The sequence below is a fragment of the Marinobacter sp. EVN1 genome (assembly GCF_000475375.1).
GTDB lineage: Bacteria > Pseudomonadota > Gammaproteobacteria > Pseudomonadales > Oleiphilaceae > Marinobacter > Marinobacter nauticus.
The window spans coordinates 282,573-340,243 of the sequence record NZ_AXCB01000070.1; the positions used below are offsets into that span (position 1 = coordinate 282,573).

At 56.7% G+C, this 57,671-nt stretch carries 50 protein-coding genes and 4 tRNA genes (2 of these 54 cut by a window edge); 40 read left to right on the plus strand and 14 right to left on the minus strand.

Annotation, left to right across the window (positions count from 1 at the left end):
* Nucleotides 1–577 carry the 3' portion of a S49 family peptidase gene (locus Q674_RS38530; RefSeq protein ID WP_023009932.1) on the plus strand. The gene continues 473 nt to the left of window position 1, outside the view, so 577 of the gene's 1,050 nt are visible here — the last part of the coding sequence; the start codon falls outside the window, past its left edge; its stop codon occupies nt 575–577.
* A 13-nt stretch (nt 578–590) separates the two neighbouring features.
* Here Q674_RS38530 and Q674_RS38535 read toward each other — a convergent pair whose 3' ends face one another.
* On the minus strand, nt 591–1,184 hold the full coding sequence (locus tag Q674_RS38535) for a Maf family protein (RefSeq protein WP_011785347.1): 594 nt from the start codon (nt 1,182–1,184) through the stop codon (nt 591–593).
* 141 nt (nt 1,185–1,325) lie between these two features.
* Here Q674_RS38535 and Q674_RS38540 point away from each other — a divergent pair, with 141 nt between their 5' ends.
* The 12 genes from Q674_RS38540 to putP all read left to right on the plus strand — a co-directional run bounded on the left by Q674_RS38540 (nt 1,326) and on the right by putP (nt 11,922).
* Nucleotides 1,326–1,883, plus strand: a complete 558-nt coding sequence (locus Q674_RS38540; RefSeq protein WP_011785346.1) for a YceD family protein — start codon at nt 1,326–1,328, stop codon at nt 1,881–1,883.
* 30 nt (nt 1,884–1,913) lie between these two features.
* Nucleotides 1,914–2,093: a 50S ribosomal protein L32 gene (gene rpmF, locus Q674_RS38545; RefSeq protein ID WP_011785345.1), complete on the plus strand. Its 180-nt coding sequence runs from the start codon at nt 1,914–1,916 to the stop codon at nt 2,091–2,093.
* Between the two features lie 42 nt (nt 2,094–2,135).
* On the plus strand, nt 2,136–3,140 hold the full coding sequence (gene plsX, locus Q674_RS38550) for a phosphate acyltransferase PlsX (protein ID WP_014421134.1): 1,005 nt from the start codon (nt 2,136–2,138) through the stop codon (nt 3,138–3,140).
* A gap of 127 nt (nt 3,141–3,267) precedes the next feature.
* Entirely contained in the window at nt 3,268–4,206 is a 939-nt protein-coding gene (gene fabD, locus Q674_RS38555; RefSeq protein ID WP_031210474.1) for an ACP S-malonyltransferase, read from the plus strand.
* Nucleotides 4,207–4,222: 16 nt separating this feature from the next.
* Nucleotides 4,223–4,966: a 3-oxoacyl-ACP reductase FabG gene (fabG, locus tag Q674_RS38560; RefSeq protein ID WP_011785342.1), complete on the plus strand. Its 744-nt coding sequence runs from the start codon at nt 4,223–4,225 to the stop codon at nt 4,964–4,966.
* Between the two features lie 132 nt (nt 4,967–5,098).
* Nucleotides 5,099–5,332 carry an acyl carrier protein gene (acpP, locus tag Q674_RS38565; RefSeq protein WP_008938713.1) on the plus strand — a complete coding sequence of 78 codons (234 nt, stop codon included), beginning with the start codon at nt 5,099–5,101 and terminating at the stop codon, nt 5,330–5,332.
* 125 nt (nt 5,333–5,457) lie between these two features.
* A complete protein-coding gene (gene fabF, locus Q674_RS38570) occupies nt 5,458–6,705 on the plus strand; it encodes a beta-ketoacyl-ACP synthase II (protein WP_011785341.1) in 1,248 nt (415 codons plus the stop codon).
* Between the two features lie 6 nt (nt 6,706–6,711).
* On the plus strand, nt 6,712–7,530 hold the full coding sequence (gene pabC, locus Q674_RS38575; RefSeq protein WP_023009933.1) for an aminodeoxychorismate lyase: 819 nt from the start codon (nt 6,712–6,714) through the stop codon (nt 7,528–7,530).
* Nucleotides 7,530–8,600 (plus strand): endolytic transglycosylase MltG, encoded by a 1,071-nt coding sequence (gene mltG, locus Q674_RS38580; RefSeq protein ID WP_023009934.1) that lies wholly within the window; start codon nt 7,530–7,532, stop codon nt 8,598–8,600. The genes pabC and mltG overlap by 1 nt, the downstream gene beginning before the upstream one ends.
* Nucleotides 8,597–9,241, plus strand: a complete 645-nt coding sequence (gene tmk / locus Q674_RS38585) for a dTMP kinase (protein WP_011785338.1) — start codon at nt 8,597–8,599, stop codon at nt 9,239–9,241. The genes mltG and tmk overlap by 4 nt, the downstream gene beginning before the upstream one ends.
* 98 nt (nt 9,242–9,339) lie before the next feature.
* A complete protein-coding gene (locus Q674_RS38590) occupies nt 9,340–10,119 on the plus strand; it encodes an AraC family transcriptional regulator (protein WP_011785337.1) in 780 nt (259 codons plus the stop codon).
* A 312-nt stretch (nt 10,120–10,431) separates the two neighbouring features.
* Nucleotides 10,432–11,922 carry a sodium/proline symporter PutP gene (gene putP / locus Q674_RS38595; protein WP_023009935.1) on the plus strand — a complete coding sequence of 497 codons (1,491 nt, stop codon included), beginning with the start codon at nt 10,432–10,434 and terminating at the stop codon, nt 11,920–11,922.
* A 158-nt stretch (nt 11,923–12,080) separates the two neighbouring features.
* On the opposite strand, the gene Q674_RS38600 is transcribed toward putP, so the two are convergent.
* Nucleotides 12,081–14,675, minus strand: coding sequence for a bifunctional aconitate hydratase 2/2-methylisocitrate dehydratase (locus tag Q674_RS38600; protein ID WP_031210475.1), 2,595 nt, complete (start codon nt 14,673–14,675; stop codon nt 12,081–12,083).
* 257 nt (nt 14,676–14,932) lie between these two features.
* Between Q674_RS38600 and Q674_RS38605 the strand changes: the two genes are divergently transcribed.
* Nucleotides 14,933–15,544 carry a tRNA-(ms[2]io[6]A)-hydroxylase gene (locus Q674_RS38605; protein ID WP_031210476.1) on the plus strand — a complete coding sequence of 204 codons (612 nt, stop codon included), beginning with the start codon at nt 14,933–14,935 and terminating at the stop codon, nt 15,542–15,544.
* On the opposite strand, the gene Q674_RS38610 is transcribed toward Q674_RS38605, so the two are convergent.
* The gene (locus Q674_RS38610) at nt 15,517–16,422 is read right to left on the minus strand and encodes a LysR family transcriptional regulator (protein ID WP_023009938.1); all 906 of its coding nucleotides are present in this window, start codon (nt 16,420–16,422) and stop codon (nt 15,517–15,519) included. The genes Q674_RS38605 and Q674_RS38610 overlap by 28 nt on opposite strands.
* A gap of 136 nt (nt 16,423–16,558) precedes the next feature.
* Between Q674_RS38610 and Q674_RS38615 the strand changes: the two genes are divergently transcribed.
* Complete coding sequence (locus Q674_RS38615; protein WP_011785332.1) at nt 16,559–17,329, plus strand: ferredoxin--NADP reductase; 771 nt, start codon at nt 16,559–16,561, stop codon at nt 17,327–17,329.
* A gap of 107 nt (nt 17,330–17,436) precedes the next feature.
* Entirely contained in the window at nt 17,437–17,838 is a 402-nt protein-coding gene (locus Q674_RS38620; protein WP_011785331.1) for an acyl-CoA thioesterase, read from the plus strand.
* 70 nt (nt 17,839–17,908) lie between these two features.
* Here Q674_RS38620 and Q674_RS38625 read toward each other — a convergent pair whose 3' ends face one another.
* Complete coding sequence (locus tag Q674_RS38625; RefSeq protein ID WP_022991769.1) at nt 17,909–18,661, minus strand: Crp/Fnr family transcriptional regulator; 753 nt, start codon at nt 18,659–18,661, stop codon at nt 17,909–17,911.
* A gap of 254 nt (nt 18,662–18,915) precedes the next feature.
* Between Q674_RS38625 and Q674_RS38630 the strand changes: the two genes are divergently transcribed.
* From Q674_RS38630 to chaB, 4 genes are all read left to right on the plus strand, one after another.
* Complete coding sequence (locus tag Q674_RS38630; RefSeq protein WP_227501259.1) at nt 18,916–19,542, plus strand: response regulator; 627 nt, start codon at nt 18,916–18,918, stop codon at nt 19,540–19,542.
* Between the two features lie 188 nt (nt 19,543–19,730).
* Nucleotides 19,731–20,564, plus strand: a complete 834-nt coding sequence (locus Q674_RS38635) for a hypothetical protein (RefSeq protein ID WP_023009940.1) — start codon at nt 19,731–19,733, stop codon at nt 20,562–20,564.
* A 164-nt stretch (nt 20,565–20,728) separates the two neighbouring features.
* The gene (gene thpD / locus Q674_RS38640; RefSeq protein ID WP_023009941.1) at nt 20,729–21,586 is read left to right on the plus strand and encodes an ectoine hydroxylase; all 858 of its coding nucleotides are present in this window, start codon (nt 20,729–20,731) and stop codon (nt 21,584–21,586) included.
* A gap of 45 nt (nt 21,587–21,631) precedes the next feature.
* Nucleotides 21,632–21,862, plus strand: coding sequence for a putative cation transport regulator ChaB (chaB, locus tag Q674_RS38645; RefSeq protein WP_011785326.1), 231 nt, complete (start codon nt 21,632–21,634; stop codon nt 21,860–21,862).
* A gap of 32 nt (nt 21,863–21,894) precedes the next feature.
* Here the strand turns inward: chaB and lpxH are convergent, their stop codons facing one another.
* Both lpxH and Q674_RS38655 read right to left on the minus strand, forming a co-directional pair.
* The gene (gene lpxH, locus Q674_RS38650) at nt 21,895–22,629 is read right to left on the minus strand and encodes a UDP-2,3-diacylglucosamine diphosphatase (RefSeq protein WP_023009942.1); all 735 of its coding nucleotides are present in this window, start codon (nt 22,627–22,629) and stop codon (nt 21,895–21,897) included.
* Nucleotides 22,626–23,126, minus strand: coding sequence for a peptidylprolyl isomerase (locus tag Q674_RS38655; RefSeq protein ID WP_011785324.1), 501 nt, complete (start codon nt 23,124–23,126; stop codon nt 22,626–22,628). The genes lpxH and Q674_RS38655 overlap by 4 nt, the downstream gene beginning before the upstream one ends.
* A 161-nt stretch (nt 23,127–23,287) precedes the next feature.
* Between Q674_RS38655 and Q674_RS38660 the strand changes: the two genes are divergently transcribed.
* The 3 genes from Q674_RS38660 to Q674_RS38670 all read left to right on the plus strand — a co-directional run bounded on the left by Q674_RS38660 (nt 23,288) and on the right by Q674_RS38670 (nt 28,685).
* Nucleotides 23,288–24,967, plus strand: a complete 1,680-nt coding sequence (locus Q674_RS38660; protein ID WP_023009943.1) for a glutamine--tRNA ligase/YqeY domain fusion protein — start codon at nt 23,288–23,290, stop codon at nt 24,965–24,967.
* Nucleotides 24,967–26,358, plus strand: coding sequence for a cysteine--tRNA ligase (gene cysS, locus Q674_RS38665; protein WP_023009944.1), 1,392 nt, complete (start codon nt 24,967–24,969; stop codon nt 26,356–26,358). Before Q674_RS38660 ends, cysS begins: the two co-directional genes overlap by 1 nt.
* Nucleotides 26,359–26,504: 146 nt before the next feature.
* The gene (locus Q674_RS38670) at nt 26,505–28,685 is read left to right on the plus strand and encodes a malate synthase G (protein ID WP_023009945.1); all 2,181 of its coding nucleotides are present in this window, start codon (nt 26,505–26,507) and stop codon (nt 28,683–28,685) included.
* Nucleotides 28,686–28,769: 84 nt separating this feature from the next.
* Here the strand turns inward: Q674_RS38670 and folD are convergent, their stop codons facing one another.
* Nucleotides 28,770–29,630, minus strand: coding sequence for a bifunctional methylenetetrahydrofolate dehydrogenase/methenyltetrahydrofolate cyclohydrolase FolD (gene folD / locus Q674_RS38675; RefSeq protein ID WP_023009946.1), 861 nt, complete (start codon nt 29,628–29,630; stop codon nt 28,770–28,772).
* Between the two features lie 222 nt (nt 29,631–29,852).
* On the opposite strand from folD, the gene Q674_RS38680 reads away from it, so the two are divergent.
* The 10 genes from Q674_RS38680 (at nt 29,853) to Q674_RS38720 (ending at nt 39,150) form a co-directional block, all read left to right on the plus strand.
* Nucleotides 29,853–29,929 (plus strand) — tRNA-Pro (locus Q674_RS38680).
* Nucleotides 29,930–29,961: 32 nt separating this feature from the next.
* Nucleotides 29,962–30,038 (plus strand) — tRNA-Arg (locus Q674_RS38685).
* Nucleotides 30,039–30,126: 88 nt separating this feature from the next.
* Nucleotides 30,127–30,202 (plus strand) — tRNA-His (locus tag Q674_RS38690).
* 65 nt (nt 30,203–30,267) lie between these two features.
* Nucleotides 30,268–30,352, plus strand: a tRNA-Leu gene (locus Q674_RS38695).
* 218 nt (nt 30,353–30,570) lie between these two features.
* Entirely contained in the window at nt 30,571–31,875 is a 1,305-nt protein-coding gene (gene tig / locus Q674_RS38700; RefSeq protein ID WP_023009947.1) for a trigger factor, read from the plus strand.
* Nucleotides 31,876–32,038: 163 nt separating this feature from the next.
* Nucleotides 32,039–32,674, plus strand: coding sequence for an ATP-dependent Clp endopeptidase proteolytic subunit ClpP (gene clpP, locus Q674_RS38705; RefSeq protein ID WP_011785318.1), 636 nt, complete (start codon nt 32,039–32,041; stop codon nt 32,672–32,674).
* A gap of 76 nt (nt 32,675–32,750) precedes the next feature.
* Nucleotides 32,751–34,034 (plus strand): ATP-dependent Clp protease ATP-binding subunit ClpX, encoded by a 1,284-nt coding sequence (clpX, locus tag Q674_RS38710; RefSeq protein ID WP_011785317.1) that lies wholly within the window; start codon nt 32,751–32,753, stop codon nt 34,032–34,034.
* 175 nt (nt 34,035–34,209) lie between these two features.
* Nucleotides 34,210–36,627, plus strand: a complete 2,418-nt coding sequence (gene lon, locus Q674_RS38715; protein ID WP_022991777.1) for an endopeptidase La — start codon at nt 34,210–34,212, stop codon at nt 36,625–36,627.
* Between the two features lie 238 nt (nt 36,628–36,865).
* Nucleotides 36,866–37,138: an HU family DNA-binding protein gene (locus Q674_RS0121025; protein ID WP_008174603.1), complete on the plus strand. Its 273-nt coding sequence runs from the start codon at nt 36,866–36,868 to the stop codon at nt 37,136–37,138.
* A 158-nt stretch (nt 37,139–37,296) separates the two neighbouring features.
* The gene (locus Q674_RS38720) at nt 37,297–39,150 is read left to right on the plus strand and encodes a SurA N-terminal domain-containing protein (RefSeq protein WP_022991779.1); all 1,854 of its coding nucleotides are present in this window, start codon (nt 37,297–37,299) and stop codon (nt 39,148–39,150) included.
* Nucleotides 39,151–39,204: 54 nt separating this feature from the next.
* Here the strand turns inward: Q674_RS38720 and Q674_RS38725 are convergent, their stop codons facing one another.
* Nucleotides 39,205–40,077 (minus strand): MurR/RpiR family transcriptional regulator, encoded by an 873-nt coding sequence (locus Q674_RS38725; RefSeq protein WP_011785314.1) that lies wholly within the window; start codon nt 40,075–40,077, stop codon nt 39,205–39,207.
* A 206-nt stretch (nt 40,078–40,283) separates the two neighbouring features.
* On the opposite strand from Q674_RS38725, the gene zwf reads away from it, so the two are divergent.
* Genes zwf through Q674_RS38740 form a run of 3 tightly spaced genes read left to right on the plus strand, consistent with a single transcriptional unit; the run spans nt 40,284 to nt 43,163 of the window.
* Nucleotides 40,284–41,759, plus strand: coding sequence for a glucose-6-phosphate dehydrogenase (zwf, locus tag Q674_RS38730; RefSeq protein ID WP_022991780.1), 1,476 nt, complete (start codon nt 40,284–40,286; stop codon nt 41,757–41,759).
* Nucleotides 41,752–42,465: a 6-phosphogluconolactonase gene (gene pgl, locus Q674_RS38735; RefSeq protein WP_023009949.1), complete on the plus strand. Its 714-nt coding sequence runs from the start codon at nt 41,752–41,754 to the stop codon at nt 42,463–42,465. Before zwf ends, pgl begins: the two co-directional genes overlap by 8 nt.
* 50 nt (nt 42,466–42,515) lie before the next feature.
* Entirely contained in the window at nt 42,516–43,163 is a 648-nt protein-coding gene (locus Q674_RS38740; RefSeq protein WP_023009950.1) for a bifunctional 4-hydroxy-2-oxoglutarate aldolase/2-dehydro-3-deoxy-phosphogluconate aldolase, read from the plus strand.
* Nucleotides 43,164–43,232: 69 nt separating this feature from the next.
* Here Q674_RS38740 and pyk read toward each other — a convergent pair whose 3' ends face one another.
* Nucleotides 43,233–44,681, minus strand: coding sequence for a pyruvate kinase (pyk, locus tag Q674_RS38745; protein WP_023009951.1), 1,449 nt, complete (start codon nt 44,679–44,681; stop codon nt 43,233–43,235).
* A gap of 275 nt (nt 44,682–44,956) precedes the next feature.
* Here pyk and edd point away from each other — a divergent pair, with 275 nt between their 5' ends.
* From edd to Q674_RS38760, 3 genes are read left to right on the plus strand one after another with little or no spacing between them, the layout of a single operon-like run.
* A complete protein-coding gene (gene edd, locus Q674_RS38750; protein WP_031210482.1) occupies nt 44,957–46,777 on the plus strand; it encodes a phosphogluconate dehydratase in 1,821 nt (606 codons plus the stop codon).
* The gene (gene glk, locus Q674_RS38755) at nt 46,774–47,739 is read left to right on the plus strand and encodes a glucokinase (RefSeq protein WP_023009953.1); all 966 of its coding nucleotides are present in this window, start codon (nt 46,774–46,776) and stop codon (nt 47,737–47,739) included. The genes edd and glk overlap by 4 nt, the downstream gene beginning before the upstream one ends.
* A complete protein-coding gene (locus Q674_RS38760; protein ID WP_022991786.1) occupies nt 47,736–48,332 on the plus strand; it encodes a uracil-DNA glycosylase family protein in 597 nt (198 codons plus the stop codon). The genes glk and Q674_RS38760 overlap by 4 nt, the downstream gene beginning before the upstream one ends.
* Here Q674_RS38760 and glpD read toward each other — a convergent pair.
* Both glpD and Q674_RS38770 read right to left on the minus strand, forming a co-directional pair.
* Nucleotides 48,316–49,755: a glycerol-3-phosphate dehydrogenase gene (gene glpD / locus Q674_RS38765; RefSeq protein WP_023009954.1), complete on the minus strand. Its 1,440-nt coding sequence runs from the start codon at nt 49,753–49,755 to the stop codon at nt 48,316–48,318. The genes Q674_RS38760 and glpD overlap by 17 nt on opposite strands.
* 186 nt (nt 49,756–49,941) lie before the next feature.
* Nucleotides 49,942–51,192 carry a substrate-binding protein gene (locus Q674_RS38770; protein ID WP_011785305.1) on the minus strand — a complete coding sequence of 417 codons (1,251 nt, stop codon included), beginning with the start codon at nt 51,190–51,192 and terminating at the stop codon, nt 49,942–49,944.
* Nucleotides 51,193–51,392: 200 nt separating this feature from the next.
* Here Q674_RS38770 and Q674_RS38775 point away from each other — a divergent pair, with 200 nt between their 5' ends.
* Nucleotides 51,393–52,394, plus strand: coding sequence for an FAD:protein FMN transferase (locus Q674_RS38775; RefSeq protein ID WP_023009956.1), 1,002 nt, complete (start codon nt 51,393–51,395; stop codon nt 52,392–52,394).
* A gap of 20 nt (nt 52,395–52,414) precedes the next feature.
* Here the strand turns inward: Q674_RS38775 and Q674_RS38780 are convergent, their stop codons facing one another.
* The 3 genes in view from Q674_RS38780 to Q674_RS38790 are tightly spaced (at most 12 nt apart) and all read right to left on the minus strand, a layout consistent with a single transcriptional unit that may run on beyond the window.
* Nucleotides 52,415–53,977 carry a hypothetical protein gene (locus Q674_RS38780; protein ID WP_023009957.1) on the minus strand — a complete coding sequence of 521 codons (1,563 nt, stop codon included), beginning with the start codon at nt 53,975–53,977 and terminating at the stop codon, nt 52,415–52,417.
* Nucleotides 53,978–53,989: 12 nt separating this feature from the next.
* Nucleotides 53,990–56,482 carry a LamG domain-containing protein gene (locus Q674_RS38785; protein WP_023009958.1) on the minus strand — a complete coding sequence of 831 codons (2,493 nt, stop codon included), beginning with the start codon at nt 56,480–56,482 and terminating at the stop codon, nt 53,990–53,992.
* Between the two features lie 3 nt (nt 56,483–56,485).
* On the minus strand, nt 56,486–57,671 hold the 3' portion of the coding sequence (locus tag Q674_RS38790; protein WP_023009959.1) for a hypothetical protein. Its footprint extends 20 nt past the window's final position; the window shows 1,186 of its 1,206 coding nt (coding positions 21–1,206); its start codon lies off the right edge, out of view — the gene reads right to left on this strand; its stop codon occupies nt 56,486–56,488.

The following is a 57,671-nucleotide window of genomic DNA, read 5'->3' on the forward strand; positions in this document are numbered from 1 at the left end:
GTTGAGGGAGGAGTATCCCGACAAAAAGATCTACGCGGTGATTTCTGATATTGGTGCATCGGGTGCTTATTACATTGCCGCAGCAGCCGATGAGATATACGCCAACCGGGCCAGTCTGGTCGGATCGATTGGTGTAGTGGCCGGTGGTTTTGGCTTCACTGAGGCGATGGAAAAGATTGGCGTGGATCGTCGTCTCTATACCGCAGGTGACAACAAGGCTTTCCTGGACCCGTTCTCGCCGGAGCAGGAGGAAGAGGTTGCGTTCTGGCAGAGTGTGCTTGAAAACACCCACAAGCAGTTCATCGAAGCGGTCAGGCAGGGACGTGGCGATCGCCTGGCGGATGACCCCAGGCTGTTCAGTGGCCTGGTCTGGAGTGGTGAGCAGGCGGTAGAGCTGGGGCTTGTAGATGGTCTGGGCAGTTCATCCTGGGTCGCGCGCCAGTTGGTGGGCGAAGAGGAGCTTGTCGATTACAGTCGCAGCCGTTCTCCTTTTCAGGAGTTTGTGGATCAGCTGGGGGTGGCCGTTGGTGAAGGTGTCGCAACCCGGTTGATGGAGTCACGACTGGAGCTCCGATAAGTTGCCTCGGGCATCAGTCCAGCAATGGATTGATGCCCAGCTCTCTCAGTATACGGGTGAGCGCAATCAGCGGCAGGCCGATCAGGCTGTTGGGATCGTCGCCCTGAAGGCGGCTGAAAAGGGCGATGCCAAGACCTTCCATCTTGAAGCTGCCCGCGCAGTCGTAAGGCTGCTCTTTCTGCAGGTAGCCTTCAATTTCCTCTTCCTGTAAGTCCCTGAAGTGCACCTCAAACGGTTCGCAGTGAGTTTGAAGGTTGCCGCTTCGGGTATCCAGAACTGCCAGACCGGTGAGAAAGCGCACCCGGTTGCCACTGCTTCGCATCAATTGCTGTTTTGCTGTGTCGTAGCGGCCGGGTTTGCTCAGCAGGCTGCCATCCGGTAATGCCGCCACCTGGTCGGAGCCGATGATGATATGGTCCTGAAAGCGCGGGGCGAGAGCTTTTGCTTTGCTTTCTGCAAGTCGGACGGCCAGGGCTTCGGCTGCTTCTCCTGGAATGGGTGTTTCGTCGATGTCGGGGCTGGCAGTGTCGAACGCAAGGTTGAGCCGGGCCAGCAATTGCTTTCGGTAGGGTGAGGAAGAGGCCAGTAGCAGCTTGGGAGGAAGCATAGGGTTTCAGGTCCGGTCGGTTGGATATGGGAGTTCTTTCGGGCTGATATCGTAAAATACCCCTATTCCGGGCGAAAGGCCCGGTAGAAAGTCGATTAAGTCTTTGACAGAGGCGGGTCTCGCCCCTAAAATTGCGCGCCTATGTCCAAAGCGCCGATCGTCGAACTGCCCAGATCTGTCGACCCAAACAAGTTGGCAGAGCAGAACACAACGCTTGAAGGGGTGATTCCTTTCAGGGGGCTTTCTCGTTTTCGTGAAGCTGTGCCGGGACTGCCAGAAGATGGTGAGTGCAGCGTAAAGCTGTCTTTCTATCGGGATGGGGAGCGTCGCCGGATAGTGTCGGGTGAGTTGTCTGCACCGGTCATTCTGGAATGCCAGCGCTGCATGGGTGACATGCAGGTGACTCTGGAATCCCGTTTTGATCTCGGTCTGGTCATCAGTGATGAGCAGGCGCAGCGGTTGCCGAAAGCGTTGGAGCCATTTCTGGTAGAAGATTTCAACGCCGATCTCTGGGCAATGGTGGAAGACGAGTTGCTTCTGGTGCTGCCGCCATTTCCGCTCCACGAGCGGGAGGAGTGTCCGGCAAAAGAAGATCTTGAAGCGCTCGAAGAGCCCGAGGCTGCCGAAGAGCCCGAGACAGAGCAAAGAAAAGAGAACCCGTTCAGTGTTCTGGCGGGACTTAAGACGACAAAGCATTAACGTATTCGAAAATAGGTCAGGAGCATAACCATGGCTGTACAGCAAAATCGCAAAACTCGTTCAAAGCGTGGCATGCGCCGTTCACACGACGCACTGAGTGCTGCTGCTCTGTCTACCGACGCAACAACTGGTGAAGTTCATCGTCGCCATCACGTGTCTCCAGACGGTTTCTACCGTGGCAAGCAGGTGGTTGAGGCTCGCGACGAGTAATTCGTCGGGAATTTCTTCTGACCTGTGCCGCATGGACGAGTGGTGAACACGCCGGTCACCATTGCCATTGATGCTATGAGCGGTGATCGCGGTGCCGCGGTTGTCGTCCATGCTGCGCTGGAAGCAGTGCGTGAAAACGAAGCCTTGAGTCTTGTTCTGGTGGGAATCCGGAGCGAGCTCGAGGCTTTGTTGCATGAGGGGCATGCCCGTATTCGCATTGTTGAGGCTGCCGACGTCGTTCGTATGAACGAGCGGCCTTCCCATGCCCTCCGCCACAAGAAAAACTCCTCTATGGCCATTGCGCTCAGTCTCGTGCGGGACGGAGAAGCGCAGGGCTGTGTCAGTGCCGGAAATACCGGTGCGCTGATGGCATTCGGTCGCTCGATCATTCGGATGTATCCCGGGATTGAACGTCCTGCCATCGCAAAGCTGATCCCCTCTCTGCGTGGCCGTTGCCATGTCCTGGATCTTGGTGCCAACGTCGATTCCACAGCGGAGAATCTCTACCAGTACGCCCTGATGGGGTCCCTGATGGCATCCGCTATCTGCCGCCAGTCCGAGCCACGGGTGGCACTGCTGAATGTCGGTGAGGAAGAAATCAAGGGTAATGAACAGGTCCGGCTCGCATCACACATGCTGGCCCAGTGCGACACCATCAACTACATCGGTTATGTCGAGGGAAGTGACCTTTTTCGCGATGTCGCCGATGTTGTAGTGTGTGACGGTTTCGTGGGCAATATAGCCCTCAAGACCGGAGAGGGGGTTGCCGGCCTGTTGATCGAATTGCTGGAGCAGGCATTCACACGCTCCATGTACGGTCGTTTTGTGGGCTTGCTGGCCAGGCCGATTATCGGGCGACTTCTGCAATTGATGGACCCTTCCAGGCACAATGGCGCCAGTCTGCTCGGGTTGCAGGGTGTGGTCATCAAGAGTCACGGCAACGCCAATGAGCGGGCGATGCTGGCGGCGATCCGGCAGGCCGTTCGTGAGGTTCAGCTGGAAGTGCCACGAAGGATCAACGAAAGACTCGATGATCTGATGTTATGATCCCTCCTCGTTACCGGGAGCGCGACTAAAGTCGTCCCGCATCCCGGCTCTTATTCGCGGATAATTGGCCCTGATTGTACTATTGGCTAATCTTCAGTAACCCTTCAATGACGATAAGATTCCGCTTATGAAATCAGCGTTTGTTTTTCCCGGACAAGGCTCCCAGTCACTCGGCATGTTATCTGCTGCCGCTGAAGCGTGGCCGATGATCACCGAAACGTTTGACGAGGCGTCCAACGTTCTTGGCTATGACCTGTGGCATCTTTGTCAGCATGGCCCCGCCGAAGAGCTCAATAAAACCATGGTTACTCAGCCTGCTCTGCTGACAGCAAGTGTTGCGCTGTGGCGGCAGTGGTGTGTATCTGACGGCCCCCGGCCGGATTTTGTTGCTGGCCACAGTCTGGGTGAATACAGCGCCCTGGTGGCGGCGGAAAGTCTGGATTTTATTGAAGCTGTAAAGCTGGTTCAGCTGCGCGGTGAACTGATGCAGGATGCCGTGCCTGAAGGGCAGGGGCGTATGGCGGCCATTCTGGGTCTTGAGGACTCGGATGTGGTGTCGGCGTGTGAGGAGTCTGCTGAAGGTGATGTGGTTGCCGCAGTGAATTTTAACGCGCCGGGCCAGGTGGTTATTGCCGGTAGCGCAGCGGCCGTTGAAAGGGCCATTGAAGCCTGCAAAGCCAAAGGTGCCCGCAAGGCCATGCCGTTGCCGGTTTCGGTTCCCTCCCACTGTGCGCTCATGAAGGGGGCGGCGGAACAGTTGGCTGAAGCCCTTGAGGATATTCGGTTTAACGATGCTGTCATTCCCGTTGTCCAGAATGTCGATGCTGAGCCGGCAAGGGATGCAGAGGTGCTGAAAGCTAATCTGCTCAAGCAGCTATACTCACCGGTGCTGTGGACAAACTCGGTACAGCGGCTGTCTACCGAAGGGGTGGGTGTGGCTGTTGAGTGTGGCGCCGGCAAGGTACTGGCCGGTTTGATCAAACGTATCGATCGTTCTCTGCCGGTTCACGGCATCGAGAGTCCTGATTCTCTGGCTGAAGCCCTTAAGGCCTTTGGTCAGTCCTGATTACACGGAGTGAATTATGTCTTTGGAAGGCAAAGTTGCATTGGTAACCGGCGCCAGTCGAGGCATTGGCAAAGCCATTGCTCATGAACTTGCCCGGCAGGGAGCCGAAGTGGTGGGTACCGCGACCAGTGCCGAGGGGGCCCAGGCCATTACCGATGGCCTGAAAGAAGCGGGTTTCAGTGGCTATGGCATTGTTATGAATGTGGCAGAGCCCGAGAGCATCGAGGCTGGCCTCAAGCAGCTTGCCGAGCAATCAGGTGCGCCCCTGATTCTGGTCAATAATGCCGGCATCACCCGTGATAACCTTCTGATGCGCTTGAAAGACGATGACTGGTCTGAGGTTCTGGAAACCAACCTGTCCAGCGTCTATCGCACCAGCAAGGCGGTATTGCGTGGTATGGCGAAAGCCCGTTGGGGCAGAATCATCAATATCAGCTCAGTGGTTGCTGGTATGGGAAATCCCGGGCAGGGGAATTACTGTGCGGCGAAGGCCGGTGTTGAGGGTTTTACCCGTAGCCTGGCCAAGGAAATGTCTAACCGCGGTATCACGGCGAACTGCGTGGCACCTGGTTTTATTGACACAGACATGACCAAAAAACTGGACGATAAGCAGCGTGAGGCTATGCTGGAAATCATACCGGCTGGTCGCCTGGGGTCGCCGGAGGAGGTTGCCGCTGTGGTGGCTTTCCTGGCATCGGACGGCGCCGCTTACGTAACCGGAGAAACCATTCATGTGAATGGCGGCATGTACATGGGTTAAGTCCGTTCCGGGCTGGTGTGCAACCCCTTGTCGCACAACATGTTTGACAGAATCCCTGCTTGTTTGCAGGTGGGGTTTAAACTAAACTGGCAGCCATAGAGTTGCTTGGTTGACACATAAAGTGAGGACATTATGAGTACAGTTGAAGAGCGCGTTAAGAAGATTGTTTGTGAGCAGTTGGGCGTGAAAGAGTCCGAAGTTCAGAACACATCTTCTTTTGTAGAGGATCTTGGCGCTGACTCACTGGACACTGTTGAGCTGGTTATGGCCCTGGAAGAGGAATTCGAGACTGAGATTCCTGACGAAGAGGCCGAAAAGCTGGGCACCGTTCAGGACGCGATCGACTACATTGTCGCGCACACCTGATACCCTGCGAATCAGATAGCCAGGCAAAAGCCGTCCTTTGGGCTTATTGAAGGACGGCTTTTTTATTGGTCGGACATTGGCCAGCAGTGAACCATCAGAGACGGAACAATCGGGTGATTGGGGATATGAGCAAGCGACGGGTTGTCATCACGGGAATGGGTATGCTTTCTCCGGTGGGGAATGATGTGACGTCTTCCTGGGAAGCCATTCGTGCCGGACGCAGTGGCATCGGACTGATTGACCGCTTTGACGCGTCCGAGTACACCACTCGCATTGGCGGTGCCGTCAAGGATCTTGATATCGAGCCCTGGTTGTCCAGCAAGGAAGCGCGAAAGCTGGATGCCTTTATTCACTATGGCCTGATTGCAGCGCAGCAGGCGGTAGATGACAGCGGCCTTGAGCAATACAGCAAGCTCGACAAAGAGCGGGTAGGGATTGCCATAGGTTCAGGTATCGGTGGCCTGGAATACATCGAAAAGAACGTTCTTCAGATGGATAAGGCCGGCCCGCGCAAGGTTTCGCCGTTTTTTGTGCCGGCATCCGTCATCAATATGATTTCCGGTAATGCGGCGATCCGTTTCGGCTACAAGGGGCCGAATATTGCGATCGTGACCGCCTGTACCACCGGAACACACAATATCGGCTATGCCGCCAGAACCATCGCCTACGGCGATGCCGATGTCATGCTGGCCGGCGGCTCTGAAATGGCGACCACACGCAGCGGCGTGGCGGCATTTTCCTCCGCCCGGGCCCTGTCGACCCGCAATGATGAGCCGGAAAAGGCCAGTCGCCCCTGGGATCGTGACCGTGACGGCTTTGTACTCAGTGATGGCGCCGGCGTTGTGGTTCTGGAAGAGCTGGAACACGCCAGGGCGCGAGGAGCAACCATTTACGGGGAAGTCATCGGCTTTGGCATGAGCGATGATGCCCATCACATCACGGCCCCCCCGGCCGATGGTGAGGGTGCGGCGCGCTCCATGCGAAATGCCATCCGCGATGCCGGCATCAGCCCGGATCTGGTCGGATACATCAATGCCCATGGAACCTCTACTCAGGTTGGCGATGTGGCTGAGGTGGCTGCAGTCAAATCGGTGTTTGGCAGCCATGCGGAAAAACTGGCCATGAGCAGCACCAAATCCATGACCGGACACCTGCTGGGCGCCGCGGGTGCCGTTGAGGCTATATTCTCGGTATTGGCAGTCCGGGACGGGGTGTTGCCGCCCACCATCAACCTTGATCATCCGGATGAAGGTTGTGATCTGGACTTTGTTGCGCACAAATCCAGAGATGCCGATGTGAAGGTCGCGTTGTCGAATTCGTTCGGCTTTGGCGGCACCAACGGGACCCTGATCGTCAGCCGCTACGAGGGTTGAGCCCGGGTGTTGAAGCTCTACTGGGCAGACGACGACTGCCTGCTCCCTGGTGACCGGGGGCTGGCATATGGAGATGGCCTGTTCGAAACCATCAGGGTGAACGGGGATTCCGCGCCTTTGCTGGTCTATCACCTTGACCGGTTGGTGCGGGATGCCGGGCGCCTGGGTATTCGTCTGAGTCGGCCCGAACTGGAGTCAGCGGTTGCCCATGCAATGAAGCGCTATGGCGCCATTCATGGCATCAGCCACTGGGTGCTCAAGCTGGTGGTAACCCGTGGCAGCGGTGGCCGCGGATATCGGCCGGCAGCTGATGTCAGCCCCCATCTGTATCTGTTCCATTCTGTTCTTCCTCCGCTACCGCCCGAAACCGGGGTTATGGTGGACTTCTCCCGGGTACCGTTGACGGTCAATCCACTCCTGTCTGGCATCAAGAGCCTCAATCGGCTGGAGCAGGTCATGGCGGCCCGTGAAATGAAGGATCCAACGTTTGAATTGCTGATGACCAACGCGGCAGGGCATGTGGTTGAAGGTACCAGAACCAATTTATTCCTGCATGGCCCTGATGGTTGGAGAACACCTCCGGCGGCCTCGTTGGCGGTTTCCGGTGTGATGCGCCGAAAGGTGATCGAATGCCTGCACGCGGCGGGTGAGCCGTTCCGGGAATGTGAACTGCAGGTGGAGGACCTGCTGGGCTGCGAATGCCAGGGGCTGTACCTGACCAACAGCGTGCTTGGAGTTGTTCCGGTTCGCAATCTGGCGGGCCATGATTTGCCTGTGGGCAACCGGCTTGCGACAATTTGCGATCCTCATAAGCGACCGGATTGATGCGCGTGTTCAAAAAGCTACTCGTAGGTATTGTTGCTCTTGCTGTCCTGGCGGTTACCGGCAGTGGTCTCTGGCTCTGGCAGGGCTTGAAAACACTTGAGAACCCGGTTGTCCTTGACGAGCCGACGCTGTTTTCTGTTGAGCCCGGTACGGCGTTTGGTCGCGTTGCGCGGGAGCTGGCTGCGAAAGGATTTGTGGATGATCCGCTCTGGCTGCGGATTCACGGGCGCCTGAACCCGGAGCAGACTCTGATCAAGGCTGGGGACTACGAGTTCACCTCTGGTATGACCCCGGTCGACATGATCAACCAGATGGTAGAAGGTAAGGTCAAGCTCTGGTCCGTGCAGTTTATCGAGGGCTGGACCTTTGCCGAGATGCGGGCAGCGCTGGCGCGCACCGACAGGCTCACCAGGCAGACCACCGATTGGACGGATGAGGAGATCATGGCGGCTCTGGGAGCCGAAGGGCAGCATCCCGAGGGCTGGTTTTTCCCGGATACCTACCTGTTTCACGGTGGTGAAACCGATCTCGATATTCTCAAAAGGGCCTACAACATCATGACCGAGGTCCTTGAGGAGGAATGGCAGAACCGTGAGGAAGGGCTTCCGTACGACAACGCCTATGAGGCGCTGATCATGGCGTCGATTGTGGAGCGTGAAACCGGAGTGGCCGGCGAGCGACAACAGGTGGCGGGTGTGTTCGTCCGGCGCCTGAAGAAGGGTATGCGCCTGCAGACGGACCCAACGGTTATTTACGGTATGGGTGACAAATATCGGGGCCGGATTGGTCGCAGTGATCTTCGTACCTGGACACCCTATAACACGTATCGCATTGATGGCCTGCCGCCAACGCCTATTGCGTTACCGGGACGAGAATCCATTCATGCCGCGTTGCATCCGGATGACGGCGATGCCCTGTACTTTGTCGCCCGGGGGGATGGCAGTCACAAGTTTTCCCGTACGCTTGCCGAGCACCAGAAAGCCGTGCGTGAGTTCCAGCTGAACCGCCGGGAAGATTACCGTTCATTCCCGGCCCCGGATTCAGAAACCAGCAGTAACGGAGAGCAATGATTTTGGCCAGAGGGCGATTCATTACATTCGAGGGTACCGAAGGGGTTGGCAAGTCAACACAGCTGGATAACGCTGCGAAAACCCTGGAACGGCTTGGTATTGATTACATTGTGACCCGTGAGCCAGGTGGCACCCCTATGGCAGAAAGCATCCGTGAGCTGTTGCTGGCCCCCAGAGAGGAGTCAGTACACGAAACCACCGAGCTGCTGCTGATGTTTGCCGCCAGGGCTCAGCACCTCCATAACAGAATCCTCCCGGCACTTTCCGCCGGTAAGTGGGTTCTCTGTGACCGGTTTACCGATGCCACCTTCGCCTATCAGGGAGGTGGCCGTGGCGTCTCCAGAGAACGGATTGCGTTGCTTGAGGCTCTGGTTCAGGGTGAGATGCGTCCGGACCACGTTATCCTGCTGGATGCACCTGTGGAAACCGGTATGGCTCGTGCTCGAAAGCGCGGTGAGCTTGACCGGTTTGAGCGGGAGGCGCAGGCATTTTTTCAGCGGATACGGGAAACCTATCTGGAGCGCGCGACGGAAATGCCCGGGCGCTACCATGTGGTAAATGCCGCCTTACCCCTCGAGCAGGTATCCGAGAGTGTATCAGCCCTCCTGACCGCATTGGCAAAACTGCCGGTTTCTGACTGACAGCAGACAGATCGCTGGCGAATCCCGGTGTTTTCGTGCACTTTTTGTAATGTTCTGCTTTAATTGAGGAACATTCTCGATAACGGCTTTCAGTAGTAATGCTCAACGCGAAACTTTTGAAGCTACCCACGGCTGCCCAACAGCATCACCATGAACACCACCAGATCGTGGTCGGTGTGCGCGGGCAGGCGGAGCTGAGCATTGATGGATCCGGTGCCTGCCTCGACACCTGGAAAGCCTGTCTGGTACCTACAGAGGCGCGCCACGATTATTGTGGTGATCAGCAAAACCACGTGCTGGTCATCAATGTTGATCCCTTCTGCGCAGCACTGTCGACACCACTGCACTCGGACTACGACAAGTTGATGCGGCTGTTTGAGAAGCCGCGTACGGTACAGATGGATAACCGTATTCAGGGGTTGGTCCAGTTTGCCGCCGGTGAATTCGACCGTTCACCGGATAACCGGGCGCTGCATCAGCACCTCGCCGCCAGTATTCTTCATTGCATGGCTGAGCGCATCGTCGACCGCCCCCCCGTTTCCAGTAACAGAAACAGTCTCAATCCCGAGGACATCCGCCGCTATATCGTCGGCAATCTTCACCGCAAGATAACCGTTCAGGATCTGGCCGGTGTCGCATGCCTGAGTGTGAGCCGGTTTCACGAAATTTTTCGTCAGGTTACCGGGACCACGCCGCATCAGTTTCTGCTGCAAACCCGGCTCGATCAGGCGGTTGGACTACTCTCCTCGACCTCGCTTTCGGTTTCTGAAATCAGCTACCGCACCGGCTTTTCATCGCAAAGTGCGCTGACCAACGCGCTCAGAAAACACCGGGGTATTACACCCTCGAGGCTACAGCTTAATGAACATGTGGCCTGATTCAGGCACGGATTCGTAGGTTTTGACGTCAGTCCCGTAGGATTATGCAAAATAATCGTAGGATTTTGTAAGCCTCGAATCCGTAGTAATACTAATTTATATCGCCCGAGGACCGAGGCTCCGGAGCTGAGCTGGCTGGTCGCAAAGATCTGGCGATCAGCTATATTCAATGAGGAATCCCGGCAAGTTGATTCTTGCTACAGGTCTGACGAATCCGAGACATACAAAAAAACGGCACACAGTGCCGATCTTTGATCTGGTGTTGTGCCAATCGAGCGGATCTTATCCGACTCATAAAACCGGAGGAGCCATATGGCTATTGGAGTTTGGATCAGTCTATTTGCGTATTTCGCCCTGATGATCGTAATTGGCCTCTGGGCCATGCGCACATCATCAGCCACTGCTGAGGATTACATGCTGGGGGGCCGTGCCCTCAGTCCTAAAGTTGCGGCGTTGTCAGCCGGCGCATCAGATATGAGTGGGTGGTTGCTGCTGGGTTTGCCCGGCGCCCTCTATGTTACCGGTCTGGCCTCGGCCTGGATTGGTATCGGTCTGTTTGTTGGTGCTTTCATTAACTGGGTTGTGGTTGCACCCCGGCTGCGGGAGCAGACCGTGCATTATGGCAATGCACTCACCATCCCGGCGTTTCTGGCCAACCGTTTCCCAACCAAGGCTCTGCCGCTGCGCACAGTATCCGCCATCGTTATCGTGCTGTTCTTCGCGGTTTATACCGCCTCTGGCCTGGTTGCCGGCGGCAAGCTGTTTGAAAGCGCCTTCGCTGGTATCTTTAACTTCGGTGGCATGAGCGACTACGCCGCCGGTATTGTGATCACCCTGGGTGTGGTGCTGGCGTACACCGTGGTCGGCGGCTTCCTCGCGGTGAGCATGACGGACTTCGTGCAGGGCTGCATCATGATGCTCGCTCTGGTCATCATGCCTGCAGTAGTGCTGTTTGGCGAAGGCGGTGGTGGTTTCGCCCAGGCTTCCGAGACCCTGAACAGTGTGGATCCAACGCTCCTGTCGTGGACGGAAGGGCTCACGGTGATTGGCTGGTTGTCGGCGGTTACCTGGGGGCTCGGCTATTTCGGCCAGCCGCACATCATCGTACGTTTCATGGCTATCCGTACCGTGGGTGAGGTAGGGACTGCCCGTAATATCGGTATGTCCTGGATGGGCATCTCCCTGATTGGCGCGATCGCGCTGGGTGTGTTTGGCCGTGCCTACGCTGTACGTAATGGCCTGGACGTTGCTGATCCGGAAACCATTTTCATTGTTCTGTCAGATCTGCTGTTCCACCCGCTGATTACCGGTTTCCTGTACGCCGCGCTGCTGGCGGCAGTCATGAGTACCATCTCCAGTCAGTTGCTGGTTTCCTCCGCCTCGCTGACCGAAGACTTCTACCGTCTGTTCCTGCGCAAGGAAGCCACGGATAAAGAGTGTGTCAATGTTGGCCGGGCCTGTGTTGTGGCGGTTGGCCTGGTGGCAGCCTTTATCGCGTCTGATCCGGATTCCCAGGTTCTGGGACTGGTCAGTAACGCCTGGGCGGGCTTCGGTGCTGCCTTTGGTCCGCTGATCATTCTGGCTCTGACCTGGCCGCGTACCAACGGTGCAGGCGCACTGGCTGGCCTGATTGTGGGTGCAGCCACCGTGATGATCTGGATCTCTCTGGGCTGGAACGGTGAGTTCATGGGTGGCCCGGGTGTGTACGAGATTATCCCGGGTTTCATTGCTGCGTTTATCGCTATCGTTGTGGTGACTCTGGCCACTTCTGATGCCGGTGAGTACCAGCACATCGAACGGTGATAATTCACCTGCACTGAATAAGGGGCTCCTTCGGGAGCCCTTTTTTTTGTCCTTGAATAATGGAGTGTCGCTGGTCATGGGTTTGTGTGTCAGGACCAAAAAAACGCCAGCCCGAAGGCTGGCGTTTTCAGATCAGAGGTAGGCTACCTCAGAAGATCTCAGGCTACGGAAGCCTCAGACGCCTTCTGGGTGTACTCTTCCATCTGGTCGAAGTTGAGATACTTGTAGATCTCTTTGGACATGCTGTTCAGGTCCTTGGCGTACTCCATGTACTCCGCCGGAGTCGGGAGTTTGCCCAGTACCGCGCCCACAGCTGCCAGTTCCGCGGAGGTCAGGTACACGTTGGCACCATCACCCAGACGGTTAGGGAAGTTGCGGGTAGAGGTAGACAGAACCGTTGACTTCGGTGCTACACGTGCCTGGTTACCCATGCACAGGGAGCAGCCCGGCATCTCGGTGCGAACACCGGCGGTGCCGTAGGTGTTGAAGTAGCCTTCTTCCATCAGCTGCTGCTGATCCATCTTGGTGGGCGGAGACATCCACAGACGGGTGCTCAGGGCGCCCTTGTGTTGCTCCAGCAGCTTGCCAGCGGCACGGAAATGACCAATGTTGGTCATGCAGGAACCGATGAACACTTCGTCTACCTTGTCACCCGCCACTTCTGACAGGAACTTGGCATCGTCCGGATCGTTCGGGCAGCACACGATCGGCTCTTTGATGTCAGCCAGATCGATTTCGATCACGTGGGCGTATTCCGCGTCTTTATCAGCACGCATCAGCTTCGGATCTTTCAGCCACTCTTCCATTTGCTGGGCGCGACGCTCCAGGGTACGAGGATCGCCGTAACCTTCAGCAATCATCCAGCGCAGCATAACGATGTTGGAACGCAGGTACTCAGCCACGGAGTCTTCCGACAGGTTGATGGTACAACCGGCAGCGGAACGCTCGGCAGAGGCGTCAGACAGTTCGAATGCCTGCTCAACAGTCAGGTGCTCCAGACCTTCGATCTCCAGGATACGGCCGGAGAATTCGTTGATCTTGCCTTTCTTCTCAACTGTCAGCATGCCCTGCTTGATGCCGTACAGCGGGATGGCGTGTACCAGGTCACGCAGGGTGATGCCAGGCTGCATTTCGCCTTTGAAGCGAACCAGAACGGATTCCGGCATATCCAGCGGCATAACGCCGGTAGCAGCGGCAAAGGCCACCAGGCCAGAACCGGCCGGGAAGGAGATGCCCATCGGGAAACGGGTGTGCGAGTCACCACCGGTACCTACGGTGTCCGGCAGCAGCATGCGGTTCAGCCAGGAGTGGATGATGCCGTCGCCCGGACGCAGGGAAACACCGCCACGGGTGCGGATGAAGTCCGGCAGGGTGTGCTGCATTTCAACGTCAACCGGCTTCGGATAAGCGGCGGTGTGACAGAAGGACTGCATCACCAGGTCTGCCTGGAAGCCCAGACACGCCAGGTCTTTCAGCTCGTCACGGGTCATTGGGCCAGTGGTGTCCTGGGAGCCTACGGTCGTCATGTGCGGCTCACAGTAGGTGTTCGGACGAACGCCTTTGCCTTCCGGCAGACCACAAGCCTTGCCAACCATCTTCTGGGCCAGGGTGAAACCCTTGTCGCCAGCTTCAGGATCCTTCGGCAGACGGAAAATGTCGGTAGCGCCCATGCCCAGAGCCTGGCGGGCCTTGTTGGTCAGACCACGGCCGATGATCAGCGGAATACGGCCGCCGGCCTGAACTTCGTCCAGGATCACATCAGATTTGAACTTGAACTCGGAGATGGTTTCGCCGGCTTCGTTCAGGATCTTGCCTTCGTACGGGCGGATTTCGATGACGTCGCCCATGTTCATGTTGTCAACCGGGGCCTCGAATACCAGGGCGCCAGCATCTTCCATGGTGTTGAAGAAGATCGGGGCAACCTTGTTACCGATACAGACACCGCCGGCACGCTTGTTCGGCACGCCCGGGATATCTTCACCGAAGAACCACAGAACAGAGTTGGTGGCAGACTTACGGGAAGAACCGGTACCAACTACGTCGCCAACGAAGGCAACGGGCAGGCCCTTGGCCTTGATTTCGTCGATCTGGCTCATCGGGCCGGTTACGCCGGGCTCTTCCGGCTTCAGGCCGTCACGTTCCATTTTATAGGCAGCGCGGGCGTGCAGCGGGATGTCCGGGCGGGACCAGGCATCCGGGGCCGGAGACAGGTCGTCGGTGTTGGTTTCGCCGGTAACCTTGAACACCACCATCTTGGTGCTCTCGGGAACCTTCTTCTTGTTGGTGAACCACTCGGCGTTGGCCCAGGACTCAACCACAGACTTGGCGACGGCGTTGCCGGCGTCCATCTTTTCCTTCACGTCGTTGAAGGCGTCGAACATCAGCAGGGTTTTCTTCAGCTGCTCACCGGCCAGTTCGGCCAGCTCGCTGTTGTCCAGCAGCTCAACCAGGGTCTCGATGTTGTAACCGCCCTGCATCATGCCCAGCAGCTTCACAGAGTATTCTTTGCTGACCAGCGGGGAAGTCGCTTCGCCCTTGGCGATGGCAGACAGGAAAGCGGCCTTAACGTAGGCAGCTTCGTCTACGCCCGGCGGAATGCGGTTTTCCAGCAGGTAAACCAGGGTTTCTTCTTCACCGGCCGGCGGGTTCTTCAGCAGGTCAACCAGGGCGGCGGTCTGCTCGGCGTTCAGGGGCTTGGGGGGAATACCCAGGGCTTCACGTTCGGCAACGTGTTCACGATAGGCTTCTAACACGATATGGACCCTCATCAGTTGGAATGTTCCGCGCTGTGGGCGTGATGCCCGGCGGGAGTTTTTTGGCGAAAAGGCCGCAGGAGCCTCTGAATAACGCCTCAAATCACTGATGGGGTTTCAGGATTTATTCAGAGACTCCTTGATCTGGCGCTGCATTCTATAGGAAACCCCTTATAAAGTTAAGTTGGACAGAGGTCGGAGGAATCTGTTAAGTGCGCTATACTCCGGCCTCCCGAATTTTCAGCCTGAACCGCGATATGAACGACGCCCTGCAAGAAATTCACGATTTCCTACCGTGCCGTACCCCGCAAACCTGGATTGACAGCGCCCTGGCAAACCAGGACCTGCTGCTGATCGACCATGCGCATTGTGAAAAAAAGGCCGCGTCCACGGCGCTGAGTCTGATGTACCGTTACGTGGACAACACCGAGTTGCTCAACAAGATGTCGCGTCTGGCCCGTGAGGAACTCAGGCACTTCGAGCAGGTACTGGCGATCATGAAAAAGCGGGGGGTTACCTATACCCATCTGTCACCGGCACGGTATGCCGCCGGCCTGAGGGAAGCGGTACGAACAGAAGATCCCGGGCGGCTGGTCGATGTCTTGATCGTCGGCGCCATTATTGAGGCCAGATCCTGTGAGCGTTTTGCGGCACTGGCTCCCTCGCTGGATGAAAAGCTGGCTGAGTTCTACAACAGCCTGCTTAAATCCGAGGCACGTCATTACCAGGATTACCTGAAGCTGGCCGAGCAGGCCAATGGTGGCCCGGTGGATGACCGCGTCGCGGAGTTTCTGGCTATCGAGCAGAAGCTGATCGAATCTCCGGATTCCGAGTTCCGCTTTCACAGCGGCCCGGTTCTGGCAGGTTGAAGCTCCTGGCAAAGTGACATCCAGCGGGCGATTCCGGCGCTGCGGTATTTCTGTTTGTGCAGAATGAAGTAGAACTGACGGTCGAATTTCCGATAGTCGGGGACGCTCAGGGGGACCAGGCTACCGCGTTTGAAAGCGTCGGCCAGGACTACTTTGGACAGACATCCGATGCCCAGATCCGCCTCTACGGCCCGTTTGATGGCCTCGGTATGTTCCAGTTCCAGCAGGATGTTGAGGTCTGGCAACAGGCCGTGCATCCCCCGTTCGAAGCTCTGCCGCGTGCCAGATCCCGGTTCCCTCATAATCCAGACCGCCTGACGAAGGTCCTCGTCGGTCAGAGCCTGTTTTCGGGCCAGGGGGTGTGACGGAGAGCAGAATACCGTCAGTTCGTCTTCCCGCCAGGGAATTACCTCCAGCTCCGGGGACTGTAGCTCGCCTTCAATCAGACCGATATCCAATTCGAAGTCCCGGACTCGGCGGGCTATGGAGCTGGTGTTGGCCACCTCCAGTGAAACTTTCGGGCGGGTAGGGGTATTCATGTATTTGGCCATCACGCCCACGGCCAGATAGTTCCCTATAGTCAGAGTCGCACCGACTTTCAGGGCGCCGACTTCTGAATGTTTACTGAAGGCCTGTTCCAGTTCCGTGGCCTGCGCCAGCAGGGACTCTGCCTTGGGCCGGTAGAGGCGGCCAAGCTCGTTCAATTGCAGCCGTTTGCCCACGCGGTCAAAGAGCTGGATATCGAACTGATTCTCCAGTTCTTTCAGGGCGCTGCTGGCGGCGGACTGGGACATAGCCAGCGATTCGGCAGCCCGGGTGATGTTCTGGAAATGGGCGGCGGCCAGGAAAACTTCGAGCTGACGAAAGCTGTATTTCATGAGGTGTCTTCCGGTGGAAATTGTTTATCGGAAAAATCGAATAGCCTTATGAAAACAGCCCGTTTTGTCGATTTCAAGCAAAAGGTTAAACTATTATCAATTCCTGATGGACTGACGTTAATAGGCGAGGGCTCCCATGAGCAACCTGATGAAAGAAACCGTAACCAGTGTGCACCACTGGAACGATACGCTGTTCAGCTTCAAGACCAGTCGGGATCCCGGCTTCCGCTTCAAGAACGGTCATTTTGTGATGATTGGTCTGGAGACGGATGGTAAACCGTTGATGCGCGCCTACAGTATCGCCAGTGCGAACTATGAAGAAGAGCTGGAGTTTTTCTCTATCAAAGTTCCTGATGGCCCGCTGACCTCGCGCCTGCAACAGATCAAAGTGGGTGACGAGATTCTGGTCAGCCGCAAGCCGACGGGTACACTGGTACTGGACAATCTTCTGCCGGGCCGAAATCTCTGGCTAATCAGCACCGGCACCGGGTTGGCACCGTTCATGAGCATCATCAAGGATCCGGAAGTTTACGAAGCCTATGACAAGGTGATTCTCACCCACGGTGTGCGCTACATCTCCGAGCTGGCGTACCAGCAAGAGATTGAAGAACTGCCGGAGAACGAATTCTTTGGTGAGATGGTCAGTGGCAAGCTGGTGTATTACCCGACCGTGACCCGGGAGCCCTTCCGCAACCAGGGTCGTCTGACGGATGCCATGGAAACCGGCAAGATCACACGGGATCTGGGGTTGCCGGATTTCGACGTGGAGCAGGACCGCTTCATGATCTGTGGCAGCCCGAGCATGCTGAAGGACACCTGTGCCATTCTCGATAACATGGGCTTCCGCGAAGCCCGTGGTGGCGACATGGGCCACTATGTGATTGAGCGGGCTTTTGTGGAGCAGTAACTGCGACCAAAGTACTAGCGGAAAATCCTGTGGTTAACGCCACAGGATTTTTTTCGCGAGAGAATTTGTGTGTATAGTTTGCGCTCTTTCACAGCAGGACTATGCCCATGTTTACCCTCGACATTCAGCCTCGCTTCAGTGATACCGATGCGCTTGGCCATATCAGCAATACCTCCCTGCCGGTCTGGTTCGAACAGGGACGTACTCCGATATTTCGGATTTTCCACCCGTCGCTGGACGTAAAAACCTGGCCGCTGATCATTGCTCGGCTGGAGATCGACCTGTTGGCCCAGAGTTACTGGCACTTGCCCGTTGAGATCAGAACCGGCGTGGGCAACATTGGTAACAGCTCGTTCCAGGTGGTTCAGGAGGCCTGGCAGAATGGCAAGCAGATCGCCCGTGGTGTCGCGACACTGATTCACTTCGATTACGAAAATGAAAAGTCTGTTCCCATCCCTGACGCCATCAAGGCAGAATTAGCCGAACACAAGGTCAAGGATACCGCGTAACTTCGTCGTGGATGGAAGGCAGCGATCTCAAGGGTCTCTTGCCTGGTGATGGTGCTTGCACGGTCCTGGTCTATAACTGCCTGAATTGCCCAGCCTCGCCCATGGCAGCCTGGATATCTTCCTCGAGATAGGTCGGGTCGAACCTTGCAATTTCCTTGAGACGCTTCAGGTCTTGTAGCTGAACCCCAGAGCTGGGCGAGCTAACCAATCCCTCGTCCTTGAGCTCCTGAAACACCCTGTTTACGTGGACGGCACTAAGGCCAAGAGCGTCGGCAATCAGTGACTGCGTGAGGGGAAGGTGTAGTGGCTGGTTTGGCTGGGTAACGGTCCTGTCCACACGATAGACGGTTTCAACCAGGAAATGAGCAACCTTTTCCCGCGCGGACCGGCGTCCCAGGTTAACCAGGCGCTCAATCAGGATGGCCTGATCTCGTGATCCGATCGTGAAAAAAATGTTGCAAAGCAACAAGGATTCCGCGAAGACTTCTGTCAGACGAGACCGGGGAAAGGCACACAGCACTCCGTCCGTGAGCATCCTCAAGCCGGATACACGACTCCGGAACGCATAGTCCCTCAAACCGATCACATTACCCGGCACGTAGACGTCCAGCACCTGACGGGTGCCGTCCTCCAGGTCTCTGAAGGAGTAAGCCCAGCCTTGCTTCAGCGAGTAGAAATCTCCGGGTGTATCCCCCTGGCACCACACATAGCTGTTCTTGCCGTAGTCTTTGGGATTTTTCTCGAGGGATGCCAGCAGCTCTGCCTCAGAACGGGAGATAGGGGCGTAGCTCTCGAAGTGTTTGATAATGCAGCCGGTTTCCATGTGATTTGCTTCCCTTCGTGCCGCCTATTGAAAAACTATTGATAGCAAAGGTATGAAGTTGGGGCAAGGCTCGGTAGGAGGCTGGCGCATCGCGGTAATCGTCTCGGTTTAACCTATGTTAACGACGCTTAAATGATGGGTTGTTAGGTTGGAGTTACATTTCGAGTGAATTTAAGGAAACTAGAATCAGATTCCCATTCAGAGATCAGAGCGCATCGGGTGCGCTGGTGCAGCGGCCTTGCTCTGCCTCACTCATGACGATTGCTGGAGTAGCAGCGTTGATTGCCCTGGAGTGGACGCTGTTTTCGAACTTCGAGATACGGTTTATCAATTATTGGCTCCCATACCACGCTCCCCTGACGTTTCTCCTTGCGCTGACGCTGATGGTTCTGGCTCTGAGGAGTTGGGTCAGGTTGATGCTTGGAGGGGAGCGCATTTCGACCATTCTGGAAGAGAACCCGGCACCGCGTTCGCCGTCCAGACCGGAGCCCCTGGCGAGTCGACTGGGGTTTTCACTGCCTGTCCGAGTGCTTGTAGTGGATGACGATGCGGGGGTACGGATGGTGATGTGCAAGAAGCTCTCCAACCTGGGCGTTCAGGTGACCGGCGTCTGTGATGGTGTGGAGGCACTCCTGGCCGTTGCGGATGATCGCTGGGACCTGGTCTTGATGGACGGCGAAATGCCTTTTATGGATGGAATCGAAGCCATCAGGGCCATTCGCCATCAGAATCTCCTCCCGGTATACACACCAATAGTGACCATCTCTGCGAACCGCAGCCAGGACTATCGTCAGGCCTGTGTTGATGCCGGAACAACGGCCTGTCGGGCCAAGCCTCGAGATACCCGGGATCTGGAAGCGCTTATGGATGAGTTCTTGTGAAGCTTTTGGGTGGCAAGGGATTTGCGGGGATGCCAGTGAGTGGTGTATATCCGGTGAGGGCGGGTTCAAAGTTACAACTGACTGAAAAGGTCTGAGCAATCCGGTGGCGTATATGCGGCGATCGTTCAGCCTGCTCTTTCACTCTGATTCACCGATAGGTACTGGTTTTGTTGCTGAGAGAGAGTAGCGTGCACAAGTGGCTTGTGGTCGGCCTTATAGTGGCCATTCTCACCGTGGTGTTGGCGGATCAGTTGACTCGGAAGCCGGCCGTGCCAGCGCTTGCGCTCTCCGAGCGGCAACTGGAATGGGTTGGTGAGCAGATATTTCGTAATGAGTGTGCCGGGCGCTATGACTGCCTGGTGCACTGGAATCAGGGAGAGGCCTTTCCATCGCTGGGCATCGGGCATTTTATCTGGTACCCCGAGGGCGTGAACGAGCGTTTTGTGGAGAGTTTCCCTGATCTGATTCGCTTCATGAAAGCCCGCGCAGTGGCGATGCCTGACTGGTTAACGGAAGATCCGGTACCGGATGCCCCATGGCCGGACCAGAACGCGTTTATTGAAGCCGCAGGCAGTCAACGACTGGCGGAACTGCGTGCCTTTCTGGACCGAACCAAAGCCGTTCAGGTGGCCTTCATTTTCAAGCGAGCAGAGCAATCTCTGCACCGGGTTATAGAAGCCGTGCCGGATGATCAGCGGGACACGGTGACAGCACACATTACTGAACTTTCAAAGAGACCTGGCGGCGTCTATGCCCTGATGGATTATGTGAATTTCAAAGGTGAGGGTTTATCGTCACAAGAGGTCTACAGGGGGCAAGGGTGGGGGCTGCGTCAGGTGCTGCTGGAAATGGAACCCGGCAAGGCCGATACGGCCTTGGAGCGCTTTCGCGACGCGGCCGGCCGGGTGCTTACCCGGCGGGCCGAGAACGCAGAGATGCCCATTGAGCGAGAGCGGTGGCTTCCAGGCTGGCTGAAACGCCTTGAAAGCTATCGGGAACCTACCGAAAGCGATGCGTTATAGCCTTACTTTTCAGTAACTTCTAGCGGTTTCCCTTTATAACCTATGTTGTAGTTGGGGCATGTTGCGATTGTTACGTTGAAACCTCATTTTCAGAGTAATGAGGTTTCATCATCATGTTACAACGAGCTGACTTTTACCGAAGCAGAGAGGAAAACGCAGGAAACATGTTTCCCCGGCACGAGCCGATCGTTCACAGCGCGGGGGCGCAGCGCGAGCAAGGGCCACTGGCCCAGCAACAGCTGGCACAATTTGAGCGGGATGGGTTCTTGTGGCTCGAGAACTTCTTTACCCCGGAGATGGTGGCGGGTTTTTTCGATGAGCTGCGAGACATGGCTCAGGACAAGGCCTTCTGTGAGCGGGATGAAGTGATCATGGATGCAAATCGCGAGAAAATCCGGTCGGTGTTTGCGATGCATGAGACTTCCGAGGCGTTTCATCGGTTGACTCGTGATCCTGAATTGCTGGGTATAGCGCAGCAGTTGCTGGGCGGAGACGTCTACATCCACCAGTCCCGGATTAACAGCAAGGCGGGATTTTGCGGCAATGGCTTTGAATGGCACTCGGATTTTGAAACCTGGCACACGGAAGACGGGATGCCCGCCATGCGGGCCGTGAGCGCGTCGATCATGCTGACGGATAATAATGCTTTCAACGGCCCGTTGATGCTGATTCCCGGTTCGCATGAGTATTTTGTGCCCTGTGCCGGTGCCACGCCTGAGAACAACTGGACACAGTCACTGCAGAAGCAGACAGCAGGGGTGCCGTCCCGTGATGCTGTAGGTCAGCTGGCAAATCGACATGGTATTGAGGCGCCCACCGGTCCGGCAGGGTCTCTGCTATTGTTTGAGTGCAATACCCTGCATGCCTCTAACCGGAACATGTCGCCCTGGCCTCGAGCCAATCTGTTCTTTGTTTACAACAGCGTGGACAACTGCCTTGTGGAGCCATTCTGCGGAAGTAAACGGCGTCCTGAGTATCTGGCGGCTCGTGCCAATACCCGGCCATTAAAGCCCTGGCGGTAACGCTGCTAACTATGGGGATCATCTCTTGGCAAAAGGAGGTAAACGATGCCTTATGATCGCAAATCCGATCTGCCAGACGGGGTTCGAAACAATCTGCCTGCGCACGCCCAGGAGATTTATCGCAAAGCGTTCAATTCGGCTTGGGAAGAGTACCGCAACCCTGAAGACCGCCGTGGCGACGCCGATCGTGAAGAAACCGCCCATCGCGTCGCGTGGGCGGCGGTAAAACAGGAATACCACAAAGCCGACGGTAAGTGGGTGAAAGACCACTCTTGATTTCTGGCAGCAGTACCGCTGCCGTCCAGTACCTAGAAGTCAGCGAGTGGCTGGTGCCTCAGGGCAACGGGCTGGTTCTTGCTGGCTTCAAGCCACCAGACATTCTCGTCCCAGTCCCCCAGCACAATCCTGCGGGCAGGCCTGCCATTGGCTTCCAGTTCATGAATGGCGGGGCGATGGGTATGGCCGTGAATCATCAGTTGGACGTCATGGGCTTCCAGTTCTTTCACGACTTCCTCGGGGGTCACATCCATGATGGTCTCAGCCTTGCCCTGATTCTTCGCCATGGAGATTTCCCGCAGTTGCCGTGCCATCAGCTGACGGTCTTTGAGTGGGCGGGCGAGCAGCATTTTCACGGTTTGCGGGTTACGCATGTTGGCCCGGAACTTCTGATATTCCACATCGGCCGTGCACAGGCTGTCACCGTGCATCAGTAGGGCTGGTGTGCCATACAGATCCACTACCGTTGGATCATCCAGCAGGATGGCGCCGGCGCGCGCGCAGAAGTCTTCGCCAATGAGGAAGTCCCGGTTGCCGTGCATCAGGTAAATGTCGGTGCCTGTGTCCCGCACCTCCCGCAAGGCCGCCGCCACCTGTTCCTGCAGCGGTGTGCGCTCGTCATCTCCAATCCAGGCTTCAAAAAAGTCGCCGAGAATGTAAAGACGCTCAACGCCCAGAGCCTTGTCTTTGAGGAAGGACAGAAACGCGCCCGTAATATCCGGGCGCGATTCTTCCAGGTGCAGATCCGAGATAAACAGCGTGGTCACGCGTCCTCCAGAACCTCGGCTTTTTCGATCACTACGTCCTCAAACGGGACGTCCTGGTGGCCGGCGCGCATGGTGGTGCGAACGGCGCGGATCTTGTTGACGGTATCCATGCCCTCGGCCACCTTGCCGAATACGCAGTAGCCCCAGCCCTCTGCGTTCTTGGCGGTGTGGTCCAGAAAACCGTTGTTCTCAACGTTGATGAAGAACTGGGCGGTGGCGGAGTGGGGGTCCATGGTGCGGGCCATGGCAATGGTACCGACCATGTTGCTCAGGCCGTTGTCAGCCTCGTTCTGGATAGGTTCGCGGGTTTTGCGCGGCGTCATGCCAGGCTCAAAGCCGCCGCCCTGAATCATGAAGTTGCTGATAACGCGGTGAAAAATCAGGCCATCGTAGAAGCCGTCGCGAACGTACTGTTCGAAGTTTTTGGCGGTTTCCGGGGCTTTTTCGTAGTCCAGTTCCAGTTTGATATCACCGAAGTTTGTCTGCAGCAGAATCATCAGGGTTTCCTGTATTTTGGGATCGGAATGTTGAAAGTGGCTATTGTACTCAAGAGTTTCGTCCGGTGCATGAGTCCGGCATGGATTTGTGAGTATAATAGGCGGTTTAAACGGAGCATCCGGACAGCTCCCATGATTCATTCCCTGTTAACAGAGATTGTATGAGCGCCGAGTCGAAGAAAGCCCACAACTTTATCCAGAGCCTTATTGAAGACGCCATTGCCAAAGGGGAGCACACCGGCAAGGTGGTCACCCGTTTTCCCCCGGAGCCCAATGGCTATCTGCACATTGGCCATGCCAAATCCATCTGTTTGAACTTTGGCATTGCCGAAACCTTTAACGGTGAGTGCAACCTGCGCTTTGACGACACCAACCCGGAAAAGGAAAACCAGGAGTATATCGACGCTATCAAGCAGGACGTGGAGTGGCTGGGCTATGAGTGGGCCGGCGAGGTGTGTTACGCGTCGGATTACTTTGATCAGCTCTATGCCTTTGCCGAAGAGCTTATTCAGAACGATAAGGCTTATGTCTGTGCTCTTAACGCTGAACAGATGGCCGAGTACCGGGGTTCCCTGAAAGAGCCCGGCAAGAACAGTCCATACCGGGATCGCCCGGTAGAGGAAAGCCTGCAGCTGTTCCGGGACATGCGCGACGGCAAGTTCCAGAACGGTGAGCTGGTGTTGCGGGCCAAGATTGATATGGCATCCCCGAATATCAACCTGCGGGACCCGATTCTGTACCGGATTCGCTATGCGGATCATCACCAGACCGGCAGCAAGTGGTGCATCTATCCGATGTACGATTTTACCCATCCGATCTCCGATGCCCTGGAAGGCGTTACCCATTCCCTGTGTACCCTGGAATTCGAGGATCACCGGCCGCTGTACGACTGGGTGCTGGATAACATCACCATCCCCTGTCATCCGCGCCAGATCGAATTTGCCCGGCTGAATCTGAACTACACCATTACCAGCAAGCGCAAACTGAAGCGGCTGGTGGATGAAAACGTGGTGGACGGCTGGAACGATCCCCGGATGCCGACGATTTCCGGCATGCGCCGTCGTGGTTACACACCGGAGTCCATTCGCAACTTCTGCGACATGATCGGCGTGAACAAGGCCGGTGGCACCGTGGATGTCGGTATGCTGGAGCACGCTATCCGAGAAGATCTGAATAACCGTGCGCCCCGCGCCATGTGCGTGATGCGTCCGCTCAAGGTCACCCTGACCAACTATCCGGCTGACCAGACGGAAACCCTCACTCTGCCAGTGCATCCGCAGAATCCGGATATGGGCGAGCGGGAAGTGACCTGGAGTCAGACCCTGTTTATTGACCGGGAAGATTTCGAGGTAGAGCCGCCGCGTAAGTGGAAGCGGCTGGCCCCGGACCAGGCGGTGCGGCTGCGCGGTGGTTACGTGATGACCTGCAAAGCGGTTGTGCGTGACGGCAGCGGCGAGATTGTCGAGCTCAAGTGCGAATACGATCCGAATACCCTGGGCGTGAACCCGGAGGGCTACAAACCCAATGGCGTGATTCACTGGGTGTCGGCCAGCGACAGCGTGGAGACGGATATCAATCTTTACGACCGCCTGTTCAACCACGAATCTCCGGACAGCGACAAGGAAGGCGATTTTCTGGATCATCTGAACCCGGAATCTCTGGTCGTTCTCAAAGGTGCCCGCGTTGAGAAAAGTCTGGCTCAGCCCCGTACCGATCTGCCGTACCAGTTCGAGCGCGAGGGATACTTTTTCTGCGACCAGGAACTGACTGAAAAGTCTGGCAAGCCGGTGTTCAATCGTACCGTAACGCTGCGGGATTCCTGGGGTAAGGGAGGCAAGTAATGCGTATCTACAATACGCTGACACAGCAAAAGGAAGCGTTCAAAACCCTGGAGCCTGGCAAGGTTCGTATGTACGTGTGCGGCATGACTGTCTACGACTATTGCCATCTGGGGCATGCTCGGGTGCTGGTGGCGTTTGACGTGGTGACTCGGTATCTGCGGCATCGCGGGTACGACGTACACTACGTGCGCAACATTACCGATATCGACGACAAGATCCTGCGCCGGGCTGATGAAAACGGTGAGGTGTATACCGACCTGACCGACCGGATGATCCGGGCCATGCACGAGGATGAGGCGAAGCTCGGCGTGCTGTCACCCAACGATGAGCCCCGGGCGACTGCCTTCATCGACGACATCATTGCCATGATCCAGAAGCTGATCGCTGGTGGCCACGCCTACGTTGCCGGTAATGGCGACGTGTACTTTGCCGTGGAGTCTTTCTCGGATTACGGCAAGCTCAGCAAGAAAAAGCTGGAAGATCTGGTAGCCGGTGCTCGAGTGGATGTGCAGGAGGCCAAGCGCAGCCCTGCAGACTTTGCGCTCTGGAAGGCCGCCAAGCCAGGCGAGGTGAGCTGGCAGTCGCCGTGGGGCGAAGGTCGTCCCGGATGGCATATTGAGTGTTCCGCCATGTCCACCAAGTGCCTGGGTGATACCTTCGATATTCACGGTGGTGGCCCGGATCTGCTGTTCCCCCATCATGAAAACGAAATTGCCCAGTCAGAATGTGCCACTGGCCACACCTTTGTGCACACCTGGATGCACGCTGGCGCCATTCGGGTGAACAAGGAAAAGATGTCCAAATCACTGGGCAACTTTTTTACTATTCGCGAAATCCTGGAGAAGTACCCGGCGGAAGTGGTTCGCTATTTCCTGGTGTCCAGCCACTACCGGAGCCAGGTGGACTATTCCGAGGATAACCTGGCGGAGGCCGGGCGAACCTTGACCAAGCTCTATCATGCCCTGCGGGGTATCGTGCCGGCGAAAGAAGCGGATGTAGCGGAAACGGACCACGACCGTCGTTTTGCCGAGGTAATGGATGATGATTTCAATACTGCTGGCGCCATTGCCGTGCTGCATGCAGTGGCGAATGACATCAATCATTACCGCCGGGAAGGTGATGAAGAAGCCGCCAAGCGCAGCGCGGCCGTTCTGGTGCGGCTGGGTGCTGTGCTCGGTCTGCTGCAGCAGAACCCGGAAGCCTTCTTCCAGGCGGATACCGGCAGTGAGCTGACCGCCGAGGACATCGAGGCCATGATTCAGGCCCGTGCCGATGCCCGTAAAGCCAAAGACTTTGCGGAGGCCGATCGCATTCGCGATGATCTGCTGGAGAAGGGCATTATCCTGGATGACAGCCGTGAAGGAACCACCTGGCGCCGGAGCCAGGACTGAGTTGATTCGCGCAATGTCGCATTGTGCCGGTGGGAATGACCTTGTAGGGAATTTCACGTACAATGCGGCGCTCTAATCAGAACGTCCCCGCGCTATCGGCGCCATCAGGGGAGTCGGGAACTACAAACCCATTGAGGCAAGCAACGATGACAGAACGCGTTCAAGTTGGCGGCATCCAGATCGCCAAGAATCTGTACGATTTTGTAAATAACGAAGCGATTCCGGGCACCGGTATTGAAGCTGACAAGTTCTGGGCCGAGTTCGACAAGATCGTGAACGAGCTCGCTCCGCGCAATCGCGAGCTGCTGCTCAAGCGTGACGAAATCCAGGAAAAAATGGATACCTGGAACCGCGAGCACAAGGGCCAGAAACTGGACATGGCCGAGTACAAGGCGTTTCTGAAAGACATCGGCTACCTGGTAGATGAGCCGGCGGATTTCAAAATCTCCACCTCCAATGTGGATCCGGAAATCGCCACCATGGCCGGCCCGCAGCTGGTTGTGCCGGTCATGAATGCCCGTTTCGCCCTGAACGCGGCTAACGCTCGCTGGGGTAGCCTGTACGATGCCCTGTACGGTACCGACGCTATTTCTGAGGAAAACGGTGCTGAGAAGGGCCGTGGCTACAACCCGGTTCGTGGCGCCAAGGTGATTGAGTGGGCCCGCAACCTGCTGGATGGCTCTGCGCCTCTGGCTTCCGGTAGCCATAAAGACGCCGCAAAATACTATATCGACGGCGGCAAGCTGGCGGTTAAACTTCAGAACGGTGACGTGACCGGTCTGAAAGACGAGTCCGGTTTTGTGGGTTACACCGGCGCTGCCGATGCCCCCACTGGCGTTTTGCTGGTGAAGAATGGCATGCATTTCGAAATCCAGATTGATGCCAGCCATCCGATCGGCAAGGATGACGGTGCCCACGTTAAAGACGTTCTGATGGAATCGGCCCTGACCACCATCATGGACTGCGAAGACTCCGTTGCCGCGGTAGATGCTGATGACAAGGTTGTCGCCTACAAGAATTGGCTTGGCCTGATGAAGGGCGATCTGGAAGAGTCCTTCGAGAAGGGCGGCCAGATGATGACTCGTCGCATGAATGGCGACCGCACCTACACTGGCGCCGATGGCAGCGAGCTGACCCTCAAGGGCCGCAGCCTGCTGTTCGTTCGTAACGTTGGCCACCTGATGACTAACCCGGCCATTCTGCTGAAGGATGGTAGCGAAATCCCCGAGGGTCTGATGGACGGCCTGGTAACATCCCTGATCGCCATCCACGACCTGAAGGGCGACGGCAAATTCCAGAACAGCACCAAGGGTTCTGTGTACATTGTTAAGCCCAAGCAGCACGGCCCAGAAGAAGTGGCGTTCACCAATGAATTCTTCGGTCGTGTTGAAGATGCTCTTGGTCTGCCGCGCTTCACCCTGAAAGTGGGCATCATGGACGAAGAGCGTCGCACCACCGTGAACCTGAAGGCCTGTATCCATGCGGCCAAAGAGCGCACTGTGTTTATCAATACCGGCTTCCTGGATCGCACCGGTGATGAGATTCATACCTCCATGGAGTTGGGTCCCTTCATCCGTAAGGGCCCGATGAAGCAGGCTGCCTGGATCAACGCCTACGAGCAGTGGAACGTGGACATCGGCCTGGAAGCCGGTCTGTCTGGCGTTGCCCAGATTGGTAAGGGTATGTGGGCCATGCCGGATCTGATGGCAGGCATGCTGGAGGCCAAGATCGGTCATCCGAAAGCTGGTGCCAACACCGCCTGGGTTCCGTCTCCGACAGCCGCTACCTTGCATGCCACTCATTACCACCAAGTGAACGTGTTTGATGTGCAGAAAGAGCTGGCTAACCGTCAGCGCGCGTCTCTGGACGACATCCTGACTGTGCCGGTGATGGAGGATCCGTCCTCCTTGAGCGCCGAAGACATTCAGCAGGAACTGGACAACAACGTCCAGGGTATCCTTGGCTACGTTGTACGCTGGATCGACCAGGGTGTGGGCTGCTCCAAGGTGCCTGACATCAACGATGTGGGCCTGATGGAAGACCGTGCGACACTGCGTATTTCTTCGCAGTTGCTGACCAACTGGTTGTACCACGGCATCTGCTCTGAAGAGCAGATCATGGAAACCATGAAGCGCATGGCTGCGGTTGTTGATAAACAGAACGCTGGTGATGCGGCATACCGCAACATGGCTCCGAACTTTGATGACAGCATCGCCTTCCAGGCCGCTGTGGATCTGGTTCTGAAGGGGCGCGAACAGCCGGCCGGTTACACTGAGCCGCTGTTGCATGCTTACCGTCAGAAGGCCAAGGCCAAATACGGGCAGTAAAGCGCCCGTCCATAAAAAACCCCGCTTCGGCGGGGTTTTTTATTGGGCCTGTGCCCGTTAACGAAAAATGCGAAGAATGCCGCGTCAGGTGTCGGCGTGCAGCACATCGGCAGCGTAAAGGGTGTTTTCCAGCAGGGTGGCAATGGTCATGGGGCCGACGCCGCCCGGTACCGGGGTGATGTAAGCCGCACGCTCTGCTGCAGCGTCAAAATCGACATCGCCACAGAGTTTGCCGTCATCCATCCGGTTAATGCCCACATCAATGACGGTGGCGCCCGGTTTGACCCACTCGCCCTTGATGATGCCCGGTTTGCCCACTGCGGCCACCAGGATGTCTGCTTCCCCGACAAATTTCTCGAGATTGTCGGTAAATCGATGGCATACCGTTGTCGTGGCTCCTTTTAGCAGCAGTTCCATGCTCATGGGGCGACCGACAATGTTGGAGGCCCCGACAATAACTGCGTGCTGGCCTTTGTAGGGGGTGCCAATGGAGTCCAGCAGGGTGATGACGCCTGCCGGTGTGCAGGGCCGCAGGGTAGGCTTGCGCTGCATCAGGCGGCCGATGTTGTAGGGGTGAAAGCCATCTACGTCCTTGTCGGGCCGTATCTTTACCAGAATCGGATCAGCATCCAGGTGCGAGGGCAGGGGCAGTTGAACCAGTATGCCGTCAACGGCGGGGTTCTCGTTCAGCTCGTCAACCAGCGCTTCCAGTGCCGCCTGGGAGGTGTCTTCCGGTAAATCATAGGACAGCGACAGGATGCCTGCCTGTTCGCAGGCCTTGCGTTTGTTGCCAACGTATACCTGGGAGGCCGGATCGTGACCGACCAGTACCACGGCCAGGCCTGGCGCTCTCAGGCCCTTCTGTTTTCTGGCTTCGACCCCGGCGGCCACCTGTTGCCGGACCTGGGCAGCAATTTCTTTTCCATTAATCAGTTTGGCGCTCATGTTTCCGTCTTGTCGGTTTGGGCGTAAGGAAGTGAAGGCCGGGCATTGTCTCATGCTTCAGGGTTAACGCCAATGTGGAGGGAGCGGTCGGGAACTCCTGTGGTTTCGAGTGGTCTCTTATAGAGCTGTCTCGGCAAGGAATTTTCAATTCCGTGTTGACGGACGCGATCGGCGCCGGTAATATGCGCGCCAACTTTGCTGAGGCACTTGTTGTTCAGTTAACGGGGTATAGCGCAGTCTGGTAGCGCGCCTGCTTTGGGAGCAGGATGTCGGGAGTTCGAATCTCTCTACCCCGACCACTTTCTGGATATTCAGGTGGGCGAACGGTCAAGCGCCCGTAGCTCAGCTGGATAGAGCATCCGCCTTCTAAGCGGATGGTCGCAGGTTCGAGTCCTGCCGGGCGCGCCATCTCGTTAATCGCAGATTGGTACCGGACTCGCCGAACCAGCAAAGTTGAAGTAAGCAGTAGTGTGCCGATAGGCACATCCCTGATGTGGTGGACGTAGCTCAGTTGGTAGAGCTCAGGATTGTGACTCCTGCGGTCGAGGGTTCGAACCCCTTCGTCCACCCCACTTTTCCCCTTGTTTGTTTCCGAGCACCCTGATTCCCTGTTATGGTTCAGAGCTGCGCCGGATATGCGAGAGTGGCGGAATTGGTAGACGCACTGGATTTAGGTTCCAGCGGGGCAACCCGTGAGAGTTCAAGTCTCTCCTCTCGCACCACCCTTTCTTTTTTCTGATTTGTCCCCATTGTGTTCCCGTACCGCGTTGTCAGGCGCGTCTCAAACTCATATTCAGGGTGGCCGGGTGATTCTCTCGGCGGGGCAAACCGTGATAAACTACCGGCTTTTAATTTTGCGTCCCTTTGGAGTGAGCTGCTCCTGCCGGGATTTTGGTTTAATTTTCATTCACCTACAGAATCTGTAATTTGAGGAACTTCCATGCAAGTGTCTGTTGAAACGACCTCCAACATCGAGCGTCGCATGACGATTGGTGTGCCCGCCCAGGAAATCGACCAGGCGGTTCAGAAACGCCTGCAGGAAACTGCTCGCACCGTGCGCCTGAACGGTTTCCGCCCTGGCAAGGTTCCCATGAGCGTGGTCAAGCGTCGTTTTGGTGACAGCATCCGCCAGGAAGTGGTTGGCGAGGCTATGCGCGACAACTACATCAAGGCGCTGCAGGAGCAGGATATCAATCCGGCTGGTTGGCCCAAGTTGGAGCCGAAGACCATGGAAGAAGGCAAGGATCTCGAGTTTGTCGCGATTTTTGAGGTTCTGCCGGAAATTGAGCTGGGTGATCTGAGCAAGATCAACGTTGAGAAGCCGGTGTCTGAAGTTGCCGACAAGGATATCGACAATATGATCGATAACCTGCGTCGCCAGCAGGCCACCATGAAAGAGGTCAAGCGCAAGTCCAAGAACAAGGACATTGTGACTATCGACTTCAAAGGCTCTATCGACGGTGAAGAATTCGAAGGTGGCTCTGCTGAAGGCCATCGTCTGACCCTGGGCTCTGGCCAGATGATCCCCGGTTTCGAGAAAGGCATCGTGGGCGGTAAAGCCGGCGAAGAGCTGGAAATCGACGTCACTTTCCCTGAGGACTACCACAACGAAGACCTCGCGGGTAAAGACGCCAAGTTCGCTATCACTATCCATAAGGTAGAAGAGCCTCAGTTGCCGGAACTGGATCAGGAATTCTTCAAGCGTTTCGGCATCGAAGCCGAAGACGAAGCCGCTTTCCGTGAGGAAGTGAAGAAGAACATGGAGCGCGAGCTCAAGCAGGCGGTATCCAACAAGGTCAAGAACGACGTTGTAGACGGTCTGTTGGAGACCACCGAGCTGGAAGTGCCTGCGGCTCTGGTTGATCAGGAAATTGATCGCCTGCGTCAGGACGCCGTTCAGCGCTTTGGCGGTCAGGTTGATTTCCAGCAACTGCCGAAGGAAATCTTTGAAGAGCAGGCCAAGCGTCGCGTGAAGACCGGTCTGCTGTTCCAGGAAGTGGTCAAGAAGAACGACCTGAAGGCTGATGAGGCAAAAGTAGAAGAAAAGATCCAGGAGATCGCTTCTACGTATGAACAGCCGGATGAAGTTGTTGCACACTTCAACAGCAACCCGGATCAAAAGGCCCAGGTTGAGTCTTCTGTACTGGAAGACGCCGTGGTTGATTTTGTGCTTGGCGCGGCCAAGGTAAAAGAGAAGAAGATGAAGTACGAGGAAGCGGTTCAGGCCGGTCAGCCCCAGCGCTGATGGCCGCCGGGCATTGGCTCGGTGCCGTGTTCTGGAAGCAGCCGGCGTGTCCGGCTGTTTTCATCTGGGCGATCTGCTGGCAGAGTATATGGGGTACCGGAATACAACGGGCCCCCGTTGAAGCAGGAGTCCAAACCATTGTCCATAAGGAGTTCAGGCGCACATGACGCAGAAACCGTTTGATGGCCCTACAATGATAACCAGCTCAGGCCTGGTGCCGATTGTTATTGAACAGACGGCGCGCGGCGAACGTTCGTTCGACATTTATTCCCGTCTGCTCAAGGAGCGGGTGATCTTTCTGGTTGGTCCGGTTGAAGATCACATGGCAAACCTCGTGGTTGCCCAATTGCTGTTCCTGGAATCCGAAAATCCGGACAAGGATATCCATCTTTATATCAACAGTCCGGGTGGCTCCGTTTCCGCCGGCATGTCCATTTACGACACCATGCAGTTTGTGAAGCCGGATGTAGCAACGCTTTGCATCGGTCAGGCAGCCAGCATGGGTGCTTTCCTGTTGTCGGGTGGCGCGAAGGGCAAGCGTGCCTGCCTGCCACACTCCCGTGTAATGATTCATCAGCCGCTGGGCGGCTATCAGGGGCAGGCGACGGACATCGAGATCCATACCCGTGAGATCCTGAAAATCCGCAACACGCTCAACGAGCTGCTTGCGGAGCACACGGGTCAGGACATCGAGACCATCGCCCGGGATACCGACCGTGATAATTTCATGGATCCTGCCCAGGCCAAAGAGTACGGGTTGATCGATACAATACTTGATAAGCGCGTATCGAATAAATAATACTGAAAGTCATCGCATCACTACCGGCCGGCGTACACACTGATGACACCGGCCAACGAAGAACAGAGGTATTTCAATGGCAGATGAAAGAAACGGCAGAGGCGACGATAACGGCAAGTTGCTCTACTGCTCGTTTTGTGGAAAGAGCCAGCATGAAGTCCGTAAGCTCATTGCAGGGCCCTCGGTGTTCATCTGCGACGAGTGCGTTGATCTGTGCAATGACATTATCCGGGAAGAGATTCAGGAGAACGCCCCGGAGGAGGCCAGCGACCGCCTGCCCACGCCGGCAGAGATCCGTGAGACTCTGAATGAATATGTTATTGGCCAGGATCGCGCCAAGGTCGTTCTGTCTGTAGCGGTGTATAACCACTACAAGCGCCTTCGCTACGGCGAGGGCAAGAGTGATGTCGAGCTGGGCAAAAGCAACATTCTGCTGATCGGTCCCACCGGTAGCGGTAAGACCCTGTTGGCCGAAACCCTTGCGCGCATGCTGAATGTTCCGTTTACCATCGCGGATGCGACCACGCTGACCGAAGCAGGCTATGTGGGTGAAGATGTTGAAAACATCATCCAGAAACTGCTGCAGAAGTGCGACTACGATGTCGAAAAGGCCCAGCGCGGTATTGTCTACATCGACGAGATCGACAAGATTTCCCGCAAGTCCGATAACCCGTCCATTACCCGGGATGTATCGGGTGAGGGTGTTCAGCAGGCTTTGCTGAAGCTGATCGAGGGTACTGTCGCTTCGGTTCCTCCTCAGGGGGGGCGTAAACACCCCCAGCAGGAGTTCCTGCAGGTGGATACCGGTAATATCCTGTTTATCTGTGGCGGTGCCTTCGCCGGCCTCGACAAGGTTATCCAGGAACGCTCTGAGCGCAGTTCCATTGGCTTCTCGGCTACAGTCAAGAGCCAGGACGACAGCAAGAGCACTGGCGATATCATTCGCGAAGTCGAGACCGAGGATCTGGTGAAGTTTGGCCTGATTCCGGAATTCGTCGGTCGTCTGCCTGTGGTAGCCACGTTGACCGAGCTGGATGAAGAAGCACTGGTGCAGATTCTGACCGAGCCCAAAAACGCTCTGACCAAGCAGTATCAGAAGCTGTTTGATATGGAAGGGGTGGAGCTGGACTTCCGGGAAGACGCCCTGCGCGCAGTGGCCAGAAAAGCCATGGAGCGCAAGACCGGTGCCCGTGGTCTGCGGTCGATAATGGAAGCGACCCTGCTGGATACCATGTATCAGATTCCCTCTGAGCATGATGTCTCCAAGGTGGTGATCGACGAGAGTGTGATCAAGGGGGATTCAGAGCCCTTCAAGATCTACGCCAGCAGCGATCACGCCAAGGCGGTGCCCGAAGACTGAACGGGCACAGGGCGTAGAATACCGGGTGATATAAAAGGGGCGTTCAACGCCCCTTTTTCATCTCAGGCCCTTATCGTTTGCTCCCTGATATTTCCCATCGTAAAAAGATTGCAATTTTTGTCAGCGCCCCAATGTTGGGTGATATGCTGAAAGAAATACTGTCAGAGGATTCCCCATGACCCGTATACCTGATGAAACTGTGCACGAATACCCGCTGCTTCCTTTGCGTGATGTGGTGGTGTTCCCGCACATGGTGGTTCCGCTGTTTGTGGGCCGCGAAAAATCCATTCAGGCGCTGGAAGCGGCAATGGAGGGCAGCAAGGAAATCCTGCTGGTAGCCCAGAAAGATGCCTCCACCGACGAGCCGGGCCCGAAGGATGTATTTGCCATGGGCACCCTGGCGACAGTGCTGCAGATGCTTCGGCTGCCGGATGGCACCGTCAAGGTTCTGGTAGAGGGTAATTCCCGAGCCAGCATTTCTGACATCGAGGAAGGCGATTACCTGTCCGGCCAGGCCATTCTGATGGATGAGGAATCCTTGCCGGAGCGTGAGGAAGACGTCCTCACCAAGACCCTGATGGACGAATTCGAGAAGTACGTGAAGCTGTCCAAAAAGGTGCCATCTGAGGTTTCCAATGCTTTGACCGGTATCCACGAACTTGAGCGTCTGGTCGATACCATGGCCGCGCATCTGGAGATGCGGATTCCCGAGAAACAGGAGTTGCTGGAAGCTCTGGACGTTCGTAAGCGGGTTGATCTTCTGCTGGGCAAGCTGGACGGTGAGATTGATCTGATCGAAGTCGAGAAGCGCATCCGTGGCCGTGTGAAAAAGCAGATGGAGCGCAGTCAGCGCGAGTATTACCTGAACGAGCAGATGAAAGCGATCCAGAAGGAAATGGGCCAGCTCGGTGAGGGTAACAACGATTTCGAGGAACTCGAGCAGAAGCTTGAGGAAGCCGGTTTGCCGGAAGAAGCCCGGAAGAAAACCGAAGCCGAGCTGAACAAGCTCAAGATGATGTCTCCGATGTCGGCGGAAGCTACCGTGGTGCGCGGCTACATTGACTGGATGCTGGCCGTACCCTGGAAGAAGCGCAGCCGGGTTCGTCACGACCTTGAAAAGGCCCGAGAAATCCTGGACCGGGATCACTACGGCCTGGACGAAGTGAAGAAGCGTATTCTGGAGTATCTGGCAGTACAGAGTCGGGTCAAGAAGGTAAAAGGGCCTGTGCTCTGCCTGGTAGGGCCTCCCGGGGTTGGCAAGACCTCCCTTGGCCAGTCCATCGCCAAGGCAACCAATCGCAAATACACCCGCATGGCGCTGGGTGGTGTGCGTGACGAAGCCGAGATACGAGGCCACCGCAAGACTTACATCGGCGCGCTGCCGGGCAAGTTGTTGCAGAAGCTTTCCAAGGTGGGTGTGAAGAACCCGCTGTTCCTGTTCGACGAAATCGACAAGATGGGCATGGACCATCGTGGCGATCCGGCCTCGGCGCTGCTCGAGGTGCTGGATCCGGAACAAAACCATACATTCAATGACCACTACCTGGAAGTCGATTACGACCTCTCGGATGTGATGTTCGTGTGTACCTCCAACTCCATGGATATTCCACCGGCACTGCTGGACCGCATGGAGATCATCCGGATTCCCGGATACACCGAAGATGAAAAGGTCAATATTGCCCTGCGTTACCTGCTGCCCAAGCAGCTCAAAGCCAATGGCCTGCGCAAGGACGAACTGAAACTGCCGGAAGAGACCATTCGGGATCTGATCCGCTACTACACCCGGGAGGCCGGTGTGCGGGGCCTTGAGCGCGAGATTGCCAAGATCTGCCGCAAGGTTGTACGTGAGCACGTAGAGAGCAGCAGCAAGGCCTCTGTGACTCTGACGCCGGATATTCTGGAGGATTACTCCGGGGTCAAGAAGTTCAAATACGGACTGGCAGAGGAAACCAATGAGATCGGGCAGGTGACCGGTCTGGCCTGGACTCAGGTCGGCGGCGAACTGTTGACCATAGAGTGCGCTCTGACACCGGGTAAGGGCCGTGTGGTTAAAACCGGCTCGCTGGGTGACGTTATGCAGGAATCCATTCAGACGGCACTCACGGTAGTTCGGAGCAGGGCTGCGGGCCTGGGTGTGGCGGATGATTTCCACGAAAAACACGATCTTCACGTGCACGTACCTGAGGGTGCGACCCCGAAAGATGGCCCAAGTGCCGGTATCGGGATGTGTACAGCACTGGTTTCTGCACTGACCCGAATTCCGGTTCGGGCGGACGTGGCAATGACCGGTGAAATCACCCTGCGAGGTCGGGTTCTGGCAATTGGTGGCTTGAAGGAAAAGCTGCTTGCGGCCCATCGGGGCGGTATCAAGACTGTTATTATCCCGGATGAAAATGTCAGGGATCTCAAGGAGATACCGGACAACATCAAGGAATCGCTGGAGATCCGCCCGGTCAAGTGGATCGATGAGGTTCTGGACATTGCACTGGCCTACCAGCCGGATCCCAGGGCGGAAGATACCGACAAGGATACCGGCAAATCGGCCACTTCTGATGATTCCGGCGACGCTGCAGAGCGCATAAATACACATTAAACACCGGATGAGTTGTTGACACGCCTGAGAGCCCGTTGGTATAACTGTTTCGCCGTGAAGCAGCCAATACCAAGGGCTCCCGCGCAGTAAGTGCCTATTCCGAACACCGGTTTAATGCCGCAAGGAATAAAAAAACTGAAGAATGGAATTCTCCAATCGCTTATGCGATAGTCGAGAACGTCCGCGAAAAAACAAACCGACCTATAACATCTTCAACCTGAAATCGAAGGGGTTTAGTGTGAACAAGTCCGAACTGATCGATGCAATTGCAGAGTCCGCAGACATCTCCAAAGCCGCAGCTGGCCGTGCGCTGGATGCTATGACCAACTCCATCACCGGTGCACTGAAGAAAGGCGACCAGGTTACCCTGATCGGCTTTGGCACCTTCTCTGTGAAAGAGCGTGCTGCCCGTACCGGTCGCAACCCGCAGACTGGCGCAGAAATCAAGATTCCGGCCTCTAAAGTGCCTGGATTCAAGGCAGGCAAGGCCCTGAAAGACGCCGTTAAGTAACGGCTCTTTCTCTGGCAGTTCCCGGTTCCGGGAACTGCCATCAGAATTCAAGGCGCATTCCGGTAAGGGTGCGCCTTTTTGCGTGTTAACGGTGGCTCATTCAGCTCTCGCCTCACCACTACCAACAGCAGAACCTTGAACAGGGATTCGAGAACAACATGCTTCAAGATATTCGGGATAACGCCCAGAGTACGATCGCCAAGGTTATCGTTGGCCTATTGATTATTTCCCTCTCGATCTGGGGAATGGACGCCATCATCGGCGGCTTCACTGGGGAGCCAGAAGTGGCAACGGTCAACGGTCAGGACATCACCGAGCGGGAGTTCCTGCGCACCGTACAGATGGAAAGCCAGCAGCGCCTGATGCAGATGGAGAATCCGGACCAATCTCTGCTGGACGAGGATCAGATTCGTCGTGACGTACTGGACGCGCTGATACAGGAGGCCGTGCTCACCCAGGATGCCCAGAGCCAGGGGCTGGAGCTGACCGATGCCGACATCGATTCCCTGATAACCCAGATGCCCCAGTTTCAGATTGACGGCCAGTTCAATCGCGACCGTTTTGTAGCCACAGTGCGCAACCTGGGTATGGGAGTTGCCGAGTTCCGCGAAAGCATGCGCAAGAACTACGTGGTCAACCAGATTCGTGCGGCGATCGTCCAGACTGGTGTCGTGGCACCTGAGAATGCAGCCCATTTGCTGGCCATTCAGAATCAGACCCGTGACTTCCGCGTGCTGACCCTCGATGGCAGCAGCGTCCAGGACCAGGTGGATGTGACCGAGGCAGAAGTGCAGGCGTACTACGACGAGAACCGTGACCAGTTTCGTCAGCCAGAGCAGGTGGATGCTGCCTACATTACCTTGTCCCAGGGGGCGTTGGCGGAGTCCATTGAGGTCGCCGAAGATGAATTGCGGGCCTATTACGAGGAGCGTGCTGAAGAATACGCACGGGAAGAGCGCCGTGCCGCTCACATTCTTGTAGAGGCCGGTGATGACGGGCAGGAGACTCTCGCAACCATCCAGCAGCGTCTTGAAGAGGGTGAGTCGTTTGCAGCCCTGGCCGAGGAATATTCGGTTGACACCGTATCTGCGCAGGAAGGTGGTGATCTTGGTTTTGCTGGCCGCGGTGTCTACGACGAAGCCTTTGAAGAAGCCCTGTTTGCCCTGGAAGAAGGCGAAGTGTCTGGCCCGGTTGAGACCAGCTTTGGTCTTCACCTGATCAAACTGGAAGACGTACGTCGTTCCGATGTGCCTGCGTTTGATGAGTTGCGTGAAGAGCTGCGACTGGAGTTGGCCAGAACCAAGGCCAGTGAGCGTTTTGCGGAAGTTCGCTCGCAATTGGCTGATGCGGCCTACGCTGCCGACGATCTTGCCGGCCCGGCCGAAGAGCTGGGTCTGGAAATTCGGGTGGTCGAAGGTGTCAGCAGGGACGGAGGTGCAGCACCCTTTGATCATGCGGGTCTGGTACGTCAACTGTTCTCTGAAGATGTACTTGAGGGTGGCTACAACACCGAGCTGATCGACGTGGGTGATAACGTATCGGTAGTTGCCCGGGTGCGCGAGTATCATGAACCGCGCCAGTTGGAGTTGGCTGATGTGGAGTCGGAAATTCGTCGGATTCTGGAGAGAACCGAAACGCGGGAAGCGCTGGCAGCCCGTGTTGATGAGCTCGTGGCTCAGCTTGAATCCGGTGCCAGTGTCGAGGAACTGGGCGTCGGTGAATGGCAGCAGTTTGAGAATCAGGGCCGGAATGGCTCTGGCCTGAGCCCGCGCGTGGTTCAGAAAGTGTTTTCAATGGCTCGCCCGAACGGCGACACGCCCACCGTTGGCCGCACTGTAACGGCTGACCAGGCTACTGTTATTGTCCTGACCAGCGTCAACGAGGGTGAGGTTGATCAGGAAGGTGCGGAATACCAGCAGCTGTTGCGTTTCCTGGCACAGCTGGAGGGGCAGCGTGAATACACCGCCTACCAGCAGTACCTTCGCAATACAGCTGAGGTTGAGCGGAACTGATTTGCTATAGACCTCAAAAGAAAGCCCCCTTTCGGGGGCTTTTTTGTGAGCGGTTCATTCTTTCGGGTATCGGGTAGCTTTCAGACTTTCCTTGATTTTCTTGAGATGGCCCAGAAAATCCGATCCACGTTTCAGCGTTACACCGGTTGCGAGGATGTCGATGACCGTCAAATGAATAATTCTGGAAGACATGGGCATATACACTTCTGTGTCTTCCGGGGTTGTGACGCCAACCACCACCGTACAGAACTCCGCAAGAGGGGATTCCGGGTTTGTTATACCAATAACCGTTGCGCCGTTCTCTCGCGCCACTCTGGCGATATCAACGCTTTCCTTGGTTCTGCCGGTGTACGAGATCATCACGATCACATCTCCGACCTGCGCCCCTGCCGCTACCATTCTCTGCATGAGAGCGTCGTCGTATGAGGTTACCGGAATGTTGAATCGAAAAAACTTATGCTGGGCATCGAGTGCGACCGACGCGGAGCCGCCCATGCCAAAAAAGTGGATCTGTTTTGCCTGGATAAGATAGTCGATGGCCGAAGCTAGCGCTTTGTGATCGAGTGACTGGCGAGACTTATCCAGGTTGGCAATGGTGCTGAGCATAATTTTGTCAGCGAATTCAGCCACGGTGTCGTCGGGCTCTATATTCTGGCCGACATAGGGTGTTCCTGTCGCAATGCTCTGTGCTAATCGGATCTTGAAGTCCGGGAAGCCCGTCGCTGAAAAACTCCGACAGAATCGGTTTACAGTAGGTTCGCTGACATTGGCCGCCCGGGCCAGGGCTGCAATGCTGTACCGCGTTGCAGCGCTGGGATCCTTAAGAATCGCTTCTGCCACTTTGCGCTCGGACTTGTTCAGATTATCCAGGCGTTCCTGAATATCTTCCAGCAGATTCTCTTCCCGGTGCGCGTGACTGGTTGTCATGAATGGATGCTCCGTTGATCTTTTGGGGCCGAATCATCTAAGAACTCGGGAGTATACCGTTTTATTGGTGTGTTTGCGGTAGTCAACGTGTCATAACGTGGTTTTCTGAGGGGTGGGAGTCAGCAATTTGACTGTTTTTTTTCTAAAACTACTACTTCCTGTTAATGTGAATGAAGTGGAGCGGCAAATCATGGAGGGCGCGACTCATGGTAAAGAACGCGAATGCCCCGTGTGACCTGATGCTTTTTGGCGCCTTGGGTGACCTGGCTCAGCGTAAACTCTTCCCAGCGCTGTATCAGCTGGAGCGCGCGGGCTTGCTCGCGCAGGGCAGTCGCATTCTGGCGATTGCCCGCACGAAGGCAACAACAGCGGACGTCCGGGAGCAACTGTTTGAAAAGCTTCGCTATCATGTGAAAGACAGTGAGTTTGATGCTGGTGTGGCGAATGCATTTCTGCAGCGGGTGGATTACCTGTTGCTGGATTTCACCGATCCTGACGGCTATGGGGCCCTGCGGGAGTGGCGGGATGAACCCAACAACGAACTCATCGTCTATATGGCCACGCCGCCTTCGATGTATGGCGTGATTGCCCGCAATATGAAGGCGACCAGTTGTTGTAATGAGAAAACCCGGGTGGTGGTGGAAAAGCCTATTGGCCACGACCTTGAGTCTTCCCGGGTCATCAACGATGAGCTTGGAGAGGTCTACCACGAAAACCAGTTGTTCCGGATTGATCACTATCTGGGTAAGGAGACCGTGCAGAACCTGATTGCCCTGAGATTCGCCAACAACCTGTTTGCTTCCCAGTGGGATCAGAATCATATCTCTCACGTTGAAATCACCGTCGCGGAGAGCGTAGGTATAGAAGGGCGCTGGGGCTATTTTGATCAGGCCGGTCAGATTCGCGACATGATTCAGAATCACCTGCTGCAGTTGCTGTGCCTGATTGCGATGGATCCGCCTGCTGACCTGTCAGCGGACAGTATCCGGGACGAGAAGGTAAAGGTACTCAAGGCGCTGAAGCGGATTACCCCGGACATGATGGATCGGTACGTCGTGCGTGGTCAGTACACTGCAGGCACCAGCAATGGCAAGCCGGTTCCGGGTTATCTGGAGGAGGAAGATGCCAACAAGGGCAGTGCCACCGAAACCTTCGTGGCCCTGAAGGCTGAGATCGACAACTGGCGCTGGTCTGGTGTGCCATTTTACATCCGCACGGGCAAGCGACTACCGGAGAAGCTTTCCCAGATCATCATCCATTTCAAGCCCGCGCCTCACTACATTTTTGACCCGGACCAGAAGCATTTGGCCAACAACAAACTGATTATCCGGTTGCAGCCAGATGAGGGAATGGCACTGAAAATCCTCACCAAGGATCAGGGTCTGGATAAGGGGATGCGATTGCGGCAGGGACCGTTGGAGCTGACCTTCTCCGAAACCTTTGAAGCGGAGCGCATTCCGGATGCCTATGAGCGTCTGCTGTGGGAGGTGATGAAAGGTAATCAATACCTTTTTGTTCGCAGGGATGAGGTGGAATACGCCTGGCGCTGGGTCGACGAGATCATCGCTAACTGGCGAGACAGTGGCGAACCGCCCAAGCGATATGCCGCCGGCACCTGGGGCCCGGTTGCCTCCATTGCCATGATCACGCGGGATGGGAGGAGCTGGTATGAGGATGCCTGACATTCGCTTGCCAGAGGGGGTCGGGTTCCACGCCGACGATAATGCCGGGGGCGTGGCCCGGGCCTTGGCCTCGACCGTCGCTGATGTTCTCTCCCGCCGCCTTGAACAGGCGCCCAGGGCGAGCTTGGTGGTGTCCGGAGGTTCCACGCCTCTACCCTTTTTCAAGGCGTTGTCCGAGGTGGCGCTGGACTGGTCCAGAGTGGATGTCGTGCTGGCAGACGAGCGCTGGGTGCCGGAGGGCGACCCCGACAGTAACACCACCCTGGTCAGAAACAACCTTTTGGTGGGCAAGGCTGCGAAAGCCCGTTACCTGGCTCTGAAGCAGCCGGGGGAAACTCCGGAGCAAGGACTGGAGGCGGTTCGACAGGCGCTGTCGGTGCTCGCTTTGCCAGTGGACGTAGTGATTCTGGGTATGGGCAATGACGGTCATACTGCTTCGCTGTTTCCAGATGCGCCGGAATTGCCCGAAGCCATGGATGAGTCCAATACCGATCTGGTGGCTGCCATGACGCCGAACTCCCAGCCCCAGCGCAGAGTGACGCTAACCCGGGCGGTGCTGGCGCAAGCGCGCTATACCGCGCTGCACCTGAAAGGGGAGGACAAGCTGGAAACGCTCCGAAGGGCCTGTTCGGCTCTGGATGATGTGTTTGCAATGCCGGTGCGGGCCTTTCTGAAACCCGGTCTGGAAGTGTTCTGGAGCCCGTGACGCCGCGTTTCTTGCCCGGCCATCATCGCTAACTGCTTTAGGAGATCACCATGAATCAACTGTCGGATTATCATCGCGAGCGGGTGCAGTCCGTTCTGGCGGCGTCGCCCCTGGTGCCTGTGATTGCGATAAAAGACCCGGACGATGCCATTCCGCTATGTCGAGCTCTGGTGGATGGGGGCATCCGGGTGCTGGAAATCACCTTGCGCACCGAGCATGGTGTGCGTGCCATCGAAAAGGTCAGAAAAGCCATTCCCGAAGCCTGGGTTGGTGCGGGAACGGTTACCAGTATTGCCCAGTACCGGCAGGTGGAGTCGGCCGGTGCGCAGTTTGTGATTACTCCGGGGGTCACTGAGGCCATTCTGGAGTTCGGTGTTACCTCAGAAGCGCCGCTGTTGCCAGGAGTTTCGACGGTGTCCGAGCTGATGATGGGGTATGCGCTGGGTTATCGGGAGTTCAAGTTTTTCCCGGCGGAAGTGGCGGGCGGTATCCCTGCGCTGAAAGCGTTCAGTGGGCCATTTCCCGATGTTGTCTTTTGTCCGACCGGTGGCATTAGCCGGCAGACAGCCAGGGACTATCTCGCACTGCCGAATGTCCGTGCTGTTGGTGGGTCCTGGCTCACGCCGGCAGAGGCTATTGCCGGTAAAGACTGGCAGGCGGTTTTGGAGATTGCCAGGGGGAGCCTGGGCGATCTGTAAGCGATTGAAAAAGAAACCCACCGCTGTGGTGGGTTTCTTGTGTCCGGATTAAGCTTGTGGCGGGCCTGGCTAGCGGATTTCGCTGCCGGCCCGTACGATTTTCATGGTGTTGGTGCCGCCCTGAGCATTGACGTAATCCCCCTTGGTAATCACCACCAGATCGCCTTCGCTGACCACGCCGCGCTTGCGCAGTTGCTCCACCGCCTCCGCATTGGTCTGCTCATTGGCAATCCGGGCCGAATCGAAAGGTATGGTCTGCACGCCGCGGAACAGAACCACCCGGTGCTGAGTGGAGTGATGGCGGGACAGAGCAAAGATCGGCAGGCTGGATTTGATGCGGGACATCAGTCTGGGAGTGGCGCCTGTCTCCGTCATGCAGATGATGGCACGGACACCCTCGAGGTGGTTGGCGGCGTACATGGCAGACAAGGCGATGGCTTCGTCTACCCGCTCCATACTCTCATGAATCCGGTGTTTGGACTGGTGCATTGAGGGGTGCCGTTCGGCGCCCAGGCAAATGCGTACCATGGCCTCTACCGCTTCTTTCGGATAGTCACCCACTGCGGTTTCGGCCGACAGCATGACCGCATCGGTGTAGTCCATTACGGCATTGGCGACGTCGGACACCTCGGCCCGGGTGGGCATCGGGTTGGTGATCATCGATTCCATCATCTGGGTCGCGGTGATGACTGCCCGGTTCAGTACCCGGGCGCGGGCGATGATGTGCTTTTGAACCGCTACCAGTTCGGCATCGCCAATTTCAACCGCCAGGTCGCCCCGAGCGACCATGACGGCGTCTGAGGCGAGGATGACCTCATCCAGAGCCTGGTCGTCGTGTGCCAGCTCCGCCCGTTCAATTTTGGCTACCAGGCCTGCTTCCGAGCCGGCTTCGCTCAGCAGTCTGCGTGCGATGTGCATATCTTCGGCGGTGCGCACGAATGAGACGGCGACATAGTCCGCGCCCAGTTTGGCGGCGGTGACAATGTCCTGCTTGTCTTTCTCGGTCAGTGCTTCGGCAGATAGCCCGCCGCCGCGCTTGTTCAGGCCCTTGTTGTTGGATAATGGGCCGCCAATAAGCACCTTGGACGTAATGCTGTGCTCGTCTACCGACATCACTTCCATCTCGATGCGGCCGTCGTCCAGCACCAGGATGTCGCCCGGAGCAACGTCTTCAATCAGTTGCTCGTAGTCGATGCCCACCCGCTCTGCGTTGCCGGCATTCTTGTCCATGCTGGCGTCGAGAACGAAGGTTTGTCCGGCTTCCAGGAATACCTTGTTATCGGAGAACCGCGCGATGCGCAGCTTGGGGCCCTGAAGGTCGGCAAGAAGAGCAACAAAGCGGCCCTCTGCTGCAGCGGCTTCACGAACCTGGCGGGCCCGGGCCATGTGCTCTTCGGCGCTGCCATGGGAAAAATTCAGGCGAGTCACGTCAACGCCAGCCTTGATGATGGCGGCAAGTGACTCCGGTGTGTCTGTGGCGGGGCCGAGCGTGGCGACAATTTTCGTGCGCCTGAGCATATGTGGGTGTCCTTATTCCGGGTTCGCCGGTATGGTCGAAGAGTCGACAGTGCCGGCGGTCAATGAAAACGGGTGCCAGTATATGAACTACTGATGACCCTTCTGTGACACGGTTTCACCTCGCTAGATGTTCGAGGGCTCCCGATGCCTGCTTTCGTGATATGTAGTAAAGTTACCAAAATAATGGCGATAATTTTTTGCTGTGTCTATGTTTTGAAGCGTTTTTTACTATTCTTTGTTCTATGTTCGAGTGAATCCGTAGAGGAGGCTGCAGGATGCATCCAACCATAGTGAAGGTTACTCAGAGAATTGTGGCCCGAAGTCAAGCCACGCGGCAAGAGTACCTCTGTCGTATGGCGGCGCTGAAAAAGAACTCCCCCCAACGGGGCACGCTGTCCTGTGGCAACCTTGCCCACGGCTTTGCCGCCTGTAATCAGGCGGATAAGAACACGCTCAAGTTGATGAACAAGGCCAACGTGGCAATCGTAACGGCCTACAACGATATGCTTTCGGCTCATCAACCCTACCAACAGTTCCCCGATATCATCCGCGAGGCGGCCCATGGTATGGGGTCGGTGGCCCAGGTTGCCGGGGGCACACCCGCCATGTGTGATGGCGTGACCCAGGGGCAGCCTGGCATGGAGCTCAGCCTGTTCTCCCGGGACACGATCGCCATGAGCACGGCGGTTGCTCTCAGCCACAACATGTTTGATGCCACGCTGTTGTTGGGGATCTGCGACAAGATTGTTCCGGGGCTGCTCATCGGATCGCTGAGTTTTGGCTATCTGCCGACCATACTGGTACCCGCCGGCCCCATGCCGTCCGGATTGCCCAACAAAGAGAAGCAGCGCATCCGTCAGCTCTATGCTGAAGGCAGGATTGGCAAAGAGGAGTTGCTGGAAGCCGAGAGCAAGTCATACCACAGTCCCGGTACCTGTACCTTTTATGGCACCGCCAACAGCAACCAGCTGTTGGTTGAGGTGATGGGGCTGCACTTGCCGGGTGCCGCCTTTGTGAATCCAGGCACACCGCTGCGTGATGCGCTGACCAGGGCAGCGACTGAACAGGTTATCCGGTTATCGAAACCTAACGGTGGAGATCTGGGGCTGGGCGATATGGTAGACGAAAAGAGCATCGTCAATGCTCTGGTCGCCCTGCTGGTAACGGGCGGCTCAACCAACCACACCATTCACTGGATAGCCATCGCCCGCGCTGCCGGCATCATCATTGACTGGAATGACTATGCCGAGCTTTCTGCGGTTGTGCCCTCGTTGACCCGTATCTATCCCAATGGCCAGGAGGATGTGAATGCCTTCCACGAGGCGGGTGGTACGCCGTTCCTGATCCGCGAACTGCTTGCTGGCGGATACCTGCATAACGACGTGCACACAGTGATGGGCCCAGGCCTGGAGCAGTACGCCCGCATGCCGGAACTCGACGATGGTAAGCCCGCCTGGAAGCCTGCAGCTGAGCAAAGTGCCATGCCGGAGGTACTCCGTGGTGTGGCCCAGCCTTTTGCGCCGGATGGTGGGCTCAGGGTGCTGGAGGGCAATCTGGGCAGGGGCGTGATCAAGGTCTCGGCAGTCGCGCCTGAGCACCATACCATTGAGGCCCCGGCCGTGGTATTCAACGATCAGAACGAGCTCAAGGCGGCCTTCGAGGCCGGAGAGCTGAATCGGGATTGCGTTGTGGTTGTGCGATTTCAAGGTCCCCGTGCCAATGGTATGCCGGAGCTACACAAACTCACCCCTTATCTGGGGGTGTTGCAGGACAGGGGCTACAAAGTGGGCCTGGTGACGGATGGCCGGATGTCTGGCGCTTCCGGGAAAGTGCCTGCCGCCATCCACGTATACCCCGAAGCGTTAGATGGCGGACCTTTGGCCCGAGTTGAAGACGGGGATACCGTTGTCCTGGACGCCCGCAACGGAACCCTCAGCATCAGGGTAGAGGATGACGTGCTGGCCGCCCGCAGGCCTGCAACGACGGATCTGTCCGGCTATCATACGGGCTACGGGCGGGAGCTGTTTGGTTGGTTCCGTCGTTCGGCAAGCAACCCTGAACAAGGTGCCAGTTTTTTCTGGAACCACGAGGCATGACAGAAGAACACTATTCTCTGGTGGGGGACATTGGGGGAACCAATGCACGCTTTGCTCTGGTGGGGCAGGGCAGTATAGAACCAGAAGCTATTGAAGTTTTGCCCTGCCGTGATTACGAGAACCTGGATCAGGCGGTGGTCACCTATCTGGAACGTGTAGGTGTGGCGTCGGTCAGGCAGGCCTGTCTGGCCGTGGCCTCCCCCTTGCGCGGTACCCGGGTGACAATGACCAACAATCACTGGCGCTTTGACATTGAGGCGGTGCGACAGGTCTTTGGCTGGTCGGCCTTCAAGGTCATCAATGATTTTACCGCCATGGCGCTGGGCGTGCCCCATGTACCGGACGCCAATCTGGTGCACGTTTGTGGCGGCCCGGGAGACCCTGGCCGGCCGAAACTGGTGATGGGTCCGGGAACGGGCCTGGGCGTTTCCGGTCTGGTTCCGATTCGAAATGGCTGGGTGCCTTTGGTGACTGAAGGGGGCCATGTGGATTTTGCCCCCACCGATGACACGGAAATGGAGGTGTTGCGCCTTCTTCGGGCCAGGTTTGGGCGGGTGTCGGTCGAGCGGATTCTGTGCGGCCAGGGTTTGCTGAACCTGTATCGGGCCCATGCCGAAATCCGTGGCGTGGCGGCCCCGCTCGATGCTCCGGAGAAGATCACAGCCGCCGCTGTGGACGCCTCCGATGCCTTGGCCGGGGAAGTCCTTCGGCATTTCTGCGAAATGCTTGGGCGAACCGCAGGCAATTCGGCGCTGACGCTGGGGAGTCTGGGCGGCGTGTACCTGTGTGGCGGTATGCTGCCAGGGTTTCTCGACTTTTTTCTTGGGAGCCCGTTCCGTGAAGCCTTTGTAGCCAAGGGGCGGATGCGTCCGCTAATGGAATTTACACCGGTTTACGTGGTGACGGAGCCCTATACCGGTTTACTGGGAGCTGCCGAAGCGTTAGGAAATTCTGAGGTATGACCGATTCTTTGATAAACCTGTCCTTTGATGAGCTGGTTCGGCGTGTTCGGGCCTGTCAGATTTGTGCAGGCGATCTGCCCCACGAGCCGAGGCCGGTCATTCAGCTTAGTGAATCCTCCCGCATTCTTGTGGTCGGGCAGGCGCCGGGTCGACGGGTACACGAAACCGGTCTGCCGTTTAACGATCCCAGTGGCGACCGGCTGCGCCAATGGATGGGCATTACCCGCGACACCTTTTACGATGAACAGAAACTCGCCATCCTGCCCATGGGATTCTGTTATCCGGGCACCGGTAAATCCGGAGATCTTCCTCCACGCCCCGAGTGCGCTCCGGCCTGGCGCCGGGCGTTGCTCGACCGCTTGCCGGAGATTCGCCTGACCTTGCTGATCGGTCAATATGCTCATGCCTGGCATATTCCCGGCGCAAGGCGCGCGGTTACCGAGAATGTGCGGCAGTGGCAACAATTCTGGCCTGATGTCATTCCGATGCCCCATCCCAGCCCCCGCAATAACCTCTGGTTGCGAAAGAATCCCTGGTTTGAAGCGGAAGTGGTGCCGGCCATTCAGGCCAGAGTTGCTAGCATTCTGAACTGACCTGGCCACTCCGGGCCATATACTCAGATAGCTCGCTGTATTGTTCCGGGTTAATGTACAGGCCCTGTTTGGTTCGCCGCCAGAGCAGGTCCTCTGGTGTGATCGCCCATTCGTGGGTCATCAGATAATCCACCTCGCGACGAGACAGGGTATCGGTAAACCAGTGGCCGAGATCGGCCATGTTCTGACAGCCTTCCAGAATGTGGTAGCTGCTGGTGCCATAGCTTCGCACAAACCGATGGATTACAGCATCGTCCAGCCAGGGGAAATCGGCCGCGAGTTCGGTGGCCAGCTGCTCCTGAGTGTTGAAGTCGCCGCCGGGCAGCACGGCCGTTCGGGTCCAGGACCGGCCGGCACCGGGAAAATAGCGACTGACCTGATCGGTCACAGCTTCGGCGAGCTTCCGGTAGGTGGTGATCTTGCCCCCGAATACCGAGATCAAAGGGGGCAGCGAGTCCTCGTCATCAACCTCGAATGAGTAGTCGCGAGAGGCAGACTGTGCGGTGCCACCCTCGTCGTCCATCAGCGGCCGAACACCGGAGTAACTCCAGACTACATCGTTGGCGGACAGTTGCCGGCGGAAATACTGGTTGACGATCGACAGCAGATAGTCGGTTTCCTCTGGGGAAATCCGTGCCTGCGACGGATCGCCCACGTAATCGACATCGGTGGTGCCGATCAGGGAGAAGCGGTCCTCGTAGGGGATCACGAAAACAATGCGCTCGTCCTGATTCTGAAGAATATAGGCTTCGGTATCCTGGTTGAGCCTGGGTACGACGATGTGGCTGCCCTTGACCATGCGGATCTGCTTGGGAGCTGGCATAGACAGGCTTTCACCGAACAGGCTGCTGACCCAGGGGCCGGTGGCGTTAACGACCACCTTGGCGCGGATGTTGTACTGCTTGTCCCGGTGGTGATCGTCCAGGATGGCGTGCCATTGCCCGTTACGGCGCTCGGCGCGGCTACAGCGGGTGCGGGTCAATACGGTTGCGCCTTTTTCAGCGGCCTTGCGAGCAGACAGTACCACCAGCCGGGCATCATCAACCCAGCCATCCGAATACTCGAATCCGCGGCTGATGTCTGGTTTGAGGGGCGAGTCCGGGCCAAAGGTAATCGAGCGGGAGCCGGGGAGCAGTTCGCGCTTGGCCAGGTGATCGTAGAGAAAGAGGCCGGTACGGATCATCCACGCTGGTCGCAGGTGGGGCTGATGGGGCAGGCGAAAACGCATCGGCCACATGATGTGGGGGGCGTTTCGTAGCAGGGCCTCCCGTTCACCGAGTGCTTCCCTGACCAGCCGGAATTCGTAATGCTCAAGATAGCGCAGACCGCCGTGGATAAGTTTGCTGCTGCTGGACGAAGTGGCAGAGGCAAGATCGTTCATCTCACACAGAACAACCCGAAGCCCCCGGCCTGCGGCGTCCATGGCAATTCCGGTGCCGTTTACGCCGCCCCCGACCACCAGAACATCGCATTGCGTGGGGGGAGTGTGAGAGTTGCCTGAAACCAGTCCTTTGTTATTTGCCACTGCCTGAGTGCTCCTGATAATCGCACATAACGCCTGTCATGGAACGATTATCAGGAAACTGCCTGGTCCGGTAAAGCGACCCTGTCACAGGCGGGTGGGCTTACCTGCCTCTTTGCGGCGTTGCTCCCACTCTTCGCGGGTTTGTGCGGCTTCATCACCGGGCAGGAAGTCGATGATCTCGAAGTAATCAGAGCTGAACTGGTCTGCCACCACGGTTTCACGAGGTTTGATCCGGACCACGTAGACGGTCTGGACATTCTGGTGGTCGAACTCGCGCCAGTACTGTTCATCTTTCAGGAAGCTGTAGCGATGCCCCTCAAGGGCCCGGATAACGGCGTCTGTGTTGGTGCTGCCGGCCCGTTCGACAGCATCCTTGTACTGGTAAACAATGCTGTAGGCCGAGGCCGCGGATGATGAAGGGCGCATTTCATAGCGGTCTGAGAAGGCCTCAACAAAGTCTTTACCGCGCTGGTAGTTGTTCTCGTAGGGCAGGTTCCAGACCCAGGGGGCGGCACCAACAACACCTTCCATGATGGTCGGGCCAACCTGTCTGACCATCCCCAGTGTCAGGTTGGGCACAACGATCTGCATTTTTTCCGTCAAACCCATTTCATAGGCCAGGTTCAGAGCCCGGACCATGTCATCGCCGAACAATACCATCATCAATACCTTGGCATCGCTCTCCTGGGCCTGTTCCAGCGCTGCGCGGAAATCATTGATCAGCGCCCGGGGGAAGGGGGTTTTTACACCCTGGTGCACGTCGGTGTTTTCGGTGTTGGAAAACTTTCGTACCGATTCTTCCACGGACCATCCCCAGGTGTAGTCTGAGGTGATGTAGAAAAACTTCTGGTCGGCGTGGTTACGATTGAGATACTGGCTCAGTGCCTTGGCCGTCATCCAGGCGTTGTAGGGCTCCCGGAACATGTATCGATGCCCCTCGGCGCCGGTGGTGGCATTGGAGTAGGTCAGGGTGCCGAAGTAGATTCGGTTACGATCCCTAGCGGCTTTGCCGGAAGCAATAGCGACGGCGCTGGAGACGCCACCGAAAACCATCTGCGCGCCCTCGCGATCAATCAGTTCGGCGGTATTTCTGGCGCCCTGGTCTGGTTCTCCACGGGTATTGCGAATCACCAGTTCGAGGGGCTGGCCCATAACACCGCCTGCCTGGTTGATTTCATCTACCGCCAGATAGGCGCCAAGCCGTTGTTGAAGGCCCTGGTCCTTGTATCTTCCGGTCTGGGGGTAATTCAAACCTATCTTGAGGGTATCGGCGAGGACGGTCGTGCTGGATAATAGCAAGACAGTCGCAAAGATCAGCGCGTTCCTTGGTCTCATTTACGTTGGCCTCCGTAACGGCAGCACAGCTGGTATGGCTGCGTTGCAAACAGTTATTTTGATTGTTTATTGGGCAACTCAAGTGTCAGCCGATACTGTCCGGCCAACAATGGGACTAAAGTTGAAGTTCCGGTAACAATTTGTAGGACGAGCGTTCGATCACACAACCGTTGCTATAAGGCAGGGAAACATTGAGAAGAATGACCTATTCGCGCTCGACTGAAAGCCTGTCGGTGGTGCTCATGGCATTGCTCGCTTTGCTGGTGGCGCTTCCGGCCAGTGCCGAGTGGCACCGATACTCCGACACGGCAATGACAACGCCCGTTGAGCTTGAGTTCTGGGCTGATGAAAGCGTGACCGCCGATGTGGTGGCCCGTGAGGTATTCGATGTATTTCACCGTGTTGATACCCAAATGAGCCGGTACCGGGCAGATTCTGAATTATCAGCGCTGAACCGGGAGGCTGGAAAAGGCCCGGTTAACGTCAGTGATGGTCTGTTTAAGGTGCTTCAGAAAGCCCGTGAGGTGTCCGAGCTGAGTGAGGGGGCATTCGATGTCACCTTTGGCTCGGTGGGTTACCTCTATGACTTTCGGGCCGGCAAGCAGCCAACGGATGAACAGGTAGCGACCGGGCTCACGCGGGTAAACTTCCGCGATGTCGTATTGGATGTATCCGGGCAAACGGTGGCGTTTCGCCAGCCGGGAATGCTGGTGGACCTGGGCGGCATTGCTAAAGGTTACGCTGTCGATCTGGGTATTGAAGTGCTGGAAGCCCACGGCATACGCCACGCCCGGTTGAGTGCTGGCGGTGATATGCGTCTGCTGGGGGACAAGCGGGGGCGCCCGTGGTATGTGGGTATCCGGGATCCCCGGTCTGGCAATGACAACGCGGTGGTGTTGCCGTTGGCGGATGTAGCGGTATCCACATCCGGCGACTACGAGCGCTTTTTTGTTGATGACGCCGGTGAGCGCGTACACCACATACTGTCACCGAGCACTGGCCGTTCGGTGAAGGGAGTACAGAGCGTTACGATTATTGGTGACGATGCATTGACCACCGATGGCTTGTCCACCGCGGTTTTTGTTCTGGGCCCGGAGAAAGGCCTCAAGATGGTGGAGCGCTTGCCGGCGATCGAAGTGGTTGTGATCGACGACAAACGCATGATGCATGTGTCAGAAGGGCTGGTTCCCCCAGAGCCGTAGTAGAGGCAACGTCCCTGCTGTCAGCCGTTGATGGTGCCGTTGACCACATTGGAGAACGCAATCAGACTGTCCTGCATGGTGCTGTTGCCCAGGCCGTGGCCGGTAAAGCGAGCGCCAAAATCACCCTGTTCGCCATGCAGTGCCATGTAGTTCAAAAGCACCGTTTGAACCAACTGGTTGACGTTGTTGGCGGCCGGGCTGGAACCTGTGTCAACGGATGCATCTGGACGCATGGAGCCGATTTGCCTTCTAATCGGGGTAGGGCGGCCCTTTGGATCGTAGATGAGGAAGAACGAGGCAGCCGTTTGTTGGTTGTCACCAGTCCATTCACCTTTGCCTCTGCCTTCCAGGGAGTCATCAATTCGACCATTACTGGAAACCGAGCCGTCGCTGAATACATACAGCATCAGCGGCGTTCCAATTCGTGCAGCGTATTCGAGACATGCCCCCATGCAGCGGCCTGCCTGTTCGTCCCGCCGCTCTCCCGTGCCTCGCTCACCAGTGTGGTAGTCGTATCCACCCATGGTGATAGTACCTGCACCAGCGTAGCCGTTAAGCACCAGTTTCATCACAGAGGCTGTTTTCTGGAATTCCCGATTCCCGTTGAATTCCGAGCTTGAGAAAATACCGGCCGGGCCAACGATGTCGGGATCGGCCATTGGATCAAGAGGGTTTGCCTCTTTGCCATAACGGTCTGCGAGGTCTGCACTCTTGAGATACCCGCACTTCACCAGCTTTTTGACCACCTCATCTGTGGTGATCCCAGCGTTCACTTTTTTCATTTTGGCGTCGCTGATCTGGTAGATAGACTCCATGACGGCCACAGCATCGGAGGGATCAAGAATTCCGATCAAATCGCCTACGTCTACCAGGCCCGAGGCATCAGATGGGCGGTCTACCTTGGTGGGCCTCACTTCGGGGTCTATCAGGTTCATCGGCGCCATGGAGTTGCCCCCGGATTCCGAGCTCTGGGAGCCTATTAACGTAAGTAACTCTCCGTTGGCGCCGGCTTTGTAGATTCCATACATCGGGTTGTGTGGATTGTTGCCAGTATCGTTTTCTGAGCGAGCGGCGATGATAGCGCCATCCACGCCTGCGCGTGTGCTGGCACTGGTGCTTTGCATAATACCTCTCAGAAAACCACTATCGGAATGAAACGCCAGGCCAAGCTCCTCGTTTACGAAGGCTGGGTCAGAAGGCAGCATGTCACCCGGAAGCCCGAGTTTGTTGTATCCCGCAGTGGTTAGAAAGTCCATCTGACCACCCGCTTTGCCCATGAGTACGTTGGAGCCCGCGATGTTGGCGCCGCCGGCCAGATCAAAGCAGATGAAGGGTATCTTTCCGGCACCGGACACGGCGATACCGCAGCTTTCTTTCAGATTCTCGAGATCGGATGACAGCGCTGCGGCTGCCTGACGTGGATTGGCGAACAGGCTGAAGACCGAGGCGCCAAACAGGGTGGCCGAACCTGCCATCAGTCCTTGGGAAATAAACTCGCGTCTGGTCCGCGGCTTGCCATGATCCTGGTGGAGGAGGGGGCTGCCGTTTGCCAAAGGTTTTTTCCGGGATTTGCGTATAAACATGATCGGCTTCCTTTACTGAACCAATGTGGTGGCGCTGCCAAGAACAGCGGCACAACTTGCCTTGACAATCGTCTTGGTGCGGTCATCTTCACAAGCATTACCACCACAGGCTTTCAACTTATTGATGAGTGCATACAGCTCTGTCTGGATCTCATTGTCGGTCGGTTGGGAAGCCAGATTATCTCCCACGAAATGGGTCATCAGGGAGCTTGTAATCAAACTGTTGCCGCCATGATCAAAAGCGCTTTCGGCCGGAGCAGAAAAGTTAAAGCCAGGGAACATAGTTGATCGGAGCTCGTTGTTCTCTATCAACGCATCGCAATACTGGATAGCCAATTGCGTAACAGCCATCTGGTGCGACGACAGGAAACCCTGAATATTCTCCACCGTGGGCAGTTGTTGCTTCACGGTATTGTAGGTGGCACTTACATCCGGATGCGTGGTGGCAACGCCGGTCATTCGGGCCATGGAGGCATTGATTTCATCAAAGGTTTTCAGACCGATTTCCGGTGACGCCGGAAGGTCTGCCGGCTCGGGCTGCGGCAGGGGCGCGGGCTCGGTACGGGCAAACTGGTTGCTGCCGATCTGATCAAAGGTCAGGAAGAACTCGTCGATTCCGGGGCCGCCCTCAAGCGCAATAATGGTGCCCAGAGGGGACAGTGGCTGGCCGATGCCTGGCTGGTAGAGGTCTGCATCCAGCACGACATCGAGGTTGGCCCAGGCTTGCCCGACAGTGGCTTCTTTGCCGTTGATGCCCAAGCGCATGCCCCTGAGCGGGATATTCGAGGGCTCGACGCTGTCATCCAGGCTGATGAAAAACGGACTGGTGAATCGGTAGGCGTAGCTGTCGAACTGGCTGACTTCAAAGACGATAAAGCTCTGTGGCAGGTCAATCAGGTGGGAGACCCCGAACAGCAGATAGAACTTCTGGCCCACACCCACTTCAAAGTTGGCCTGAATCTGCTGGGGTGTCAATGCACGGTTGTGAATGGCCACCATACGGATGGCCCCCTGCCACGGGGAATTGCCGTCGGTTTCATTACCCAGCACCAGGGCAAAGCTGTCGTCCCACTCGGTTAGCAGTCCGCCCTCGTCGGGATCAAGGTCGCCTGAAAACTCACCGTTGACAAAGATCTGTCGACCGGTCGTCGGGCTGTAATTAACCACCACATGCTGCAAGGTTGCTTGCAACAGCATATCGGCATCCTGAGTCGCAAAGGCGCTGTTCTCGTCGCTGGTGGTGGAGCGATGCAGTACTTCGTAACGCTGGAGCGACTGGCTCAGGGTTACATTGCGTGTGGTCGCGGAGCCGGAATAGGTGACGATGCGGGCGTCTTCCTGGGTGATATTCCCGGGAGCTACCCAGGCTTCGATGCTGTATTCACCGGAGGTGGTCAGTTGGGTATGGAGTTTTCGGCTTGCCGAGGTGCTGCCCTGGGCCTTGCCGGCAGGCACCACAAATCCTTCGCTGTTTTCTCCTGCGGGGCCAAGGTCGATGCCCCAGCCGCCAACCCAGTCAACGTTGCCGCTGAGCGTGAGATTGAGCGGTGGCTCAATACCGCTGGTGTCAAATGCAGTTTGCCCTTCACCCGCTTTGAATTCGTACAGGGCAATGACATTGTCTTCATAGCGACCGCCGGAGTTGGCCAGCAGGCCGTCGGCACTGAGCTCAACCGCCTTGCTGACCACAAGAGCAGGGTCGACAGGCGTTGCGCTCAGATCCTTGACCATTTCCAGAATCTTCATTTCCATCAGGTTGGCCGAGGCTACGCAGTCGTTATCCCAGCAATTATGGAAGTCAAAGCGCAGCCGCTGTACCAGGCGAGAGTCGGCGGGCACCGTGGCATCAATGCGGCTTCGGGCCTGGTCGTAGGCGGTGTTTACATCGGCACTGGCAATATAGGGTGTCTGACCACCATCGCTATGGCACTCGCTGCAGTACTGTTCGAGCACCGGATACACTGTGGTGGCGAACAGGCCGGGCTCGGCCGGCAGAGAAATGGTGGCCCCCGGATCTTTCAGGGCCGGTGCACGTAACTCGACGGTTTTGGCCGAACCTCCACCGCCTGCCCAGTTTGTGATGTAGGTTGTCAGGATGTCGGCGCAGGCAGAGTTGCTGGATAACCAGCAGTTATGGCCATCTGCCACTTTGGTTACCATCAGGGAGTCAGACGGATCCGAGAGATTTACAATCTTCTTTGCCTGGGAATAGGCGCTGTTGACGTCCTGCTCATTAACAAAGGTGGGCGACTGACCATCGGCCCCGTGGCAGGACCCGCATTTATCCTGGGTAACCAGATTGTCCCAAACGCTGCGTTTGAAATTGGACACATCCTCGGTTGCCGGAGCCGGACCACTGTAGACAATGCCGCCTGAGTTGCCGGAGGTGTTGGGAAGAGATTCTGTAGACTCTCCGCCACAGGCCGCCAGCAGCAGGGTGGCTCCCACAACAACGAGTACCGATTTCAGGGCTTGCGCCGGTGTGTGTGTTCGCAGTGTCATCATCTGTTACTCCCCCATGCAGTAAACAGCGGATTCAGCGAACACCTGCTTCAGGTTGTAGCCCTGGTTCGCGAAGCTGACAACCATACTGTTGACCTTGGCCCGGTCGTCACTGTCCGAGGGTGGGCGCAGGCATACATTCTCGAAGACTTTCTTCACCTGACACTGGGCGAAGGCCTGGGAGTGGGCGAATTCCCGACCCAGGCTTTTGGCGCCGTTGCCGGAGCCGGGCAAGGTCGGATCCCAACCAAGGCGTCGATTGGCACCCTGGCGCCAGTAATTGTCCCAGCGGTCGTCAGGTGTGACATAACCCTGCTCAAACGTCGCCGAATTGATGTGATATTTGCTCTGAACCCGGGTGCCGGTTACCGGATCTGTCGTGCCGACGGCGTTGTAGACCAACCGCCCCAATTCACCGTCGGGGTCGTTGTTCTGGTCATACCGGTAGTCGTAATAGGCAAAGGCCTGTGTCATCGGATCCATGCCGGTGTGGCAGCCTACGCAGTTATTGAGAAAAACCCGGCTGTCTCCGCCGGGGCTGCGAGAGACATCCTGCCGAATACGGTCGGTGGGCAGGGTAACGTCAGCGACCTGCTCCAGGTCGTTGCACATGTGGTTGATCAGGGTAAACCGGAACATGGCGCGGTTGGTGCCCGCGCTGAAGAATGCTCGGGCAGAGGCACGGGAGGTGATCACGCCGGCCGTGGCCGAAGATGGCAGTCCGTTGTAGCTGGACTGGCTGACCCGAATCAGGTTATCGCGCAGGCTGATGCCCCGGGATTCCAGTTCTGAGTAATGGTTGTTGTTGCTCACAGAGTAGGGCGGTAAACCGAGAGACGGGTCGCCAATGTAGAGCACGTCTTCAAAAAGGATCTTCCGAAAATCCTGGTCGTCACGAACCATGCCGACAACGGTGGCAATGTAATCGTTGAGAGGCACGAACTTGGACATGGCCTCGTTGGTCCATGGCGCAGCAAAGTTCTTGAGCGTGACATCGTAAAAGGCCGGATCTTCCATGGCGATGAACGCAGCGCCTTCGGGATTGGAAGGTATCAGGTCGGCCATCGACTGGAGGACGCTCTCGGACGGCGGAACGCCCGCAATACGGTCGTGTATCTGTTTGGCCTGTTCCCTGGCGCCTGCCTCAGCCAGGCTGGACACCATTCCTGAAAGAACGATGATACTGCAAGCC

Coding starts and splice junctions, on each gene's coding strand:
- Q674_RS38535 (WP_011785347.1), bottom strand. CDS start 1,184: ATGCTTCCTCCCAAGCTGCTACTGGCCTCTTCCTCACCCTACCGAAAG.
- Q674_RS38540 (WP_011785346.1), top strand. CDS start 1,326: ATGTCCAAAGCGCCGATCGTCGAACTGCCCAGATCTGTCGACCCAAAC.
- rpmF (WP_011785345.1), top strand. CDS start 1,914: ATGGCTGTACAGCAAAATCGCAAAACTCGTTCAAAGCGTGGCATGCGC.
- fabD (WP_031210474.1), top strand. CDS start 3,268: ATGAAATCAGCGTTTGTTTTTCCCGGACAAGGCTCCCAGTCACTCGGC.
- fabG (WP_011785342.1), top strand. CDS start 4,223: ATGTCTTTGGAAGGCAAAGTTGCATTGGTAACCGGCGCCAGTCGAGGC.
- acpP (WP_008938713.1), top strand. CDS start 5,099: ATGAGTACAGTTGAAGAGCGCGTTAAGAAGATTGTTTGTGAGCAGTTG.
- fabF (WP_011785341.1), top strand. CDS start 5,458: ATGAGCAAGCGACGGGTTGTCATCACGGGAATGGGTATGCTTTCTCCG.
- mltG (WP_023009934.1), top strand. CDS start 7,530: ATGCGCGTGTTCAAAAAGCTACTCGTAGGTATTGTTGCTCTTGCTGTC.
- tmk (WP_011785338.1), top strand. CDS start 8,597: ATGATTTTGGCCAGAGGGCGATTCATTACATTCGAGGGTACCGAAGGG.
- Q674_RS38590 (WP_011785337.1), top strand. CDS start 9,340: ATGCTCAACGCGAAACTTTTGAAGCTACCCACGGCTGCCCAACAGCAT.
- putP (WP_023009935.1), top strand. CDS start 10,432: ATGGCTATTGGAGTTTGGATCAGTCTATTTGCGTATTTCGCCCTGATG.
- Q674_RS38605 (WP_031210476.1), top strand. CDS start 14,933: ATGAACGACGCCCTGCAAGAAATTCACGATTTCCTACCGTGCCGTACC.
- Q674_RS38610 (WP_023009938.1), bottom strand. CDS start 16,422: ATGAAATACAGCTTTCGTCAGCTCGAAGTTTTCCTGGCCGCCGCCCAT.
- Q674_RS38615 (WP_011785332.1), top strand. CDS start 16,559: ATGAGCAACCTGATGAAAGAAACCGTAACCAGTGTGCACCACTGGAAC.
- Q674_RS38620 (WP_011785331.1), top strand. CDS start 17,437: ATGTTTACCCTCGACATTCAGCCTCGCTTCAGTGATACCGATGCGCTT.
- Q674_RS38625 (WP_022991769.1), bottom strand. CDS start 18,661: ATGGAAACCGGCTGCATTATCAAACACTTCGAGAGCTACGCCCCTATC.
- Q674_RS38630 (WP_227501259.1), top strand. CDS start 18,916: ATGACGATTGCTGGAGTAGCAGCGTTGATTGCCCTGGAGTGGACGCTG.
- thpD (WP_023009941.1), top strand. CDS start 20,729: ATGTTTCCCCGGCACGAGCCGATCGTTCACAGCGCGGGGGCGCAGCGC.
- chaB (WP_011785326.1), top strand. CDS start 21,632: ATGCCTTATGATCGCAAATCCGATCTGCCAGACGGGGTTCGAAACAAT.
- Q674_RS38655 (WP_011785324.1), bottom strand. CDS start 23,126: ATGATTCTGCTGCAGACAAACTTCGGTGATATCAAACTGGAACTGGAC.
- Q674_RS38660 (WP_023009943.1), top strand. CDS start 23,288: ATGAGCGCCGAGTCGAAGAAAGCCCACAACTTTATCCAGAGCCTTATT.
- cysS (WP_023009944.1), top strand. CDS start 24,967: ATGCGTATCTACAATACGCTGACACAGCAAAAGGAAGCGTTCAAAACC.
- Q674_RS38670 (WP_023009945.1), top strand. CDS start 26,505: ATGACAGAACGCGTTCAAGTTGGCGGCATCCAGATCGCCAAGAATCTG.
- folD (WP_023009946.1), bottom strand. CDS start 29,630: ATGAGCGCCAAACTGATTAATGGAAAAGAAATTGCTGCCCAGGTCCGG.
- tig (WP_023009947.1), top strand. CDS start 30,571: ATGCAAGTGTCTGTTGAAACGACCTCCAACATCGAGCGTCGCATGACG.
- clpP (WP_011785318.1), top strand. CDS start 32,039: ATGACGCAGAAACCGTTTGATGGCCCTACAATGATAACCAGCTCAGGC.
- clpX (WP_011785317.1), top strand. CDS start 32,751: ATGGCAGATGAAAGAAACGGCAGAGGCGACGATAACGGCAAGTTGCTC.
- lon (WP_022991777.1), top strand. CDS start 34,210: ATGACCCGTATACCTGATGAAACTGTGCACGAATACCCGCTGCTTCCT.
- Q674_RS38720 (WP_022991779.1), top strand. CDS start 37,297: ATGCTTCAAGATATTCGGGATAACGCCCAGAGTACGATCGCCAAGGTT.
- Q674_RS38725 (WP_011785314.1), bottom strand. CDS start 40,077: ATGACAACCAGTCACGCGCACCGGGAAGAGAATCTGCTGGAAGATATT.
- zwf (WP_022991780.1), top strand. CDS start 40,284: ATGGTAAAGAACGCGAATGCCCCGTGTGACCTGATGCTTTTTGGCGCC.
- pgl (WP_023009949.1), top strand. CDS start 41,752: ATGCCTGACATTCGCTTGCCAGAGGGGGTCGGGTTCCACGCCGACGAT.
- Q674_RS38740 (WP_023009950.1), top strand. CDS start 42,516: ATGAATCAACTGTCGGATTATCATCGCGAGCGGGTGCAGTCCGTTCTG.
- pyk (WP_023009951.1), bottom strand. CDS start 44,681: ATGCTCAGGCGCACGAAAATTGTCGCCACGCTCGGCCCCGCCACAGAC.
- edd (WP_031210482.1), top strand. CDS start 44,957: ATGCATCCAACCATAGTGAAGGTTACTCAGAGAATTGTGGCCCGAAGT.
- glk (WP_023009953.1), top strand. CDS start 46,774: ATGACAGAAGAACACTATTCTCTGGTGGGGGACATTGGGGGAACCAAT.
- Q674_RS38760 (WP_022991786.1), top strand. CDS start 47,736: ATGACCGATTCTTTGATAAACCTGTCCTTTGATGAGCTGGTTCGGCGT.
- glpD (WP_023009954.1), bottom strand. CDS start 49,755: ATGGACGCCGCAGGCCGGGGGCTTCGGGTTGTTCTGTGTGAGATGAAC.
- Q674_RS38770 (WP_011785305.1), bottom strand. CDS start 51,192: ATGAGACCAAGGAACGCGCTGATCTTTGCGACTGTCTTGCTATTATCC.
- Q674_RS38775 (WP_023009956.1), top strand. CDS start 51,393: ATGACCTATTCGCGCTCGACTGAAAGCCTGTCGGTGGTGCTCATGGCA.
- Q674_RS38780 (WP_023009957.1), bottom strand. CDS start 53,977: ATGTTTATACGCAAATCCCGGAAAAAACCTTTGGCAAACGGCAGCCCC.
- Q674_RS38785 (WP_023009958.1), bottom strand. CDS start 56,482: ATGATGACACTGCGAACACACACACCGGCGCAAGCCCTGAAATCGGTA.